Here is a 54,847-nt window from a genome sequence, read left to right as displayed (position 1 = left end):
GGCGGCAGCTTCAACTACGGCTTTGGAGCCCACACCGACCTGGAGTGGATCGAGGCCGTGGCCAGCGTGGTCAAGCACGCGAAGATCGCCACCCTGCTGCTTCCTGGTATCGGGACGATCCACGACCTCAAGGCCGCATTTGATGCAGGCGCACGCATCGTGCGCGTGGCCACGCACTGCACCGAGGCAGACATCAGTCGCCAGCACATCGAGTACGCACGCCACCTGGGCATGGAGGCGGTGGGCTTCCTGATGATGAGCCACATGCAGACGCCCCAGGGCCTGGCGCAACAGGCGAAGCTGATGGAGAGCTATGGCGCCACCTGCTGCTACGTGGTGGACTCCGGTGGCGCACTGGGCATGAACGATGTGCGCGACCGTTTCCGTGCTTTCAAGGACACGCTCAAGCCCGAGACGCAGACCGGCATGCACGCGCACCACAACCTGAGCCTGGGTGTGGCCAACAGCATCGTGGCGGTGGAAGAGGGCTGCGACCGCGTGGATGCGAGTCTTGCCGGCATGGGCGCGGGCGCAGGCAACGCGCCGCTGGAGGCGTTCATCGCTGCGGTGGACCGTCTCGGCTGGAACCACGGTTGTGATCTCTACCAGTTGATGGACGCGGCCGATGACATCGTGCGGCCGCTGCAGGATCGGCCGGTACGTGTGGACCGCGAAACGCTCGCCCTCGGCTACGCCGGCGTGTATTCCAGCTTCCTTCGCCACTCGGAGGCTGCCGCCAAGAAGTACGACTTGAAGACGGTCGATATCCTCGTGGAGCTTGGCCGCCGCCGCATGGTCGGAGGCCAGGAGGACATGATTGTCGACGTTGCGCTGGACCTGCTGGCGACGCAAAGGCAGGCGCGCGCGCGGTGATGAGTCGGCGTGATCCGCAGATGAACATACACTCCGCAGGTCATGAAAACCCGCAACGCCTCCCGTCCAGACTCGATCGCTCCATCGGCGAAGAAGGCCTCACGTGCCAGCCGAAAGCGCGGTCACCAGCCCCTGCTGATCACCGAGGCCTCGCCGTACTACCAGATCTGGGTGTTGACCAACCTCACCGCCAAGCCTTTCATGGTGCGGTTCGGCGAGCGGTTCGACCTCAACCTCACCGACTGGCGGATCATGCTGACACTGGCCGACAAGCCGGGCATCACCGCGCAAGGTCTGGCGGACTACACCGGTCTGGACAAGATGAGCGTTTCCCGTGTCGTGCGCAAACTGGAATCGCAAGACCGCCTGGTGCGTGAGAACAGCGAAGCCGACCGACGCAGCTTCCATCTCAACCTCACCGATGCGGGGTGGGCGGTGTATGAGGAAATCGCCGTGGCCGCGATTGAACGGGAAACGCAGGTCTATGCGGGTCTGAGCGCTTCGGAGGTGAAGACGCTACACGAATTGCTGGGCAAGCTCTCCGTTCGCGCGCGGCTCCCCCTGAACTGACTCAGAAACCGTACGGATCCAGTGCAGGGTCGTCGCCGGCGTGCGCAGGGCCTTCGGCCCACGCCAGAAAACTGCAGCCGAAGCGCGAACTCAGGTGCACACGAGCACCCGGTTCGATCACCACCACCGAAGGCCCGGTCACCGTGGTGTCGCCCACGCTCAGATCACCCGCCAGCAGGAAAAAGTCGGTGAGCCCGGTGTGGTGCAGATCGTTGAGCTTGGCACCTGGCCAGAGCTGCAATGAACACAGCCGATGGTTGCTGCCGGTGCCGGCGTAGTCGAACACCGGCCGGCGCAACACGCCGGCAAAGGGGGAGGCCACCTGCGCTACCGCGTCAAGCACCACCGTGATGTCCGGGGGGGTGAACGGCTGGGTGTTGGTCACCGTGGTTTTCTTCGCGTGTGGGTGGATGGCTGCGCCATCCGGCTCGATGATCACAGGCCCTTCCAGGCGCGAGAACAGCGTGCATCCGCCATAAGACACGGCATCGTGCGTGGCGCCCGTGAGATTGATGCCCACGGCACCCGCGCGCGTGGTGCACTGGAAATCGGTGAGTTCACCCGAGAGGAAATAGCTGCTCGCCACGCCGCGATGCTGGTGGACGCCAGAGCGGCTCATGGGATCGAACACCAGCATGCCGAGGAAGAGACCGCGTTCCGGATCGCGACGCACCGCTTTCTCACGCGAGGTGCCGCGTGGCGTCTCGCGCCATGGCAGGGCTTCGAGATCGTAGGCATAGACACCCGGTTGAATGCGATGTTCCGCAGTCGAGCCGGGCGCGTGGAGGGCGACGGGATGGATGGGGTCGGCGGCAACGGTCATGGTGTCGTCCTAGGGTAAACGAGAGGGTGGCGTCAAGGTAACGAACGTTACTATATGATGGAACCAAACGACTTGTCATGTCTTTTCTTTCAAGCCCTCAGACGTCTTTGAACGCGCCTCGCGTGCACGTGGTCACGGGCGGCAGTCATGGCATTGGCTCTGCCACGGTGGCGCTGCTGAGTGCCGCTGGCCACCGCGTGATTTCGCTCGACGTGGTGGCGCCTCCCACCGATTCGGGCAACGGTGATTCATCGGTTCTTCACCTCACCTGTGACCTCGCCTCGGAAGAAGCGATCCGCGCCGCATTCGCCCGCATGGCGCAAGACCTGGGCCATGTGGATGGCCTCGTGAACTGCGCGGGTGTCGAATCGCGGCATCTGCTGCAGAACATGCCGGTGGCGGCCTGGGACCGTGTGATGGACATCAATCTGCGCGGCACCATGTTGTGCCTGCAGGCGGCGGCACCGCTCATGCGCGAGGGTGCTTCGGTGGTCAACGTGGCGTCCATTGCGGGCAAGCGCATGTCCTATTCGGGCGACGCCGCCTACACCGCCTCCAAGGGCGCGGTGCTGGCCTTCACCCGCCACATGGCGTTCGAACTCGCGGGCCGTCGCATCCGGGTGAACGCGGTGTGCCCTGGCCCCACGCTCACGCCCATGATCTACCGCAGCCTGAGCGAAGAGCGCATGGCCGCCGTCGCCGAGGCCGTGCCGCTGGGTCGTTGGGTGCAGGCCGAAGACGTTGCCCAGACCATTGCTTTCCTGCTCTCTTCCGCCGCCGCCATGATCACCGGCAGCACCATCGATGTGGACGGCGGCATGTTGGTGTCCAACGGCACCCCTTACCGGGACTATGTGGCCGCCCGGCAAGTGCAACACGCAGCGCCGCCTTCTCCGGAGACATCGCCATGAAATGGATTCGCCCTCTGATGGCCGGGCTTGCCCTGGCTTTTCTTTCCGCTGCACAAGCGCAGCCCGCCTTGCGCATGGCCTACGTGGCGCCGCCACCGGTCTGGGGCCCGATCGCGGACCGCTTCGCCAAGGAGGTGGCCGATCGCACCAACGCGGAACTCAAGATCCAGTCTTTCGGCGCTGGTCAGCTGGGCAGCCTGCCGCAGAACTATGCGGGTCTGCGAACCGGGCAGATCGACATGATGCTGGCCGACACGGGCACGCTTGCACTGGCGCGTGGGGGCAAGGACTTCAATGCCCTGTTTGCACCTTACATATTCCGCGATCATGCGCACTTCAAGACCTTCATGCAGTCGGAGACCTTCCGTCAGATGCTCGATGGCGTGGAGAAGGAGGCCGGTTTCAAGCTCGTGGGGTATGTGTCCGATCGCACGCCGCGCCAGCTCACCACCTCGAACCGCAAGGTGCTCAAGCCCGACGACATGAAGGGCCTGAAGGTACGCGTGCCCGAAACGCCAGCCATCCTGGAAGTGATGAAGGGTTGGGGAGCATCACCCACACCGGTTCCGGCCGCCGAGTTGTACCTCGCCATGAAGCAGGGCCTGGTCGATGGGCAGGACAACGGCTTTGATGCCATTGCCGGCGCAAAGTACTACGAGGTGCAGAAGTACGCGATGAAGATCGACTACATCCAGTCGGGCCTCATCGTCCTGATTGCCGCCGACAAATGGGCCCGCCTCACGCCGGCCCAGCAGAAGGCCATGACCGACGCGGCGGTGGCCACCGAGAAGTGGGCCAGCAAGGAAACCTGGGACGGTGCAGCCAGATCCATCGAGACGTTGAAGGCCAATGGCATGGAGATCGTGGAGCCTGATCTGGCGGCGTTCCGCAAGATGGCCGATGGCATCACGGCGAGCTTCGATGGTCAGCTCTGGAACAAGGGAACGGTGGAGAAGATCCGGGCGGCGAAATGAACCGGCTGCTGGGTCTGCTCGATCGCATCGTGCTGGCCCTGCTGGGCCTGGCGTTGCTGGGCCTGGTGGGCATCGGCGGCGCACAGATCGTGCTGAGGGAGACCATCGGCATACCGCTGCCCTGGGCCATGGAGCTCAGCGTGCTCATCATGATCTGGGCCACCATGCTCACGGGCTATGTGGGCGTGCGGCGCAACTCGCACCTGTCGGCGGACTTTCTCGGCTTGAACATGTCCGAGCGCCTGCGCCGCGCGCTGTCCACGCTGGCGTTGCTGCTCTCGCTGCTGTTCGTCGTGGTCTATGGCTGGCAGAGCCGCCTGGTGATCGATGCCATGGAAGGCATTCCCTTCACCTCATTGACGGTGACACAGCCGGTGCTGTACTGGTCGTTGCCGGTGGGTGCGTTCCTGATGGCGCTGGCCCTGCTGCACCGCCTGTGGCTGCAGGTGCGCGGCATTGAGGTTTCCTGATGCAGCAAGTGATTCTTTTCGGCGTGCTCATGCTGGCTTTCATGGGCTTCGCCATCGTCGGCGTGCCAGTGTTCTTCGCCATGGGTCTCGCGGCACTGGTCTTCATCTTCTTCAGCGGCGGCGCCGTGCCCTTGAACATCGTGGCCTCTTCCATGATCCAGGGCATGGATTCCTTCGCCTTCCTGGCGATCCCGTTCTTCTTCCTGGCCGGCGAGCTCATGAACACCGGCGGCATCACCCGGCGCCTGTTGAACTTTGCCTCTGCCGCCGTCGGGCACATCAAAGGCGGGCTCTCTCACGTGGCCATTCTGGCGAGCATGGTGTTCTCTGGCGTCTCCGGCTCGGCCGTGGCCGACGCTTCGGCCATCGGCTCTTCCATGATTCCCGCCATGAAAGACAAGGGCTACCCGGGTGCCTACGCCGCCGCCGTGGTGGCCGCCGCTTCGACCATGGGCCCCATCATTCCGCCGTCGATTGCATTTGTCGTCTATGCGCTGGTGAGCGATGTGTCGGTGGGTCAGCTCTTCATGGCCGGCGCCATTCCCGGGCTGCTCATGGGCGTGTACCTGCTAGCCGCAGCCAGCTGGGTGGCACACCGCCGCAACCTGCCATTCTCGGAGCGCACCTCGATGCGTGCGGTGCTCACGGCGCTGCGCGATGCCTTGCCGGCGTTGGCCATGCCCGTCATCATCATCGGCGGCATCGTGGGCGGCATGGTCACCCCCACCGAGGCGGGCATCATTGCGGTGCTGTACTCCATTGCCATCAGCGTGTTCTTCTACCGCGAACTCACCTGGGCGCAGACATGGCGCATCTTCTGCGAATGCATGGTCAGCTCCGGCATCATCCTGCTGACCATCGCTGCATCCGGCATCTTCTCCTGGCTGGTGGCCAACCTGGCCATCGGTGAAACCCTGGCCACCACCCTCAAGACACTCACCGACAGCCCGTGGATCATGCTGGCCCTGATCAACATCGTGTTGCTGCTCTGGGGTCTCGCGCTGGAGCCCGCCGTGGCGCTGGTGACGCTGGTGCCGGTGCTGGTGCCCATTGCCAACGCCTATGGCATCGACCTGGTTCACCTCGGTGTCATCGTCGTGCTCAACCTCATGATCGGACAGCTGACACCGCCCTCGGGCGTGATCACGTTTCTCACCGCGCAGATCGCCGGCGCACCGCTGCATGCGGTGTTCAAGGAGGCCATTCCTTTCACGATCGCGTTGATCGCGGTGCTGCTGATCGTCACCTACGTACCGATGGTCTCGCTCTGGTTGCCGATGGTTCTTGGGGGATAGGGAAGTCGCCAGCTTCGTGATTCGATGCCAGCGATTCGAACCTCATGACTTGCAACTGAGCACGTTTCCTCGCGTCATGGCCGTGGCTGCCTAAGCTGGCGAGCCTGTGCCACACGCTTCCGGAGACTCGCCATGCCGTTGCACCCCGCCGGTGCTCGTACCCAAGCATCTGCCTCGCTCGACATCTGGCACGCTGCACGGAACGACGACGTCGCCTTGCTGCGAAGCTTGTACGAGCAGGGCCAGGCACTGGACATGATGGATTCACGAGGCTTGACCCCCGCGCACTACGCCGCCGGCAACGGGCACCTGGCGGCCGTGCACGAACTTCGCCTGCTCGGTGCGCGTCTGGACGTGGCGGATGCCACGGGCACCACGCCCGCGCACGATGCGGCCAGTGGTGGCCACATCGACGTCATCGCCGAACTGCACGAGGCCGGTGTGCCAATGGACGTTCGCAATCACTGCGGGCCCACGCCCGCAGACCTCGCTGCCCTGCACGGTCATGCCGGCTTGCTCGACTGGGTGACCTGCCCGGCCTCATGAGCTGAACGGGTTGGCCATCGCAAACCACACCCCCAGCGCCACCGAGATGATGAAGGCGCCGTCCAGCAGGCCGGCGAGCAGGAAGACCTTGGGCTGCATGGCCTCCATCGTTTCGGGTTGCCGCGCGGATGCTTCCAGGTACCTGCTGGCCATGATGCCGATGCCGATGCAGGAACCGAGTGCGCCAAGGCCGATCATGTGGCCAACGGCCAGGGGAAGACTGCTGATGTCTGACATGGTGTGCTCCTTTCGTTGAGTCGACTCCACTGTGCCGGCATGGCTTCGGGAAATCCATGACCTCGGAGGTCATGGCACCTTGGCCTTTCTGCGAAAAGGGAGCGCGAATCAATTCGTGTTGTGACCGTCCTGGTTCGTGGCGCATCAAGACCATCTGGGGGTTTTTTCGATACGACACTCTTCGCCGGATTAACTTCGCAACCCCGGCGGGGGCTGGAGCGGCCGCGTGAACAGCAAGGAACGAACATGAATGGCAACGGAGATCACCAGGGAACACAACGACACAGACGACAGGCTATGGTCGTGCCGGCGAACGGCACGCTGCAGGATCCGGCACTTCCCCGGCTGGTCCCTCCTGCCAATGCGGCGCCGGTATCGCTTGATCCATCCAGATTGGATGTTGTCAAATTTAGCAATGCCGCCACGGGCAAAACCACGATGCGTACCCTAGGGCAGATGGATGAGGTGCCTGTGTCCGAAGCTGAGTATCTGGCAGCTCGGCAACTGGGAAGTCATGAACCTGCCTTCTTAGAAGGCCCCCCAATAGCGGGCCGCTGTGCCAGCGATTCACCCGTACCCAGCGAACCACCCAGCGGACCTAGTCCTTGACCCATGGCGATGACGACGGATGGAGTTTGCCGTGGCGCAATGGCCTGATCCCGTGCCGCCTTTCCCGAACGGCGCGAGTGCGAGGAGGCGGCAAGCGCGTCTGGCAGAAGTTCCTCAACTGGTCCCTGCCCGTCTGATCGATGCCGCGCAAGGTATGGCAACCCACCCGGTTGCGGACACAACATCTCCCGTCGTTGCCAAGGCGACCAGGGCCACGGGTGGTGGTAGCCGGCATTACGCCGACCTCCTCGGTGTCGGCGTTCCGCGTGACAAATCCTGAGCCTCTGCGCAGATCCGGGTGGCGCGAGCTGGCCGCCAGTGTGGCAGGGGCTGCGTGGTGCGCAGGCGCGTGGGCGCAACAAGTTCCTCCGCCGAACCTGCTGGACCAGGACGTGGACCAATGCGTTGCGGCCGCGAGCGAACGGCATGGCGTTCATCAAGACCTGCTCACGGCGATCCTGCGCGTGGAGTCCGGCATGCGCGCCGACCCGGTGCGGCGCAATGCCAACGGCAGCATCGACGTCGGTATTGCGCAGATCAACAGCGTCCACTTTGCCGAGTTGAAGCGCCACGGCATCGAGTGGCCCCATCTGTTGCAGCCCTGTGTAGGCGTCCACGTGGCAGCCTGGCACCTGAAAAAGCAGATCGTGCGGCTGGGCAACACCTGGTTTGCGGTGGGCGCGTACCACAGCCTCACCCCCAGGTTCAACCAGCTCTACCAGGAGCGTGTCGTGTTCGAATTGAAACGCATGGGCAAGCTTCCCCGCTGAGGTTTCTGTGCGTGTCATGCGGCTTGTGGCGGTCAAGCGGTGGTTGGTTCCCTGGCTCGATCGTCACGCCCCATTCGTTCCATCATGCGCACCGCGTTCGATGGGAACGCGACCTCAAGGGAGAGCGAGCACATGCCGAATCCGGACGAAGCCAGGGTCTATCGCCAGGCGATCAGCGACTTTTGCGAGCGCATGGGGCTGGACGACGTGGACACCGTCGCTCAGGGCGCCCAGATCGATGTCGAAGGCGTGCACCTGTCCATCAGCCTGAATCAGGTCATCCCCGAATCGGTGGTGGTGTCGATCTACGTGGACTTGGGTTTTCCTCCCCGTGCGGGCGAGGCATCGGTGCTGCGCGCACTGCTGCAACAGACCCACCACAACTCGGTCAGCCGTGGCCTGGCGTACTGCATTTCGCCGGCCAACGGACATGTGGTCGGCGTCATCCACGTCGGTCTGGGCGGCCTGGAAGGGCAGGGGCTGGAGGCCCTGGTGAACACGCTGGTCGACATCTCGCTGCAGTTCCGAAGCACCTACTTTCTCTGGGGCCCATCTCATGGCGCTTCGAAAGACGACCGCGACGCCTCGGCCATGGCTTGAACGTCTCGGTGCAAGCAGCCCACGCTTCATGCGCGCTCGCCCGTGCTTCGTGAGGAAGTTGTATAGACCTTTGCCCGATTGCATAGATTTGCGGCACCCGTTTCGCCAGACGCTGCATTTCAGTGAATCAGCGCGGCATCAACCAGGAGAAGGATTCATGAGGGATTTTCAGTGCTTCGGTGTCGGCCCGGTTCGCTTTGAATGCAGCGGACAGCGACTGGCGGTGATGTTTCTGGTGGCTTTGGTTTTGTTTGCGTTCAGTGATCTGGCGTTGGCGGCGGATCCCGTTGATCCCTTTGCCAACACAGATCTGGCAGGTGCATTGGGAAGGTTGGTAGGTGCTCTCAATGGCGCCATCGCGCGATCCCTTGCTGTCATTGCCGTCATCGGGATGGGTATCGCCGCGCTCACTGGAAGGGTCGAATGGAGTCGAGCCATTGTCGTGGTGCTTGGCGTAGGGTTGATTTTTTCAGCGGCGGCAATGATCGAAGCGCTGTTCCCAACCGCGAAGACATCTTGAAACTGATGTCGCAGGAATACAAATGAAATACCTAATCGCTGTTCTGGGTGCCTTCATTCTTTTGCAAGCCTGCACCACCGCAGAGCTTGCTGCACCCCCCGCCCCTTGCGCGTCCACCACCCGCGATTGCGGACCAGCCAAACCGCTCAACACGGGTGTCGCCTTGGCTTTGCCAGTCCAGATTGGCGTGTCCCTCTGATTGTTGAACGTCGCGAACGCACACCCCATGGCCGACGCATCGCAACACTGTGAAGCAGACCACGTCTTCCTGGGCCTCACCCGCCCACCGATGTTCTTCGGCATCACCGACGTGTACGCGGTGTTCATGACCTTCGTCGTCATGATCGTGTTCCTCGGGCTGGGGGGAATGAAGGGCATCCTGTACGGCCTGATGTGTGCGCCTGCGCTGTACGTGTTCGGCTATGCCATGTGCGAGCGCGATGCGCGCGTGTTCCAGCTCTGGATGGCGAAGCTGGCTTACTTTTCGCAAGGGCGGCGACGCGCATCGTACTGGGACGGCACTTCGTTCGATCCGGGTTGCGTCTCGCTGAAAGGCTGACCATGTGGCGACACCTGAGCACCATGGCGGACGACGCCGTTCGCAAGGTCTCCCAGGAAGCCCAGGCCTCGCGCTGGTGCATTCCCTATGTGGCGCATGTCGATGAGCACACGCTCAAGACGCAGGATGGCAGCCTGCTGCAGGTGCTGCACCTGGGCGGATTGCCCTTTGACACCGCGGACGCGGACGAGCTGGATCTATTCAAGCGCATCCGCAACCAGCTCTGGAAGACGTTCAGTTCCTCCAATCTCGCGATCTACCACCACCTGGTGCGCCGCCGCCGCGTCACCTTGCCCGAGGGCGAGTTCGAAGCGGGTGGCTTTTCCGCTCAGTTGAACGCAGCCTGGTGCGAACGGCTGGGGCAGCGAAAGCTCTACACCAACGACATCTACCTCACGCTCGTGCACAAGCCCGGCGAGGGTGTGGCCAAGCGCCTCGACCAGTTGTTCAGGTCCTTGTCGGAGCGGCTGGATGCCCAGGAGCGCGAAGAATACGAGCGCAAGGCGCTGCAGTCGTTGAACGACGCCATGCGCGCGCTGCTGGAGGTGTTCAAGGCCTACCAGCCGCGCCTGCTGGGCGTGCAGCCCAACGGGCAGGGCGTGCCGTGCAGCGAGCTCATGCAGCTCTATGGCTTCTTCATCAATCTGCAGGACCGCCGCTACGCGGTGCCCGATCGTCCGGTCGCTGAAGTCCTGCCGGTGGCCCGCACCATCTTCCGCAACGAAGTGGTGGAACTGCGCCACACCGCCCGCACGCTGTACGCGGGTGTCGCATCGGTCAAGGAATACCCATCGCAGACCGCAGCGACCATGTACGACAAGCTGCTCACGCTGCCGTTCGAATTCTGCGCCACCCAGTCGTTTCGCTTCGAAGAACGCGCGCGCAGCGAAGCCGCCATCAAGCAGCAGCGCAACCGGCTGCTGAACGCGGGCGATGCCGGTCAGTCGCAGATCTACGCGCTGGACATGGCGATGGAGGAAACCAAGGGCGAAGCCGGGTTCGGCCTGCACCACCACACGATCATGGTGTGGGATGAGGATGCCTCGGCGGTGGCGGGCAAGCTCGCCACGGTGGACGCCGAACTGGCGGAAAACGGTATCACCAGCGTGCGCGAAGACGTCAACCTGGAGGCGGCGTTCTATGCGCAACTGCCGGGCAACTTCCGCTTCATCGCCCGCGGCGCGCGCATCTCCACCAAGAACTTCGCCTCGTTCGCCAGTTGCCACAACTACCTGGGCGGTCGGTCCCGGTCGATCTGGGGACCAGCCATCACCGTGCTGCCCACCGCCTCCGGCACCGCCTACCACTTCAACCTGCATGTGGCCGACCGGGGCAACACCCTGGTGCTGGGTCCCACTGGCCAGGGCAAGACACTCACCACCTCGTTCCTGTTCGCCCAAAGCCTCAAGCTCGGCGGGCGCCGCGTGTTTCTCGACAAGGACCGCGGCATGGAAATCTTCGTGCGCGCGATTGGAGGCAACTACTTCCGCATCGAAAGCCAGCGCCGAACCGGCTGGAACCCGCTGCAGTTGCCCGATACGCCGGCTGCCAGGGGCTTCCTGGTGGACTGGTTCGAGTCGTTGCTGACCGATGAAGGTGGCACGCCCATCGATGCCGAAGACCGTCAGCGCATCCGCCAGATCGTCTCCAGCGTGTTCGACCTCGCGCCCGAACTGCGCCAGCTTTGCCATGTGGCGCCCATGTTTGGCAACGCCGAGCAGGACAAGCTGGCCAAGCGCCTGCTCGACTGGTACGAGCACCCGCGTTATGGCCGCGGGCAGCATGCCTGGGTGTTCGACAACCCGCACAACGCGCTGGACATGAGCAACCCGGTGATCGGCTTCGACATGACCTATGTGCTCGATGCGAAGCAGATCCGCCCGGCCGTGCTCACCTGGCTGTTCTACATGGTCGAGACCCTGCTCGACGGCCAGCCGCTGGCAATCTTCGCCGACGAAGGCTGGCGCCTGCTCGACGACGAGATCGTGGCCCGGCGCATCGAAAACTTCGAGTTCGTCATCCGGAAGAACAATGGCTTGCTGGTGTTTGCCACGCAGACGCCGGAGACGGTGATGCAGTCGCACATCTCGGCCGCACTCAAGCAGCAGTCCGAGACCTTCATCCTGTTCCCCAATCCCAAGGCGGAGGAAGACGTGTACCGGGGCTACCTGGGCCTGAACCAGACCCAGTTCGACATGATCCGAAACGACCTGCCCATGCGCCCCGGGCGCGGTTGGTTCCTGGTGAAGAACAGCCTGGGCGTGAGCGTGTGCCAGCTCGACATGCAGGGCATGGACGACCACATTGCGGTGCTTTCGGGCAACAAGAACACCGTGGCGTTCATGGACAACCTGATGGCCGAGCACGGCGAAGACCCGGCCGCCTGGTTGCCGCATTTCATGGCGGGGTACCGCGCGGCGGGGAGTTCGGTGTGATCTTCTATGTATTGGAAAAGGTCGACCTTGCGCTTGCGACCGGTGTGATCACGCCCGGCTATGCCGCTCTCAGCGATTTCGTTGCTGCGCCGTTGCGATCGGGTATGGCTCTTCTGGTGGCGGTGCACGGCTTCAATCTGATGAAAGGACACACCCAGGGTCTGTCCGCCGTCGATGTGGGGTGGCTGATCCTGAAGATGGGCCTGGTGTCCGAGTTGCTGATCAACTGGGACTTCTTCAACACCTGGATCTATGAAACGATTTGGGGCACCTATACCGGGCTTGCGGATGCGCTGGCCACGTCGCTCACTTCTGGCGGACTGAGCAGTGCACTGAGCCTTAGCTCAAGTGCACTCGACAAAGCCTTTATGTCGCAAATGGAGTCAGCGTTTGTGCAGATGGTGAGAGTGCCGACCGAATCTGTGTCGATTGCGTTGATTGAGATACCCATCCCCTTGCTTGGGGACGCGCTCAAGATTCCTACCGCGATCCCGTTTCCGAACCTCATCCAAAACATCGCCGGCTTGATCAAGTTTGTGATGACGATCGTTCTCTTCGCCAGCGTTTTCGTGGTCATGCTGCTGTCCCGTCTCGGGCTCACCAGTTGCCTGGCCGTGGCGCCGATTTTTATCGCGTTGGCCCTCTTTCAGCACACTCGCTCCTACACCGATTCCTGGTTTCGGGGCATGTTGGGTTTTGTCCTGACGCCTGCGCTGCTGATGGTCGTGCTGATAGTTGCCGATGCGAGCATCGCGGTGTTCAACCTAGGCCCGCCGTCCGGGTGGCCGTCGCTCCCCGGTGCGATCGGCATCATCGGCCCTGCCATCGCCTACCTGCTTCTCTATTACGCCCTGGCCAAGTCCGTCGCCAGCGTGCCCCAGTTTGCCTCCGGCATGGTGGGCTCCTTGCTGGCCAACATCGGCGACGGCGCGGCGCATCAGGCCATTGGTGCCATTCACAAAGGCGTCGATGCCGGCATTGGAGCAGCGAAAGGAGCGGTCAAAGGCTTCGCAACGGGCGGTCCTGCGGGCGCAAAGGTCGGTGCCGCCCAAGGCGCTGCCTCCGCGATGCGCTGACGCTTTGCCATCCATCCTCACCCAGATCAAAGGCGCACCTCATGAGCACCCCAACCCCCAGCGATCCTGCTGATTCCCCCGCCGAAGCGCACTACTACGCCGCCGCGTCCGGCTGGGACGCGGAACTCATTCGCAATGCCCGCGTGTCGCGCAACCGTGCCTACCTGTTCGCTGCGCTCAGCTGGGTCGTGACCTTCGCCGCGTCCATTGCCATGGCGGTGGTCTTCTCGCGCGAGAAGGTCGAGGTGGTGACGATCGCCTACAACGACGCCACGCAGACCGTGCGCCATGTCCGATACAACGCCGAAGACGCGCAGCGCCTCACGGGCATGGAAGCGGTGCGCAAATTTCACATCAACCAGTGGATGCAGGCGGCAGAAACCTGGAGCCAGGCCGATGTCCAGAACCGGGTGAAGACCCTTCGGCTTTTCGCCGCACCGGCCGTGGAGTCCAAGCTCTCCTCGCTGTTTGGTGGCAGTGCTCAGGATCGTGCCCTGGGCCAGCGCCTGGAGCGCGTTCTGAAGCTGCACTCGATCTCCCAGCTCAAGGACGGTGTGGCGCATGTGCAGTTCCAGACCGAGGAATTCATCGACGGCAAATCCACGGGCATCTACGAATGGGCCTCGATCATCGAGTTCCGATTCACCCATCGACCTGTGGCGGGCAGCGATCTGCTCAACCCCTTCGGCTTCCAGGTGACCAACTACCGACGGGATGCCGCCGCCGTGCGAAACCCTTGACGAGCCACTCCATTCCACACCGCGATTCAACCGGGACAAGAACCATGAAAACCATTGCTTTCCTTATCGCTGCCTGCATGACGCTGGGTGCACACGCATCGGACAAGCCCGTCCGCAAGAGCGCACCCAAGGCACCGGAGCCGGTCGTGACATCTCCGGGCATCGAGACCAAGCCCGTGCGCGTCGACGAGCGCATCCGTGTGGTGGCCTACGACCCGGATGCGGTGATCCGGTTGCAGGGTGCCTACGGCTACACGCTGGCGGTGGAGTTCGGCGTCGACGAGCAGATCGTCACCGTGTCTCTGGGTGACAGCGTGGCCTGGCAGGCTGTTCCGCGAGAGAACGTGCTGTATCTCAAGCCGCACGAAGACAAGGCCGAGACCAACCTGCTGGTGCAGACCACACGGCGTTCCTACACCTTCAATCTGATGGCCTTCCAGCCCTTCGGTGTGAACGATGGTCGCCTCACCTACCGGGTGCGCTTCCGCTATCCGCAGGACGAAGCCCGCCAGCTGGAGGCACGCACCAGTGCGGCCAGGGAACAGGTCGAGCGGGAGGCGCGCACCACGGTGGGGTTGTCCACGGCCATGTCGGCTGGCATGCCTCCGCAGTCACGCAGCAAGCTGCCTTCGCAATGGAACTTCAAGTACTCGTTCAAGGGCTCGCGGGTGGCCGCACCGGTGCAGGTGCTGGACGACGGTGAGTTCACCTACATCCGCTTTGCCAGCCACGAGAGCGTGCCTGCGGTGTTTGAGGTGGACACCCAGAAAAACGAGACGCTGGCGAACTTTCGCCGTGAGGGCGAATGGCTGGTCATTGAAAAGGTGACGCGCCAGCTGGTGTTCCGCAGCGCGGGCAACGTGGAGATCGCCTGTGTGTTCAACGACGCGTTCCCGCAGCGTCCGGAATCGGCCTTGCGCGAACGATGAACCGCCAACCCCGCCGTCAGACGCCAACCCTTTCATTGAGCCTGCGCCATGCAACATGATGAAACCTCATCCTCCGCGCCCGAGGCAGCTACCGTTCCTCCAAGGGATCCCGTTGGTCGTGTGGCCCGCAGGGGGCCATCCCGATTGAACAAGCTGGTCTGGCCCCTGGCCCTTGGCGTGGCGGGGGTGCTGATCTACGGTGCCTTTGCGTCTGAATCCGACAAGAAGGTTGCGCGATCCGAAGAGCCTGAGCTGGAAGTGCTGAAGCCGGTGCCTCGCGTGGTGCGGCCCGCACCCGAGCCGGTTTTCGTGCCCACGCAAGTGGCTGCTGCGGCACCGGCCGCCGTGATGCCTCCCTTGCCCCCTGGCACGCCCCTGCCGCCAGTGGATCAGGCGGCCCTGGACGCGGCTGAACGCAAGGCGGCGGTAGCAAGAGATGCCGCCGAAGCGGCCAGACTTCGGCGCAAGGCGCCTTTGATGGTGCCCGTCTCAGGCGTGGGAAAGACCGAGGTGGCCGTGACCGAAAGCGGTTCTGGCGTGGTTCAGGACGTGCCGATGCAGGACATGCCAGTGATGAACGCCGCCATGGCGGAGCGGGCGGCGAATATGGTGCGGGTCGGGTCGACGGTGAGCACCGATTCCCGGTTCGTGCCCACGGCGCTGGAGCCGGACGACCAGTCCCTGGACCAGAAGATCCTGCAAGGCAAGACGATCCCGGCCGTGCTGGAAACCGCCATACACACCGCGCTGCCAGGCCAGGTGCGGGCCATGGTGAATGAGGACGTGTACGGAGAATCGGGGCGTCGGGTGCTGATTCCGAAGATGTCCCGGCTCGTGGGCGAGTACGAGACCGCCCGGATCTCCGCCGGGCAATCGCGCGTGATGGTGATCTGGCAGCGCGCCATCCTGCCCGACGGCAAGAGCGTGCGGCTCGCGAGTCCGGGTACGGATGGCCTGGGCCGCTCCGGCATGTCGGGTGAGGTGGACAACCACTACCTTGAACGCTTCGGTGCGGCATTCCTGGTGTCCATGATGGGCGTTGCGGTGGAAGAGGCGGCTGCGTCCAGCAGCGCCAGCACCAACGCGGCGGGCGGGTTGATCATTGTGGACCGGGCCCGCAGCGAGGCCGTGAAGGGACTGCAGTCCACGGTGGAGAGCATCCTGAAGTCCCAGGCCAACATTCCTCCCACGATCCAGATCGTCCAGGGCAGTCGCGTGCGCGTGTTCGTGGCGCGCGATCTGGATCTGTCGTCCGTGGCTGCCAAGGCTCGCTGAACATCACCTTCATGAGCACCGCCGCACTTCGCTCCTACCTCACGCCGTTGCGCCCCTTGCTGGAGACGGCCGGCGTCGAGGAAATCATCGTCAACCGGCCTGGCGAGGTGTATGTCGAGTCGGGAGGAACCTGGGTGCCGCATGGCATTCCGGAGTTCGACCAGCGCCGCCTCAACCAGCTGGCAGACCTCATCGCCACCTATTCCCACCAGACTGTTGGCCCTCGGCAGCCTTTGCTTTCGGCCCAGCTGCCCGAGGGCCAGCGGGTGCAGGTGGTGATGCCGCCGGGGTGCCTGCCCGACATGTTCGGCCTGGCGATCCGCATGCCGTCGCAGAAGCGCTTCTCGCTCGAAGACCTGAACAGAGGCGGTGCCTTGCGTCCGCGCGAGGCCGTGAGCGGAGGTGCCGAAGACGACGCCGAACTCACGGCCATGCTCGACGGCGGTGACATGGTGGGCTTCCTTCGCGCAGCGGTGCGCCTGCGCAAGAACATCATCATCTCCGGCGGTACCTCCACGGGCAAGACCACGACCCTGCGCGCCCTCACCGACGAGATGGGGCAGCACGAACGGCTGGTCACCATCGAGGACGTGCCCGAGATTGCGCTGTCGCAGCACAACAAGCTGTCGCTGATCGCCAGCAAAGGCGGGCAGGGCGTGGCCAAGGTCAGCGTGACCGACCTGCTGGAAGCCAGCATGCGCCTGCGGCCGGACCGCATCCTGCTCGGTGAGATCCGTGGCTCGGAAGCGGCGGACTTCCTGGAGCTGATCAACTCGGGCCATCCGGGTTCGATCTCCACCATCCACGCCGACAGCCCGCGCCTGTGCTTCGAGCGCCTGTGCTTCATGGTCAAGCGCCGCGAAGGTTTCCAGGCCATGAGCACGCAGGCGTTGCTGGCCTACATCCAGTCGGTCATCGACGTGGTCGTGCAGTTCAAGCGGTTCGACAATGGCTCGCGCGGTGTCACGCAGGTCTGGTTCGGACCGCGCGATCGCGTGGACCCGCAGGGGCTTGAGGCTCCCTAGGAAGCTCGTGTGCGCCTGCTGCTGTTGAGCCTGGGGGGCCTTCTGGGTGCGCCTCTCGCAAGCGCCGTCATCTGGCTGTTGTGGGTGGTCCAGGCCTTTGACCTGCAACCGCCGATGGCGCGCGACCTCAAGGCCGCCGCCTCGCTCGCTTTCAGTGCGCCCAACCTGGTGCCCATCACGCACACCAGCCTGGCCGCGGGCGCTGCCCTGAGCCTGCTGGTGGTGTGGGTGGTGTGGGTGCTGGGCAATCCGCACAGCAAGCCGGCACGGCATGTGCGCGGTGCCACCTTTGCCTCGGTCGCGGTGCTGCGCCGCATGACCAACGAGCAGACGATCCGCAACCGACTGATCCGCGTCCGCGCGGCGTTCCAGTTCGCGCAGACCAAGCCGACACCTGCCCAGATCTGGAAAGACTTGTGTCGCACGGTGCCGCAGGCCACCGTGGGCGGGGTGCCGATTCCGGTGTCGGTGGAGCCGCTGCACATGCTGGTGGCTGGCACCACAGGCGCCGGCAAGTCGCAGGCGATCAAGGAAATCCTCTCGGGTGCCGTGCAGCGAGGCGATCGCCTGCTGGTGGTCGATCCCAATGGCGACTACTACTCCATCTTTGCGAGGCCGGGCGACCTCGTGCTCAATCCATTCGATCGTCGTACGCCCGGCTGGTCCATCTTCAACGAGATCCGGTCCACCTACGACTGCGAGCGGTTCGCCCGCAGCGTGGTACCCGATGGCACGGGCGACATGCGCGAGTGGAATGGCTACGCGCAGTTCCTGATCAAGGAGGTGATGAACAAGCTCTGGACACAGGGTTGCCGCGAGACCAGCGTGCTCATCAAGTTCGTCTGCGAACTGCCCATCGAAACGCTGGCCGAGTACATGGCCGACACGCCCGCCGCTTCGATGTTTGCCGATGGCGCGGAAAAGACCATGGGTTCCACGCGCTTCATCGCCACCAAGTACCTGGGGCCGCACAAGCACATGCCGCAGGGCGACTTCTCGCTGCGCGACTGGCTCGAAGGCGCTCCCGGCAATCTGTACATCACCTGGCGCGAAGACATGGCCGATGCGCTGCGCTCGCTCATCTCGACCTGGTTCGACGTGGTCATCACCGCCACGCTCTCGGCCCCTGTGCACGGCCCACCGCGGCCGACCTGGTTTGTCTGCGACGAGCTCGCCTCGCTGGAAAAACTCAGCAGCCTTGAAGCGGGCCTCACCAAAGGCCGCAAGCATGGCGCGCGATTCCTTTGCGGCATCCAGTCCACGGCGCAGCTCGATGATCTCTATGGCAAGGAAAAGGCCGTCACGCTGCGCAGTTGCTTTCGCAACCTGCTGTTCCTCAACATTCCGCACACCGATCCCGCCACGGCGGAGGAGCTCAGCAAAGGGGTGGGCGAATCGGAGTTCGTGCGCAAGGAAACGCAGCGCTCGGTGGGCTACTCCATGAAGAACAGTTCACGCACCATCTCGCGGCGCAACGTCACGGAAAAGGTGCTGCTGCCCAGCCAGATCCAGGACCTGCCCAACCTGCAGGCCTACGTGTCCTTTGCAGGCGACTATCCGCTGTGCAAGGTGTCGCTGGCCGCGCACCTGTTTCCCAAGGTGGGTGTGCCGTTCGAGCCGCGCGAGATCAGCCAGCCGGTTTGAGGCGCGCGCTCAGAGCCAGTATTCCCACAACCGGGAGAAGCCCTCCAGGATGCGCTTGTCGATCGGGCGCCGCCTCCATTGCTCCAGCGTGATCTCTTCCGAGCCAGCGAGGTCCTTGTCGAACACGGCCTGCACCTGAGACCCGAAGCCCGCGCCCAGCACCACCGCATTGAGTTCGTGGTTGTGCAGGAAGCTGCGCCAGTCCAGGTTGGTCGAGCCCACGGTGGCCCAGACGCCATCGACCAGCCCGGTCTTGGAATGCAGGATGACACCCTGGCGCTCATAGATGCGAACCCCTGCGCGCAACAGGCGGTCGTAGTAGCCCCGCCCGGCGTGGAACACCAGCCAGGAGTCCGTCTTGCTGGGCAGGATCAGCCGCACGTCGACCCCGCGCGCCGCGGCGTCCTCCAGCGCCGTCAGCAACTGGGGGTCGGGCGCGAAGTACGCGTTGGTCAGGTAGACGCTGGTTTCGGCGCTGCCGATGGCTGAAAGCAGCGTGGCATAGATGAGGCTGTAAGGCTCCTTGGGTGAACTGCCAATGGCGCGCACCACCTCGTCGCCAGCCTTCACGGGCGGCGGGTAGTGGTTGCGTTCGACCAGGGGTTCCCCTTTCTGCTCGACCCAGGTCGCCAGGAAGAGCTTCTGGAATTCCGCCACCACCGGGCCCTCGATCTGCACATGGGTGTCGCGCCAGCCGGCTTCGTTGCGCGCGGCCTCGCGCGAGAAGGACCCGGAAGAACCGCTGGAGTACACCGCGCTGATGTTGATGCCACCCAGGAAGGCCACATGACCATCCACGATCAGCAGCTTGCGGTGATCGCGTTCGTTGAGCTCCCACTCCTTGCGCGCCTTGGCCGGGTTGATCGGGTTGAACTCCAGCACCTTGACGCCGGCGTCCGTCAGGTTCTTGAAGAATTCCAGTGGCGTGCCGATCGTGCCCACGCTGTCCCGGATCACGTTCACCTGCACGCCGGCGCGCTGCCGCTCGATGAGCGCCCCGGCGAACTGACGCCCCACCTCGTCGTCGTCGAGGATGTAGGTTTCCAGGTGGATGTGGTCCTTCGCCTTGGCGATGGCCGCCAGCATGGCGCGGTAGGTGGCAGGTCCGTCTTCCAGCAGCACCACCCGGTTGCCGGTGGTCAGCGGGCTGCCGACGATCTCCTCTTCCAGCGCGAGGTGGCGGGCGAAGATGCCGGTGTCTTTGCCGCTGCCGCGCAGCCGATCCAGCACCGCCTTGCTTTGAGCCGCGGTGAGGGGACCACGGGCGCCTTCCAGCTGCACCCGGTTGTCCTGGGACGTGCGGGCCATGTCGGGCACGACGATGGGCAGGCTCTTGCAGGCCGAAAGGCTCAGCGCCCAGATCATCAGCATCAGCGGCCCCCACACGGGTTTCCACCATCGGCAAGGCAGGGTCATTCGCGGTCTCCAAGAATCGGCAGAGGATACCTGCACGGCATCTCCACAGCGCGTTGGCGGGCCATTTGTCCGATGTCAGGCAGATGATCGACCGCAACACCGACCCCGGGTCGTTCAAGGCGAGAGGCCGGCCGCGCGCAGGAAGGCGTCGTTCTCCGCCACGGTGCCCACGGTCACGCGCAGGCAGCCTTCGAGTCCGTGCAGGCGGTCCTGCCGCCGCACGAGCACGCCCTGGGCGAGCAAGGCCGCATGGGCTTGTTCGGCATCGGGTGTGCGCACCAGCAGGAAGTTGGCCTGGGAAGGGATCACCTCCCATTGCGGGTGCGACCGCAAGGCCTCGAACACCCGCGCGCGCTCGCTCAAGGTCAGAGCGATGCGTTGTCGCAAGTAGCCAGGGTTCTCCAGCGCCACCAGCGCACACACGGTCTGCAACACCGATACGCCAAAAGGCGGCACCAGCTTGCGCAACTGGCGCGCCACGTCGTCCCCCGCCAGCGCGTAGCCCAGTCGCAGCCCGGCGAGCCCCCACGCCTTGGAGAAGGTTCGCAGCAAAACCACGTGCGGATGCCGGCGCGCCAGAGCCCGTGCGTCGTGCTCGGTGAAGTGGTGGTAGGCCTCGTCGATCACGAGCAGCCAGCCGTCGCGGCAGGCCTGCGCCAGGCGCTCGAGCTCGTCGAGTTCGCACAGCGAGCCCGTGGGCGCATGCGGGCGCGGCACGAACACCACGCCGCGCCCGGGCGCCTCGCCGAGCGCGGCGATCAGGGCATCCACATCGGTGGAGAAGTCCGGTCGCAGCGGCACTTCGGTGAGCGAGGCGCCGAGCAATTGCGCGTCCAGCCCGTAGAGCGCGAAGTTGGGTTTGACCGTGAGCACGCGCGCACCCATACCCGCAAGCTGGACCAGCAGCGAGATCAGCACGTTGCTGCCGGTGGTGACCACGGTGCCAGAAGACGCCCAGTCTTCATGGCGCGCCACGGCGTCGCACAGGGCTTCGGCATGGAGGTCGGTGTAGCGGTGCCAGGGCAGCGTGTGCAGGCGTTGCAGGGCGATGGCCTTGAGCTCGTCGGGAAAGTCGGCGAACGACTCGTTCTGGTCGAGCTTGACCGGGGCCGTGATGGCCGAGAAGGGGTAGTCGGGGCTGGCCTGGACGGCGGGGCGGATGGGCAGTGACATGCCCTCTATTGTCTTACCCGGCCGCTGCGGTGGCTGCGTCGGCGGCGCGAGGCTCGGTCAGCGTGAGCAGGATGTCGGCGTACCAGGCGCAGTTCAGGCCCAGCGATTCGTCGAGCACGAGGTCGCGGTCGCCCATGTCCATGCGCGAGGAATGCACGCCCAGCAGCTTCCAGGGCAGTGCGGCAGTCGCTTCGCTCGGGCGCGTCTCCTGCATCACCACGGCCGCGCCGCTGGTGCCGCGGTGGGTGCGCGCGTCGGTGAGAAAAAAGCCTTGTCCCTGAAAGCGGATGCCATACGGCGATGCGATCACCGCGTGTCGCAACACCGGCAGGTGGTGCAGCGCGTCGTGGAATCCCAGTGGAAAGCCCACCACCCGCAGCGACACGCCGGGATGCACCTCGTCGAACTCGGTCTGCAGATGGTCTGGCGTGAAGGCGCGGATCACGGCTTCCTCGGGCAGCGCACCGCGGTCAATCTCCAGCACCGCCACGTCGATCTCGCCACCACTGTCCTTGCCCTGGCGCCACACGGCAGCCCCCTCTTGGTACAGCAGCACCGAAAACCCGGTGGATCGGGTGAGGTTGGTGGCGTCCGTGTGCAACTCGATTTCCAGCCGGTCGGGCAGGTGCTGTGTGTCTTCGTCGATCACCACGTGCCGGCTGGTGACCAGATACAGGCGCTCGTCGCGTTCGAAGTAGAAGCCGCTGGCGTTCGTCAGCGGCTGTGTGCCATGGAAGGTGGACACGCGGGGAGCGGCCAGGAACAGAGGATCCACGGGCGCGGTGTCTGCGGCGGTGTCGGGGGATGCGGTCGGGGGCGGTGCGTTCATGGTGCAGTGTCTCATCGTTCCGGTGGGCGCCGCGTTCTGGCGGAACTGGCGCGAGGCAAAGCCCCACGCCATTCGGGAGGCATCGGGCCCCTTTGCATCGCCATGTGGCAGATGGCCCGCCCCGCCACTCCAGGCGTGGGCGAGGCGATCCACAGACACCAGCGTGGTCAGCGTTCGGCCCCGCCGCTTGAAATCGGTGACTGTCATGGGGTGGCGCGCACCTCTTTGCAAGATCCGGGCCGGCGCCGCCCGGGCGCCCACGGCGTGGGCCCAGAGTTGGGCGGCCGTCGCGCCGTTGCGCGTGTGCACCACGTGATCGCTCCCGCCCTGGATCACCAGCAGCGGTGGCCATGGAAGGGGTTCATGGGCTTTCTCCCATGCCGGCTCCGCCGGCGCGCGCCGGCCCCGCATGGCCGCCAGTGCCGTAGCCGTGGAGTCGGCCACGCCGGGCGCGACGCCGGAGTGCATCACCACCGCCGCGAAACGATGCGGGTGGCGCGAGGCCAGCAGGGCGGCCATGCCGGCGCCGGCTGAAAAGCCCACCAGCGCCACACGGGTCCGATCGGCGCCGTGCAGCAGGCAGACCTGGTCGATGCCCGCGAGCACCAGCGCCGCTTCGGCCTGTGCCCGGCCACTGCGGGTCTCGTACCAGTTCCAGCACCGCTGGGCGTTGGCAAGGCGGTCCTGCTCGGGATAGAGCACCAGAAAACGTTCGCGGCGTGCCACCAGGTTCATGCGGGTGCTGGCCGCAAAGGCGCTAGCGTCCTGGCCGCAGCCGTGCAGCATCACCAGCAGCGGCAGGTTTTCGCCGGGCTGCACGCCGGGCGGACGAAAGAGGCGGTACCGGCGCATGCCGGAGAGCCCGATGGCGCTGCCTTCGGTCCAGTGGCCCGGCAGCGGCGGCGGGCGCGCGCGCGCCAGCGTCTTGCGCGGCGGCATTGCGGTGCGGGCCATGGCTCGCATCTGGCGGTTGAACGACCGGACCCAGGCCGCCGTGCCCCAGCCACGCGCCCTCATGCCCGCGCGGCCGTGCCGGCCTTCGTGATGCATGGCATGGCGGTGGTCCCTGAGCTTTGGAAACGGTGAGTGTGGCGGGCGTCGGGCGCTGCAGTCTGTGGGCTGTCGCACATACCCTGGCCGCCTTTGTGCGCTGTCGAACCGACAGGGTATGCGTCGGACGCGACAGTGTCTTCACGGACACCAACCCGGTGAGCCCCTTCAGGAGATTCGCATGCAGTCATCACTCACCCACCGTTTCATCAGCGTATCCGCCGTCTCCCTGGCACTGGCCTCCCTCGTGGCGTGTGGCAAGACCGAAACGCCGGTCGAAGCGCCGCCCGCCGCGCCCCCCATGACCAGCACCCCGGCGCCTGCGACCGCTCCAGCTGAAACGCCACCTGCCATGTCGGCATCCGGACCGTCCACCACCATGGGCGAGAAGGTCGACGACACCGTGATCACCACCAAGGTGAAGACAGCGCTGCTGGCCGACGACACCGTCAAGGGCATGGACATCTCGGTGACCACCACGATGGGCGAAGTGCAGCTCAGCGGCGTGGTGGACAACCAGATGCAGATCGACAAGGCCGTCGAAGTGGCGAAGGCCGTTGAAGGCGTTCAGCGCGTCCAGAACGGCATGACCGTCAAGCAGTGAACTCGGGCTTGAGCGTCAGGCCCCGTCGCGCAACAGCATGGCTGGGTTCAGGCGCATCTGGGCGAGCAGGTAGCGCGCGCCCAGCCCCAGGCTCACCGCGCTCACACCGACTGCGGTGAGCGCACCGGTCCAGTAAAGACCGGAGGGATCCAGATCCAGCCGCCAGCGCAGCAGGGCGGCGGCCAGCGCGCTGCCGGCCACCATGGCAAAGCCTGCCGTGAGCCAGGCGAGCAAGCCGTATTCCCAATAAAGCACGCGCCGCAGGCTGGACAGGCGCGCACCCACGGCGTGCATCACCGTGGCCTCGAACACCTGCCGCGCGCGGCTGCTGGCCACCACGCTCGCGAGCACCAGCAGGCTCGCCGCCAGGCACACGCCGGCCACCAGCGCCAGGCCGCCGCTGGCGCGGGCCATGAGCGCACGCGTTTCCACCAGCAGCGATTCGGTGCGCACGCTGGCGATGTTGGGCGCCACGGCGGCGAGCTCGTCCTGCGCCCGCTGCGCGCCGGCGGCGTCGAGGTACGCGGCGCCCACGTGACGCGTGATGTAGGGGTCGAGCACGCCGTCGCTGAAGATGGCTTCGAGCCACAGGCGCGCCTGCATCCGGCGCTGGCTGTAGATCGCCACGAGTTCGGCTTCCACCGGCGCGCCCATGATGTCGAACCGCAGGCGGTCGCCCACCTTCAGGCCGAGCTGGTCGGCCTCGCGGTCTTCCATCGCCACCAGCGGTTCCCCCTGATGGCCGGGTGTCCACCACGCGCCTTCGCGCAGCACCACGTCGTCGATGTTGCCCGCGGCGTTGCTCAGCTTCTGCTCGTCGCGCGCCTCGCGCACGCGCTCGCCGTCGCTGCTCTCGCGCAGCGCCTCGCCGTTCACCGCGGCCACACGGCCCAGCACCAGCGGCGCAGTGGTGAGCTGGCGCAAGCCCGGCTGGGCTTGCAGGGTGGATTGCAGCAGTGGAATCTGCTCGGTCTGCACGTCGTAGAACACCAGGGCCGGCGCGTTGTCGGGCACGGTTTCGTTCACGGTGCGCAGCAGGGCCGCCACCACCAGCGCGCAGGCCACCAGCAGCGTGAGCGCTGCCCCGAGCGAGAGCAGGGCCGCGCGCAGCGGGGAATCCGCCCGTTGCAGGCCCGCCAGCGCCAGTCGCAATTCCAGCGGCAGGTGCCAGGCCTGGCGAGCCAGGGCCACACGCGCCAGCCGCCGCAGCCCCCGCGTGAGGCTGTCGAGCACCACCAGCAGGGCGACGGTGGCCAGCACGAAGGCTGCACCGAAGCGTGCGTCGGGCACGCTGGTGACCACGAGTGCGGCGACCAGCGCAGCCGCTGCGCCCGTGAGCAGCCAGGCGCTGCGGGGTGTGCGCAGGCGCGTGCCGTCGATGCCGCGAAACAGGGCGGCCGGCGAGACCGACAGCGCCCGGCCCAGGGCCGGCAGCGCGAAGGCCAGCGCGGTGAGCACGCCAAAACCCAGCGCCACCGCAGAGGGTGCCCACAAGGCTTGCAGCAGTGGGGCCAGCGGCAGACGTTGGGCGGCGGCCCAGGTGCCGCCCACGGCCAGTGCGTTGCCGATCAGCACACCGGCCAGGCTGGCCAGCAGCGCGAGCATGAGGATCTGCAGCAGCACCAGGGCGGCCAGGCGGCCATCGCGCAGACCCACGGCGCGCAGCGTGGCCAGCGTGCCAAGCTTGCCTTGCAGGTAAGCCTGTACGCTGTTGAACACGCCCAGCCCACCGATGAAGAGGGCCGAGAAGCCGATCAGCAGCAGGCCCGACCCGATCTGGCCCAGCACTTCGGCCATGCGCTGGCTGCGCTCTTCAAAAGTGCGCACCTCGGCGTCGAGATCGGGGAAGGCAGCCACGAAAGCGTCGCGCCACGCCGTGGCCGGTTCGGCCGTGCGCACGCGGTAGTGGTATTCCACGCGGCTCAACGGCTGCACCAGGCCACTGGCCATCAACGCACCATCGGCCACCAGCACCGGCGCACCGCTCCAGTCGGCGCGCAGGCTGCGGTCGGGCTGGCGCAGCACGATGGCGCGCACCGCCAGGCTCAGGTTGCCCACCTCCACGCGGTCGCCCACCGCCAGGTCCAGCCGTTGCGCCAGTGCGCCGTCGATGGCCGCGCCCCAGGCGCCATCGCGTTCGCCCAGCGCAGCGGACAACTCGCCGGGAGGCGCCAGTTCCACGGTGCCGTAGAGCGGGTAGCGCGCGTCCGCACTCTGCAACTCGATCAGTTGCGAGCGACCGTCGGTGGCGCGCAGCATGGTGCGCAGTTCGACCAGGCGCGACACCTCACCACGTTCGTTCATCCAGGCCAGCACGTCGTCGCGCAGCGGTGCGGTGTGCTCTACCTCCAGGTCGCCGCCAAAGAGCAGCCGGGCATCGTTGCGCAGGGCATCGGCCACCTGGCGGTACAGGCCACCACCGGCGGCCACCAGGGCCACGCCCAGCACCAGGCAGGCGCAGAAGATCCACAAGTGGCGGCCGCTGGCGCGCAGGTCGCGCCAGGCCAGGCTAAGCAGGAAGCGCATGGGATGGTGCGGTGGCTTCGTGCAACTGGCCATCGTGCAGGCGCAGCACGCGGTCGCAGCGGGCCGCGAAGTCGGGGTCGTGCGTGATCAGCACCAGCGTGGCGCCGGTCTCCTGGTTCAGCTCGAAGAGCAGGGAGCGAATCGCTTCGCCGGTGTGGTCGTCCAGGTTGCCGGTGGGCTCATCGGCCAGCAGCAGGCGCGGGCGGTGCACCAGCGCCCGCGCAATGGCCACGCGCTGCTGCTCCCCGCCGGAGAGCTGGCTCGGGTGGTGCTGCAGGCGGTCGCCCAGGCCCACGCGCTGCAGCAGTTCGCGCGCGCGCTCGAAGGCATCGCGCCGGCCCGCCATCTGAAGCGGCAGGGCCACGTTGTCCAGCGCGCTCAGGCTGGGCAGCAGATGAAACGACTGGAACACGATGCCCATCTGGTCGCGCCGCAGGTCAGCCAGGGCATCGGCGTCCAGGCCCGCGAGCTCGGTGCCTGCGATCCGGATGCGGCCCGCCGTGGGCCGCTCCAGCCCCGAGAGCAGCAGCAGAAGCGAGGTCTTGCCCGAGCCCGAGGGGCCGGTGATGGCGATGCGTTCGCCTGCCGCAATGCGAAGGACCACCGAGCGCAGCACCTCAATGCGCTCGCGACCCAATGGGTAGTGAAGGGACAGGCCGGAGACTTCGATCATGCGGAGTGAGGGAGGTTGCCAGCGGGAAAGTTCAGTGCCTCGCAGGGGGATTCTGCTCAAGATTGCAGGGGTTCAACCGATGAAAGGGCGTAATGGTGACAGAATGTTTCGATGGGAGTGGGAGCACGTGACATGACAGGGTGGGGTCGGATCCGGGCGTCGGTGGCGGCAGCCTGCCTGTGGCTCGGCCTCGCAGGCTGTGGCGAACCGCCGCAGCCACCGCTCACCGTGGGCATCAACACCTGGGTGGGTTACGACCCCCTGGTGCTGGCGCGCGACCGCGGCATGACCGATCGCCAGATCATCAAGGTGGTGGAACTGATCTCCAGCGCCGAGGCACTGCGCCATCTGCGCAACGGCCTGCTCGACGCCTCCGCGCTGACGCTGGATGAAACCCTGCGCCTGGCCGACAGTGGATTCGACATTCGCATCGTGGCCCTGCTCGACACGTCCAACGGCGCCGACGTGGTGCTGGCCGCGCCAGAGGTCCGCTCGCTGTCCGATCTGCGGGGCCGTGCCATTGCGGTGGAAGAGGCCAGTGTGGGCACGCTCATGCTCGAACGCGTGCTGAAGAAGGCCGGCCTGACACGCGCGGACGTGTCGGTCGTGAAGATGGAATCGACCCAGCACCTGAGCGCGCTGCAGAGCGGCCGCGTGAGCGCGGCCGTGAGCTATGCCCCCATCGAGGGCGCGATCCGCCGGGCCGGCTACCGGCGCATCTTCGACAGCAGCCAGATGCGTGGCGAGATCCTGGACGTGCTGGTGGTGCGGGGCGAGGTGCTGCGCCAGCGTCCGGCCGCGGTGGACGCGCTCCTGAGTGCCTGGGGCGTTGGACTGAGTGTGTTGCAACTTGACGCGGCGGGCGCCGCCACCACGCTGGCGCCTGGCGCGGACCTGACCGCGCGTGACTACCTGGAGGTGCTCAAGGGGCTGCGCTTCTACACGCCCGAGGAGTCCTTGAGCCTGTTGAGCGGCCCGTCGCCTGGGCTGATCCGCCTGGGCGAACCGGTCGCCGAGACGCTCATGAGCCTGGGTCTGCTGCGTCAGCCCCCCCATTGGTCCGTATTGATCGACAGCGCGCCGGCCGAACGCGCGCCGCAGACGAGGCTGCTGCCATGAAGCAATGGCCAGGGCTGCTGTCGATTCCGGGTCGCTGGCTCGCGCCGCTGTTGCTGGCGGTCTTCGCGTTCGTCGCCATCACCGTGGGCTTCGCCCTGCAGTGGCGCGACGCCGACCATCGGGTGACCGAACTGGAAACCCGCCGTCTGCTGGAGCGCCTGGGCGTGGAGCAGAGCCGCCTGAGCGCGCAATCGGGGCTGGCCAACGCGCTGCTGGTGCGGCGCCTCGTCGGTGGCCTGGGCGTCTACAGCGGCATGCTCAACGCCTACCTGGTCGACGACGCTGGCCTGGTGGTGGCCTCGCTGGTGCGCAGCGACATCGGACGGACACTGGGCGACGTGCTGAATCGCCACCCCGAGCTGGCGGGCCTGCGGGAACTTGATGCCCTGATCAAGGACGGCAGCTCTGTGCAGGTGGTCCGGCCACCGGGGGCGCCCCACCTGTTCGGGCATGCCTCCATCGACACCGGTGGGCACCTCCTGACTGTGGCCGACCTCAGCCTGCCACTGGCCCAGCGGCAGGCAGGCTTGCGCGATCAGGTGATGCGCGAGGCGCTGCTGCTGATGTTGCTGGTGGCCTTGCTGGCGGTGCTGGCGCACGTGATCTGGTTTCGCCGAGCCGAACGCCTGGCGCGCACGCTGGCCACGATGGGCGAAGGCCAGCTGCAGGTGCGCGCAGGCCTGCACGGCTTCGACGAGCTGGCCCTCATCGGCGCGCAGGCCGATCGCATGGCCGAGCGCCTGCAGGCCGGGCAGGCACAACTGCGGCACATCAACGCGCTGGTCGACCGCTCCCCCGTGGTGGTGATCGAATGGCGCACCGAAGCCGGTCGGCCCATGAAACACCTCAGCCGCTCGGTTTCGCAATGGGGCTACCAGCCCGACGAATTGCTGATGATGGATCTGCGCTACCACGACCTGGTGCACCCTGAGGACCTCCCTCGCATCACCGCCGAGAGCGCGAGGTACCAGGAGCGCGGAACAGACGAGTACCGCCAGGAATACCGGCTGCGCCGTGCCGACGGCCAATGGGCCTGGGTGGACGACAGAACCTCGCTCACGCGCGACGCCCACGGCCGTGTCAGCAGCATCAGCGGGGTACTGCTCGACATCACCGCGCTCAAGGATGCGCAGACCACGCTGGAGCGCACCAACGCCGAACTGGAGCGGCGCGTGGCCGTGCGCACCGCGCAGCTCAGTGCGGCCAACGAGGAACTCGAAGCGTTCTCCTACACCGTCTCACACGACCTCAAGGCGCCGCTGAGGGGGATCGACGGCTACAGCCAGTTGCTGCAGGAAGCGTACGCCGATCGCCTCGACGATGAAGGCCGAGAATTCATCGGCCGTATTCGCCGGGGCGTGCAGCAGATGGGTGCGCTCATCTCCGACCTGCTGGATTACTCGCGCATGGAGCGGCGCACCATGGAATCGCAGCAGGTGGATCTGCTGCCGCTGATCGAGCTCGTCATCGAAGGCCATGGCGCCGACATCCGTGCGGCCGGTACGCAACTGAAACTGCAGGTGGAGCCGATGGTGCTGCAGCTCGACCGCGAGGGCCTCGCGGTGGTGCTTCGCAACCTGGTCGGCAACGCCGTGAAGTTCAGCCAGGGACGCCCTGCGCCGGTGGTGGAGATCGGCTCACGCCGGGAAGCGGGCAAGTGCATCCTGTGGGTGCGCGACAACGGCGTGGGCTTCGACATGAAGTACCACGATCGCATCTTCGGCATTTTCCAGCGCCTGCAGCGTGCGGAAGACTACGCCGGTACCGGCGTGGGTCTGGCCCTGGTGGCCAAGGCGGTGCAGCGCATGGGTGGCCGTGTGCGTGCCGAGAGCCAGCCCGGCGAAGGCGCCACGTTCTTTCTGGAGTTCCCGGAATGAAGCCATTGCCGCCGAACCTGCTGGTGGAGGACGCCGCAATGGACGTGGACCTCACGCGGGCCCATGCACATTTGTGCCGCATCCCCGTGGTGGTTCTCACCTCCTCGCGTGAAGACAGCGGCTTCAGGAGTGCCTACGATCTGAAGGTCAATGCCTGCATCGAGAAACCGGTGAGCTTCAACAAGTTCATGGAGGTGCCTGCGCACATCGAAGTGAACTGGTGTGTACTCAGCGAGTACCCCCATGGATACCGACGACTTGTTTCCCATCACGACCGGAGCTCCCATGATGAAAATCCTCATTCCCGTTGACGGCTCCAAGGCTTCCCTGCTGGCCGTGCATCACGCGCTGCGCCTGGTGGGTGCTGGCTTGAAGGCGCGCTTCGTCGTGGCCAACGTGCAGGAATCGGCCAACCTGTACGAGCTGGTGGTGGCTCACGATCCGCAGGTGCTGCAGCAAGTCAGCGAGGCTGCGGGACGCGATCTGGTTCGTCCGGCCGTGGCCTTGCTCAGCGCGGCCGGCCAGCAGGTGGAGACGGCCGTGGCCAGTGGCGACCCGGCGCACATGCTGGCCGAAATCCTTGAAAGCCATGCTTGCGACGCCGTGATCATGAGCGCGCGCGGCGGTGGCCTGCGAGCGGCCGTGCTGGGCTCGGTGTCGCAGGAGATGGTGCAACTTTCAGTGGTCCCCGTCACGTTGGTCAAGGTGCCCGACGAAACGCAGGCCGACGATTGACCTCAACGTGAGCAAGCTGTTCATCGCCCGGAATGCAGCGGGCGAGATGCGTTTCATTGGCGAGGTCGAGCGTGGCGCGGAATGCGGTTGCTGGTGCCCCGAGTGCGGCAGCCCGCTGGTGGCCCGCCAGGGCATGGCCAACGACTGGCACTTCGCGCACGGCGCCACGCAGGAGCGTCCGGAATGCGGCCTCGCTGCGTTGCGCCTGCTGCGCCGCTTCGTCATCGGACATTTGCAGGAGCGTACCCAGGCCGCTGGCTTCACCTTGCCCGCCTACCGGGAGGAAGTGACACTCACGCGTTCGCTGGTGCACCTTCGTGAAGAGGCGCAGTGGGGTGCCGAGATCCTGGGCGATCTGCAATGGCTCCCCGAAGAGGGCGAAGATGCGCCGGTGGCACGCGCGCGGCTGGACAGCGGCGTCGATCTGCACGTCTTCGTCCAGCTGGGAGATGCGATGCCGGCGCCGGTTCCCGCCGACAGCGACGTCGCCCGCCTCATCTTCAGGGTCCGGTTGCCACCGGCCTCGGTCTATCGCGAACGCCGGCTGGCCGTACAGCACCTGCAATCCGCAGGCGAACTGGTCTGGGCACATCACCCCGACACGCTGGGGCTCGTGCGCGCGGCGCGCGAGCGACTGGAAACGCGTGGCTACCGCATCTACAGCAACTGGCTGTCGATGGTGGACGCGAAGCGCCAGGCCCTGGCCGACGCCGCCGCTCCCGCCGCTCCGCTGTTTTATGGGCCGAGTTCGCCCCAAGGTACCCAGGCGGCGCACCGCCATGCGTGTGCGCCCGACCATGCACCGAACGTGAATTTCACTTTCTACCGACTGAACCACCAGGAAGCCTGGTTGCTCTACCTGCTCGAACGCGTGGGACCCAGCGACTGGCGCAACGCACAGCAGAAGTTCTACGCACTCGCGCCCTACCCAGGCCCGTTCGACGGCTGGGCGCAAGCCCTGCCAACGGCCGTGGGCCTGGCGGACGAGGCGCTCGGCATCGTTCGCCTCACCGGCTTTCTGGATGCAGTGACCTATCTTTCGCGCCGCGCGCGCGTGACTCGCAGTCACCGCGATCCGGCGGCTTTCAAGGGGCTTTGAACCGTGAAGCCAATGATTCCGATTTTCTCGCCCTGGGCGGATGGCACCCCATGTCGAAATTGAAGCGCGGTGACCGTGTGCTTACCTGGGTGCTGCCGCTGCTGCCCGCGGTGGTGGCCTTGTTGCTGCTCGGGTCGGTGTTGATCCTGGCCGAGCGCAAGGTGGGTAGCGAACTCGAGCGCAGGGCCAGCCAGCGGGTCGAGCATTCGGTCAGTGATCTGTCCATCGAGGTCTCTCGCATGCTGGCGCGTCGCGTCATCGAGATTGACCTGCTGGGCGTGCTGGCGCGCACCGACATCGACGCGGATGCCTGGCGTGCGCAGATGCAGCGCCTCAAGGGTACTTCGAGCTCCTATGTCTGGATTGGCGCCACCGATGAGCGTGGCGTGGTGCAGGTCGCTACCGACGGTCTGCTCGAAGGCATGTCCATTGCCACGCACCCCGTGTTCATCAACGGCAGGCAGGGGGCGTGGTTTGGCAGCCTGCATCCACCGGTAGCCCTGCGTGAGCCTCTGCGGGTCCACGGCTTGCCCGTTCCCACCGATCTGGCCGACATCGCCCTTCCGATTTTCGATTCGGACGGGCGCGCTCGGGGCGTGATCGCGGCCCATCTGGACGCACGCTATTTCGACGGCCTGCTCCAGGAGATGCTCGGGCCGGTGGAGGGACGGCGCTTCTTGAAATTCGCGATCATCGATGGCAACGGCAGCGTGATGCTGGGCGAGCGACCCGAGATGCCGGAATCCGCCTGGACAGACCTGCTGCTGGGTCCACCGACCGAGGCACGCTTTTTCAGGGATGTGAAAGGCGAGGCCGTGCTGCTCGCGCGCGCCCCTGTTGCGCCGGAAGACTCTCCGCTGCGCCCCCCCTGGCAGGTGGTGGCCGCCCAACCGCTGAGCGCCGCACTCGCGCCGATGAAGCAGTTCGAACGCAGTCTGCTGGCCTGGGGGGGCTTCGCAACGCTGCTCATCGGACTGACAGGCTTCGTTCTTTCGCGCCGGCTGGTGCGCCCCTACAGCGAATCCGAAAAGCGCCTGCGTGAGCAGGGTGAGGTGCTCACCGCGGTGGTGAACAGCGCCAGCGATGCCATCATCAACGTCGACGAGGATGGACGCATCACCCTGTTCAACCCGGCGGCGGCACGCATCTTCGGCCATGCGCCGGAGCACATGGTGGGGCAGCCACTGGATGTGTTGCTTCCACCCAACCAACGTGGCATCCACCTCGCGCGACTTCAGCGTTTCAGTGATTCGCCGTCGACCACCCGTCCTGTGGGCCGCGTGAAAGGTGTACGGGCTGATGGGCAGGTGCTGGAACTGGAGGCCTCCATCTCGCAGATCACGGTGCGCGGTCGCCGTCTGCTCAACGCCATCCTGCGCGACGTCACCGAACGCATGCGCGACGATCGCGCGCTCAAGCGCTACCAGTCCAAGCTCTCTGAACTTACCCGACGCCTGCTCAGCCAGGAAAAACAGACCGCACGCAAACTGGCGCAGATCCTGCACGACCAGTTGGGGCAGACCCTGGGGGCGATCAGCCTGTCGTTCGATGCGCTCTCCAGCCTTGCGACCGCCGATCTTTCACCGGAGGCGCGCGAGCGCGAGCGCAAGCTCGGCTTGCTGATCGAACAGGCCGTTCTGGAGGTTCGGCAGGCGCTGGTGGCCATGCGCCCGCCGCTGCTGGAAGAGGCCGGCCTGCCGGCAGCGCTGCACAACGAGGTGCGCGCCCGAGCGGCAGAAGCTGAGCCCCTGGTGTTGCGGCTCGAGGTGGCGCCAGCTGCCGTCGCCCTGCGCTGGCCCGGGGATGTGGAATACGCGGCATTCATGATCGCCCGCGAGGCGCTGGCCAATGCCTTGTTGCACGCCCGGGCGACCGAAGTGGTGGTGACGGTGGATGGCGCGCCTGGCTGGCTGCACCTGCAAGTGACAGACGATGGGGTGGGTTTGAGCCCGGACCTGACGGGCGGTCGGCCCGGGCACCTCGGCATCGTGGGCATGCGAGAGCGGGCACTCGCGATCGGCGCGCACCTGGAGACGCACAATTCTTCCAGCGGTGGTGCCGTGGTATCCCTCAAATGGGGGGACGAGCAACAAGTCGGCTCCGGGTCTGCACGAGAACCGCTGAACGATGGCTGGCATTAACCTGAGACTGCCATGAGTGACATCTACCTGGTCGATGACCACGCCATGATGAGGGATGGGCTGCGCGCTGTGCTCGAGGGAGCGGGACACCGCGTGATTGGCGAATCCGATCAAACCGCGCAGGCGCTGGCCGATCTCGCGCGCCTGGCGCCCACGTTGATCCTGCTGGATCTGTATCTGGGCGTGAATTCGGGTTTCGAACTCCTGGAGCAGATCCAGAAACGCAAGCTCTCCACCCGCGCGATCATGCTGACCATGTCGGCGCAACCTCGCCATGTGGCCGAGGCCATGCGCCTGGGAGTGCAGGGGTACGTGCTCAAGGGCTCGCCCTCCAGTGAAGTTCTCGCTGCCGTCGACGCGGTGGCTCAGGGCCGCAAGCACTTCGGCGTCGGGGTGGCCGAGCTGGCGGTGGAAGGCCTCATGCAGGAGGCCTCGGTGGGTTCCATCGAATCCCTGTCTTCGCGCGAGCAGCAGGTGATCCTGCTCGTGGTGCGCGGGCACACGAGTGTCGCCATCGGCGAGCAATTGCACCTCTCGCCAAAAACCGTGGAGTCGTACCGCAGTCGCCTCATGGCCAAGCTGGGCGTGAATGACCTGCCGGCGCTGGTGCGGCTGGCCATTCGTGAAGGATTGCTCAGCGCCGACGAAGTTTGAGCCGGTAGGCGTGGATTCGAGAGTCTACCCCTGGCGCTGTGTCCAGCTTTCCCGGCAGGCGCAGGCCCGGCGGCGGGGCACAGTGGCAGGCATGGAAGCGCGGATTCTCCGCGCACCTTCACGGAGCCCCCATGCCGCAGTCCATGTTCGAGCCGACCCAGCCAGCGCCGCTGCAGGTGCTGCTGGTGTGTCCGCGAGGCGAATACCTCGACTCGGTGAGGGATCTGGCGCGCCACCTCGCGCGCGCCACCGAGGTCCATTGGACGGCCAACCCCTCCGATGCCTTGCGCCAGTGAGGAAGGCGCGCGCGGTGCTGGCCATTGTGGATGCACGGCTCGACCGCGCCAGCGGCCGTACCTTGTCGCGCGAGCTGCAGAACAACGCCGACGACCTGGAAGTCATGCGCTTCGATGAACGAAGAGCTTCCGCCGCACCGGGCGACCCCGGCGTGTGGCATTGGTCGGAGCTTCCCCGCGCCATGGCCTGGTGGGCCCGGCGCAAGTTGCGACGTCAGTAGGGGTTCGCCACACCCGTTGGTGCGTTTTTCAGCGGAACACGCTCACAGCTTCCACCAGTCGCTGGGTTTGCTGCTGCAGGCTTTGCGAAGCGGCCGCGCCTTGCTCCACCAGGGCTGAGTTCTGCTGCGTCACCTGATCAAGGTGACCCACCGCCTGGCTCACCTGCTGGATGCCACCGCTCTGTTCGATGGTGGCCGCGCTGATCTCGCTGATGAGGTCCGACACGCGCTGCACCTGCTGGACGATTTCCTCCATCGTCTTGCCCGCGTCGTCCACCAGCACCGTGCCCGCCTCGACCGTGCTCACACTGGCACCGATGAGCTGCTTGATTTCCTTGGCCGCTTCGGCGCTGCGCTGCGCCAGGCTGCGCACCTCGCCCGCCACCACCGCAAAGCCCCGGCCCTGCTCACCGGCGCGAGCGGCTTCCACCGCCGCGTTCAACGCCAGGATGTTGGTCTGGAACGCGATGCCGTCGATCACGCCAATGATGTCGCTGATGCGGCGCGAACTCTCCGTGATGCGGCCCATGGTGTTCACCACCTGCGCCACCGCCTGGCCGCCACGCGTGGCCGCTTCGCTGGCCGAGCCTGAAAGCTGGTTGGCCTGGCGCGAGGTGTCGGCGTTCTGCCGCACGGTGGCGGTCATCTGCTCCATCGAGGCGGCGGTTTCCTCCAGGCTGGAGGCCGCCTGCTCGGTGCGCTGGCTCAGGTCGTTGTTGCCCTGCGCGATCTCGCTCACGGCGGTCCGTACCGTCAGCACCTGCTCGCTCACATCGTCGATGAGCCAGCGGAACATCAGCCCGAGCTGGCTGATGGTGCGCAGCGTCATGCCGATCTCGTCCACGCGGTCCATGTGGGCCACCGTCTGCGTGTCGCCGCTGGCCACGCGCAGTGCGGTCTGGCGCAACTGCTCCAGGGGGGCCGCGATCTGCGCTTCCAGGAACCAGCAGGCCAGGCCCACGGCCACCACCGACAGGCCGGCGAGCGAAGCCCATTGAACGCCCTGCAGGCCCAGCGCCCAGGCGCCACCGATCAGCAAGGCCACCAGGCCGGCCAGCGGCAGGCGAATGCGGCTGCGCACGCCCATGGTCTTGAACACCGAGCCCAGGCCCAGGAAACCTTGGCGAAGCAGCAGGCCCTTGTGCAGGCGCAGGTGGCCGGCGCGGCCTTCGCGCATGTCGGCATACAGCTTCTCGGCACCGGCAATCTCTTCACGAGTGGCCTTGGTGCGCACCGACATGTAGCCCTGGTGCTGGCCATTGCGGATCACCGGCGTGGCGTTGGCGCGCACCCAGTAGTGGTCGCCATCCTTGCGGCGGTTCTTCACCAGCGCCGTCCAGGGCTCGCCGCCCTTGAGCGTGGCCCACATGTCGGCAAAGGCCTCCTTGGGCATGTCGGGATGGCGCACCAGGTTGTGCGGCTGGCCCTGGATCTCTTCCAGCGTGAAGCCGCTCACGGCCACGAAAGCCGCGTTGGCGTAGGTGATGTGGCTCTGCGTGTCCGTGGTGGACATCAGGGTGGCGTTGTCGGGGAATTCGTACTCGCGCTGGGTGACGGGGGCGTTGACGCGCATGGGGACCTCGGTTTCGTGGGTGTTGTGTCACCTGATGTCTTCGGCGTCGCCGCCTGTGACTTTTGTGGGGAAACCTGGACGCTTGACCTGGAGCAGACAAGTGCGAAATAGGCCTCAAGTTTCCGGAAATACCGTCGAAACGCCTGGGAGAGCGCCGGGATTGTTTGTGCCCGTTGCGTGCTTGAAAGGGATTGCCGTGATCAACCTGACCAGCTCGACTCCCGTTTCGTGGCCGACGCCGTCGTCGACTGCTGTGGCGCCCGTCACGGCGGTTCCGGCCGTCGCGGCCCTGCCCGGTGGCCGCGAGACGCAGACCGGCCCTCGCTCGGGCCGTGAAGGCGCTGGCCATTCATTTCCTTCGCCTGCAGGCGAGCGCTCGATGGCGCGCGCAGCGAACCCCGCGACGCCGGCCGGTGTGCCACCGCAAGAGGCCCACGGTGCCGGCGATTTCGCCGCCCAGGCCACCCAGCGCCAGGAGATGCAGCGCGAAGCGCACGCCGCCCGCGAGCGGGACCAGCGGGCGATGGAGCACCTCAAAGAGGTGCTCACGAGCGTCTGGCAGGCCAGTGCGGCGGTGGTCGACCGGGCCCTCGGTCGTGAAAGCACCGAAGCCTTGCCCGGTTCCCGCAGCGACACCGCACCCGACCTGTCGCAGGTGGCGGCCAGTCTGGTGGCGCGCCGCGCGCCCGTGCTCACTTCCAGCCGACCCGTGCCCAGCGTCCCCATCGGCCAGACCTGGGTGGGCGAAGCCCGCCAGGACGAACCCAACGCCGCCGAGGTGGTGGCCTACGACGAGCACGGCAACAGCAGCCTCATGCCGCTGGAAGCCGGCAGCCACTTCAGCCAGCGGGTCTGAGCAAAGCTTCATTCCGCGCGCTGAACGCCCGTTGCGCCACTGGCGCAGTTCGTTGCGGGCGCATCTTTATCCGCTAAGCCCTTCCTATGCTCCAGCGTGCCGGGCAAAGGTTGCCTGGTGTACGACACCCTGGAAGGGCATGAGTCATGACGAATCCGTCAGAGAAATTGCAGGATGCGGCGGCTGCCGCAGTGGTTAACCGCGAGCACCAAAAGCTTTTTAGCTTGCTGGTGGATGCAGGCCTGGACCAGATGCCGGCGCTTGCGAATCACATTTACCCCGGGAATCGTTCACTGACCACCCTGGCTGCCGAGAAGTCAGATCCCGACATGCTCGCAATCCTCGGCGAGGTGATGAATCTAAGTCAGCGCGACGCATACGGATGGCGCCCCCTCGATGTGGCCGTGAAAGACGGAAAAGAGGAAATGGTCTCTGCGCTGGTGGATCGCGGGGGATCACAGATGCTCGACGAGCATAGCGCCTCGGGTGAAACCGTCGCACACGTTGCTGCTCGTGCGGGCGATGCTCGAATGGTCAAGCTGCTCCTCGAGCTGGGCGCGAACCTGTCGGTCCCAAGCGATACTGGAGAAGTGCCGGCCCACGCTGCGGCCTGGGAGGGTCATCGGCAGGTGATTGAAGTCATGCCCGTCGAAGCGCTGTCCAGCAAAAGCGAAAAGGGCGACACACCGGCTCTCATGGCTGCCATGCGAGGCCACGCGGGTGTTCTTGAAGCCTTGGCCCTGCAAGGTGCGAATCTCACCCAGCCCGATAGAGAGGGCAACACCCCTTTGCACCATGCTGCAGCGCTCGGTGACGTGGATTCGATCAAGGTGCTTCTCACGCGCGCGCCCGACAGCGTGCTGGCGGGCAACCAACACGGACAGACACCCGCGGCCGTCGCGCCCCCCAATTCAGGCGCAGCGAAGCTTCTGACAGAGCTGGGCGCGAAGGGCCTTAACTGGAAACAGTTGTTGGACAACGCCGCTGTTGTCAGACCTGCTGCTGTCACACCAGCTGCTGTCACATCCGCCATCCCTGGGAAGCCTCGTCATTCTTTGAGATAGGCCGCAAGGCGCCCATGATCTACCCCCTGACGACCCAGGCCCAGCTGTTTGCCGCAGTTCGGGCCAACGAGCCGCAACTTCTGGAAGAGCTCCTTGATCGGTGGCATGGCGGACCAGTGGATCGGTTACTGGACAGGGAACGGTGCACGCTGGCCACCCTGGCGGCCGAACTCGGCCACACCGACATCCTTCGGACCTTGCGCTCAAGGGGTTTCGCGCTGGATATTCCAGACGACAGAGGATGGACGCCGGCACACGCTGCGGCCCTGGCCGGCCAGACAGACGCCATCACCACACTGCAGGCGTTGGGTGTCGATCTGGCAAGGGCCACCCATTTCGGCGTGACGCCTGCGCACCTGGCAGCCCAGTGCAACCATCCGGGCGTCATCCGCGCCCTGGGCGCGGCAGGGGTCGATCTGTCGACGCCGGATGCTCTGCAAAGACTGCCCGCCCATTACGCTGCCCAATACGGCTGCGTGGACGCGATCCAGGCGCTCGGAGCAGCTGGCGCGAGTCTGGATGCGATGGATGTTCAAGGCCATAGGCCGGTGCACCTGGCGGCCCGGTATGGCCACGACGGTGTGATCAGGGCGCTGGCCATTTTTGGCACGAACTTGCAGGCAACTGATCGTCCGGGGAACACCCCTATCGAAGTCGCCCATAGGGCCGGTCACACCCATACGGTGGCGTTGCTTCGCGACCTGATCTCTGGGCCAGCCGCTTCATTGATGCCGTGGCAACAGGTGCGTTCTCGTGCCGGTGCGGAGGGTGGAAGTGGCCCGTCGTCGCGCTTGCCCCCAACTGGCCCCTCCCATTGAAGGAAAGCCTGCGCGCACCAGCGCTACCTTGAGTCAATGACGAAACAGCACAATGCCCCCTCCTCACCATCCCCTCACCCTTGAACTGCTCGACGATCTCGTCGGTGCCATCGAAAGTGGGGATGCCACCGCATTGAGTGAAGCCCTGGCTCCGGTTTTCAGCAACCTGCCGCAGGAGGCGTTGAACCTGCGTGCGCATGATGGCGAAGGCAACAACCTGGCGCACCTGGCCGCCAGCCTCGGACACACCGATCTGATCAACCTGCTGGGCGAGGAGGACTGGTGGCTGCTGAACGAATTCAACCGCGATCGCGAATTTCCGGGTCATTGCGCTGCTCGAGGAGAACATGTCGATGTGCTCAAGGCGCTGGCCGAATGGGGCGCCTCCCTGCCTGAATGGGATGCGGACTGGCCTTCCAACGTCCCAGACGAACAGGCGCAGGAATTTCAAAGGCGTGTGGACGGCGCAGCGCTTTCCGTGGCCATCGCCGAGCTGGAGCAAAGGGAAACAACACCAGCACAAAAGAACCTGGCCAGCGATCTGCAATGTCCTGTGACTTTGGCGCCGTACACGCTCATAGGTCCCACGCGGCCCGTGCGTCTGCCGACCATGGTGGTCCGCCCCGACGGTGTGCCGCTCATGGAGCCCGTCCCGGGTAGTGTGCTGTCTGCCTGTGCTGCCGAACGCATCCTGGCGGGGTTTCTGGATCCACGAGATGAAGAGGGGCTAGCCGTCCTGCCTGTCAGGGACCCGCTCACAAACCAGGTTCTGAGCCCGGAGGTGTGCACCGCTTTCATGGCCTCCGACGCTTTCCGCGACGGAGATCCCTTGCGCATGGCCCTGGTTCAGGCCGCGCTGGAGGTCTATCAAACGTCCTGCGATGACGTCGAGGAGAGGCCCGATCTGTTGATCAACAGCTGTCTCCTTCTTGCCATCCGAACGGGCGACAGAGCGCGCATGGATGAACTGCTGGAAGGCTGGAAGGGCTCGCTCACCCGTACTCTGGACCTTCCCCAGCAACAGGTCGACTTTCTGGATGATGACGCCGCCTACGGTGAACACCATTCGTTGACGACATTGGCCGCGCGGTACGGACGCCTGGAGATCCTCGACGCCCTGCGCGTGCGCCAAGCCGATATTCATGCACCGAACGGCATGAAAGATACACCCGCGCACATCGCGGCCAGGTACGGAAAAGTGGATGTTCTGCGCCAGTTGCACGCATGGGGTGCAGATTTCACGGCGACCACCGATGACGGGTACACGCCGGCTCATTACGCAGCCGAAGAAGGGCAGGTGACCGTGTTCGACCTGTATCGGGAACTCAGTCCGGCGATGCGAGAGCGTGGTCACGACCCTGTGCAGCTGCTGGGCCTGAATGCGCGACTTTCAACCGGAGAAACGCCCGCAGACCTTGCCCACGAAAACGGCCACACGGAAGTGCTGAACCAACTGAGCCTGCTGGGGGCGAACGTTGACGTCTCGAGATTGCTTCCCGCACCCGCTCACTATCTGCATGTGCTGGCAGAGACTCTGACTACCAGAGGAGCCGGTGCATCGGCCGCTGATGTGGACCAGGGTCATCCCCGTGCGCGCCATGGGCCTGGAATGTGACGACCGACCGTGGCAATGGGGTCAGATGCGGTGCCGAACGCCCGAAGGCGTCGCCGCCAGACGCGCGAGCAAGGCCGGTGTGATCTGGGTGAGGGGCAGCACCTCGTGTGCCGCGCCGTGCTGGATGGCCATGCGCGGCATGCCGAAGACCACGCAGGTGGCTTCGTCCTGCACGTAGTTGTAGCTGCCGGCGTCTTTCATCTCGCGCATGGCGGCAGCGCCGTCGGCGCCCATGCCGGTGAGCATGATCCCCAGCGCGTTGGGGCCGAGCACGCGGGCGGCCGATTTGAACAGCACTTCCACCGAAGGCCGGTGCCGGTTCACGGGCTCGGTGTCCTCGACCACGGCCACGTAGTTGGAGCCATTGCGGTCGATGCGCAGGTGGCGGCCACCCGGTGCGATGTACGCGTGGCCCGGCAGGATGCGGTCGCCATCGCGAGCTTCCTGCACGCGGATGCGGCACAGCGTGTCGAGCCGGTGGGCGAAGCTGGTGGTGAAGCCCGGTGGCATGTGCTGCGTGATCACGATCGCCGGTGAGTCCGCAGGCAGCGGCACCAGCACCTCGCGGATGGCCTCGGTGCCGCCGGTGGAGGCGCCGATGCAGATGATCTTCTCGGTGGACACGCGGGGCAGGGCGGTGCGCGGGGCATGAGGCGGGGTGCTGGCCGCAGTGGCTGTGCCGGCGGCGGGTGCGGAAGGCAGGCGCTTCACGTGCGCGCTGGCAGCCACGCGGATCTTGTCGACGATGTCGCCGGCCAGCTCCTGCAGCCCGCTGCTCACGCCGATGCGCGGCTTGGCCACGAAGTCGACTGCGCCCATCTCCAGCGCGCGCAGCGTGATCTCGGCGCCCTGCTCGGTGAGAGTGGAGACCATCACCACCGGCATGGGGCGCAGCCGCATCAGGCGCGAGAGGAATTCCAGCCCGTCCATGCGTGGCATTTCCACGTCGAGCGTGATCACGTCCGGGTTGAGTTCGCGGATCATCTCGCGCGCCACCAGCGGATCGGCCGCGGCACCGATGCACGCCATGTCGGGCTGGCGGTTGATGATTTCGGTGAGCAGGCTGCGCACCAGCGCCGAGTCGTCCACCACCACCACTTTGATCTTGGCCATGTTGTTTTCTCCCTCGCTCAGAACAGGTCGACAGAGCCGCCCGACGTGGCCTTGGCCACCACGGCGGCACTGCCCTTGCGTTCCTGTGTTTCCAGGGTTTCGGGGTGCGAGTGCGCCAGCCGCTTGACCATGGCCTTGCCGCTGGCGGGGAAGTAGCACACCTTGCGCGGGTGGATGTCGAGCACGTCTTTCGAGATCACTGCGATGCGCTCGGTCTGCAGGTACTCCAGCACGAAGGCCGTGTTGCGCTCGCCCACGTTCATGGTGGTGAAGCTGTGCATCACCTGGCCGCCACCGAACACCTTGGCCTGCATGTGCTCGCGCCGGGCGCCCAGCTTCATCATTTCATTGATCAGCAATTCCATCGCATAGGAACCGTAGCGCCCGCTGGTGTCGCTGCCGCCCTCGGGCAACATGAAATGGTTCATGCCACCCACGCGCACGCGCGGGTCCCAGATGCAGGCCGCAATGCACGAACCGAGGACCGTCATCACCATCAGGTCGTCGGCGGTGACGAAATACTCACCCGGCAGCACTTTCACGGCGTCGTGGTGGAAGTGGTGGTCGTGGTAGAAAAAGCTTGCCTCACCGGGCTTGCGCGGTTGGGACTTGAGCTGATCGAGCTGAGAGCGCGCTGGTGCGTCTCGAGGTGCCAGCGGGGCTTCAAAGCCTTTCATAGACGGTCTTTCCGCGAAGCGCGAACAGACTGCGCGCGTCGCTGAAATTCTCGGCATGGCCCACGAACAGCATGCCGCCGGGCTTCATCACGCGGTGGATGCGCTCCAGCACCTGGCGCTGCGTGGCGGCATCGAAATAGATCATCACGTTGCGGCAGAACACCACGTCGAAGGGCTCGCGAAACGGCAGGTCCTGGATCAGGTTGACGGTCTGGAACGTCATGGGTTTCTGCAGTTCGGGCTTCACGCGCATCAGCCCGGCGTTGCTGCCCTTGCCGCGCATGAAGAAGCGCTGCAGCCGCTCGGGGCTCAGGCCTTTCACACCGTCCACCTTGTAAACACCGCGTTGCGCCGTGGCGAGCACCTGCGTGTCGATGTCGCTGTTGACGATCTGGAAATTGCCGTTGTTGCCGAGCGCTTCCAGCGCCGTCATGGCGATGGAATAGGGCTCCTCACCGGTGGAGGCGGCCGAGCACCAGATTCGCCAGGGCTGCGAGCGCGCCGCGCCCATCAGTTCGGCGAGGATGCCGAAGTGGTGCTGCTCGCGGAAGAACGCGGTGAGGTTGGTGGTGAGTGCATTGATGAATTCCTGCCACTCGCCACCATCGTGCTGCTCCAGCCAGTCCAGGTAGGTCTTGAAGCTTTCGTGGCCGGTTTCACGCAGTCGGCGCGAGACGCGGCTGTACACCATGGCGTGCTTGCCATCGTGCAGGCTGATGCCGGCTTTCTTGTAGATGAGGGCCTTGATGCGCGCGAAATCCGCGTCGGTCCACACGAACTCGCGGCCTTCGGCCAGCGGGCCGTCCTGTGCTGCGAGGAGAGAAGTGGTTCGATCGTGAAACACCGCAGAACCGGCTTTGCCGGGCTGCTGGTGTTGCCCCCTCGAGGGGGTGGCGCGCAGCGCCGCAGGGGTGGTCATCAATGTCTCGAACGGCGCACCAGGCCCGATGTGTCCAGGATCAGGGCGACCTTGCCGTCGCCCAGAATGGTGGCGCCCGAGATGTTGGGCACCTTGCGGTAGTTCGACTCCAGGTTCTTGATCACCACCTGTTGCTGGCCCAGCAGCTCGTCGACCATGAGGGCCACGCGCGAGCCGTCGGCTTCCACCACCACCATGATGGGACTGGCGGCGTTGTGCTCGAAGCGCGGCACGTCGAACACGCGCTCGAGCTCGATCACCGGCATGTATTCCTCGCGCACCTTCACCACCTGCGCGCCTTGCGCAAGGGTGTTGATGTCGGTCGGCTTGACCAGGAAGGACTCGACCACGCTGGACAGCGGCAGGATGTAGACCTCGTCGCTCACGCGCACCGACATGCCGTCCATGATGGCCAGTGTCAGCGGCAGCCGCACCGAGACGCGCATGCCGAAGCCTTCGGCCGAGTCGATCTCCACCGTGCCGTTGAGCGCGGTGATGTTCTTCTTCACCACGTCCATGCCCACACCCCGTCCCGAGACGTCGGTCACGGTGTCGGCGGTGGAGAAGCCGGGCGCGAAGATCAGGTTCCAGACCTCGGAGTCGCTCATCGAATCGGGTGCATCGATGCCTTTCTCGCGCGCCTTCTTCAGCAGCTTCTCGCGCGAGAGGCCCTTGCCGTCGTCGCGCACCTCGATCAGGATCGAGCCGCCCTCGTGGGTGGCCGAGAGCGTGATGGTGCCGTGGTCGGTCTTGCCCTTGGCGCGGCGCTCCTCCGGCATCTCGATGCCGTGATCGCAGCTGTTGCGGATCAGGTGGGTCAGCGGGTCGGTGATTTTCTCCACCAGACCCTTGTCGAGCTCGGTGGATTCGCCCTGCGTGACGAGCTCCACTTTCTTGCCCAGCTTGCTGGCCAGGTCGCGCAGCATGCGCGGGAAGCGGTTGAACACCACCGACATCGGGATCATCCGGATCGACATCACCGCTTCCTGCAGGTCGCGGGTGTTGCGGTCCAGGTCGGCCAGGCCGGCCAGCAGGGGCTGGTTGGCGTTGTCGTCCAGCTCGCGGCTTTTCTGCGCCAGCATGGCCTGGGTGATGACAAGCTCGCCCACCAGGTTGATGAGCTGATCGACCTTGCTGACCGAGACGCGCAGCGTGCTCGATTCGAGGCCGGCGCCCGTGTTCGCACGGGTCTCCGTCTTCGGCGCAGCACGCACGGTGCCTGCGCTCTCGGCGGAGGCCGAGCGCGTGGGCACGCCTGGTGCACCTTCGAAGAAGCCGTAGTCACGGCCTTCGGTGGTCGGGTTGGGGTGGCCGGTGCCGGTGAGGTGGTCTTCGTCGATCGACGACGGCGCGGCCGCCACAGGCGCTGCCTGCTCGACGATGCGAATGTCGTCCTTGCCCACGTGGAAGGTGAACAGGTCCATGAGGTCGGCGTCGCTGGCCGACGTGGTGGCGCGCCAGGCGCGGTGCGTGCTCAGGTCACAGGGCAGGACTTCCACCGTGCCCAGGCCGGGAATGTCGCGGAAGAGCTCGGCGATGCCATCGGCCTGGGCCGGGTTCTCCAGCGGACCAATGTGGATATCGAGCACGCGCTCCGCCTTGACGGCAGGGCGCACCGGGGCGGGGGCTGGCGCAGCGACGACCGGAGCGGCCACCGCCACCACCGGCGCCGGCATCGGATTGGAAGCATCACCATGCGCGAGCACGCTGATGCGGTGCACCAGATCACCGGTGGCGGGTGGCGTCACGCCCCGACCCTGGTGCCCGGCCAGCAGGCCGCGCAGGGCGTCGGACGATTCCAGCAGCACATCCACCATGGCAGCGGTGGGTTGCAGTTCGTGGCGACGCAGCTTGTCCAGCAGCGATTCCATCTGGTGCGTGAGTTCGGCCACGTCGGCAAAGCCGAAGGTGGCGGCGCCGCCCTTGATGGAATGGGCGCATCGGAAGATGGCGTTGAGCTCTTCGTCGTCGGCCTTCTCCACATCCAGCGCGAGCAGCATCTGCTCCATCTGGTCCAGGTTCTCACCGGCTTCTTCGAAGAAGATCTGGTAGAACTGGGTCAGGTCGATGTCGTCACCCACGTGGCGGCTTTCGCTCATGGATTCACCCGTGTTCATCGGATCACCTTTTGAATGACTTCGATCAGGCGACCCGGATCAAACGGTTTGACCAGCCAGCCCGTGGCGCCCGCGCTGCGGCCGGCCTGCTTCATCTGGTCGCTCGACTCGGTGGTGAGGATCAGGATGGGGATGGTCTTGAACTTCGCCTGCTCGCGCAGCTTGCGCGTGAGTCCCAGGCCGTCCAGGTTGGGCATGTTCTGGTCAGTGAGCACAAGGTCGATGCTGTGGGTCTGTGCCTTTTCAAAGGCGTCCTGGCCGTCCACCGCTTCCACCACATGAAAGCCCGCGCCTGTGAGGGTGAAGGACACCATTTTTCGCATGGAAGCCGAGTCATCTACGGCAAGAATCGATCGCATGGCGTACTCCGTGTTGGGTCAGTCATCGACCGTTTCGGGGTCGACTTGAATCGCTGGGTCATGTGTGGGCTGTGTTTCAGAACAGTTCGACGGAGCCGGCGTCCATCTCGCTCTGGGTGACCGGGCTGGGCCGCTCTGGCATGGGATCGAGCTCCATGGGCTGTTCGTCTTCTTCCGGCTCCATGGCCTCTTCGGCCAGGCGCCAGGCGCAGCTTTGCAGCACCTTGCCGGTGTGCACGATGAGCTGCGTGGCCATGTCGTGGAATTGCAGTTCGGTCACGGCCTGGTGCAGCGCCTCGCGCACCGGTGCCAGTTCGGGGGTCTGTCCGCCGTCGATGTGGCTGAGCGTGCGGTTGGCCGAACCGAAGCGGTCCAGCAGGTTGGATGTGGCGTGGTCGAGCAGGCCTTCGAGCCGCTGCAGGTCGGTCATTGCCATGAGCAGCGCGTCCTGCAGGCCCGCGACCAGGTGCACCGGCAGCGAGACCGTCGGGGGTGGGTGCGACATTGTCTGTTGAGGCATGGTGGAGCTCGGTAGGCCGGGTACGGGGGTGGGTATTACAATTTTCGACATCTGTCCCTTGGTGTATCGACAGATAACGGCCCGAATTCAGGACCAGTTTTCCGCGCCAGAGTCCCATGCGGGACTTGCGCGGCGTGCAGTCCCTCCCATCCAGACCATGAGCGCAACGCCAGACAAGACGGAAAAACGCCCGGTCCGCATCCTGCATCTCGAAGATTCCCGGGTCGACCACGCCCTGGTGAAGTTCGCCTTGCAGCGCAGCCAGCTCGCGAGCGATGTGGTGCTGGTGGACACGGTCGACGACTTCCGCCGCGAACTGCTGTCGGGCCACTACGACATCGTTCTGGCCGATTACCACCTGCCCGGCTTCACCGGCATGGATGCCTGGGACGTGGTGCGCGAACTCCGGCTCGATGTGCCCTTCGTCATCCTCTCCGGCGCCATTGGCGAGGCCGCCGCAGTGGACGCGATGCACCGTGGGGTGAGTGATTACTTGCTCAAGGACAGCATGCACCGGCTTTCGCATGTGATCCAGCGCGCCATTGAGGTGCGGGAAACGCGCCAGGCCAAGGCGCTGGCCGACGGCGAGCTGGCCGAATCGCGCCAGCGCCTGGCCGAACTGGCCGAGCACCTGCAGACCGGCATCGAGCAGGAGCGCGCCGACATTGCACGCGAGATCCACGACGACATTGGCGGTGCGCTGGCCGCCGTGAAGCTCGATCTGGCCTGGGTGGGCCGGCGTGCCACCGATGAAGAGATGCGCCGCCACGTGGGCTCCGCGCTGGAGATGCTGCAGCACGCCCTGGGGGCGAGCCAGCGCATCATGATGAACCTGCGCCCGCCCATCCTCGACCAGGGCCTGGTGGCGGCGGTGCAGTGGCTGGCCTCCGGGTTCGAGCGGCGCACCGGTTTGCGCGCGACCGTGCGCCGGTCTTCCGAGCAACTCGACGTGCCGCGCGAAGTGCAGCTGGTGGCCTACCGCACCGCCCAGGAGGCACTGACGAACATCACCAAGCACGCGCAGGCGAGTGCGGTCGACATTGACCTGAGCGACCGCGAAGGCGTGCTCACCCTGGAAGTGACCGACAACGGCCGCGGCCTGGACGCGCAGGCCCTTCGCAAGGCCAATTCTTTCGGGCTGCTGGGTTTGCGCGAGCGGGCCGCCAAAGTGGGTGGCTGGCTCGACGTGAGCTCCTCCCCCAGGGGCACCTCGGTCATCCTTTCGGTACCGCTGCGGCCTTCCACGAACCCGGACAACGCGGCGAATGCCGACGAGGAACCCCATGATCAAGGTGATTTTGTGTGACGACCATGCCGTGGTGAGGCGCGGCATCCGGGACACGATCTCGGAGGCCACCGACATCCAGGTGGTCGGCGAAGCCGGCAGCTACCCCGAGTTGCGCGAGCTCATGCGCAAGGTGGAATGCGACGTGCTGGTGCTCGACCTCAACATGCCCGGGCGCGGCGGGCTGGAGGTGCTGGCCGCACTGAAGGAAGAGGGCTCTGCCGTGAAGACCCTGGTGGTTTCCATGTACCCCGAAGACCAGTACGCCATCCGTTGCCTGCGCGCGGGTGCGCGGGGCTACGTGAACAAGGCCGGCGAACCCGCCGAACTGGTGGGGGCGATCCGCACCGTGCAGCAGGGACGCAAGTACGTCACGCCCGACGTGGCGCAGATGCTGGTGGACACGCTCAGCGCGCCCGAGAGCGAGGAACTGCACGCCTCCCTGTCCGAGCGCGAGCTGCAGACCCTGCAGAAGATCGCCTCGGGCAAGAAGCTCTCGGACATCGCCGAGGAACTCATGCTCAGCCCCAAGACCGTGAGCGTTTACCGAGCGCGCGTGCTGGAGAAACTGCACCTGGCCAACAACGCGGAACTCACGGTCTACGCGATCAGAAACGGCATCGTCTAGCGTGAGCCCGAACTGAATGTCCACTTCGATCTGGAGCCCGCTCAGACAGCCCGCCTTTCGCGGGCTGTGGCTTTGTGGCGCGGTGTTCTTCATCGGCAGCGGCATGCAGTCGATGGCGGCGGCGTGGCTGATGATCGAACTCACCGGCTCGTCCTTCCTGGCAGCGCTGGTCCAGACGGCGGTGTTCATGCCCATGTTCCTGCTGGCCCTGCCCGCCGGTGTGCTGGCCGACACCACCGACCGCAGGCGCCTCATTTCGGGTGCGCTGCTGGCCCAGGTGGCGGCGTGCGCGGTGCTCGCGCTGCTGGTGCTCAGCGGGAAAGGGGGCGCGGCTTCGGTGCTGTTCCTGGTGTTTGTCTGCGGCTGCTGCACGGCGGTTCTCACACCGGCCTGGAACTCCTCCGTGATCGACCCCGTGCCGCGCGCCGAGTGGCCGCTGGCCATCACCGCCATCAGCATCGCCTACAACGCAGCGCGCGCCATCGGTCCCACGCTGGCCGGCCTGCTGTTCGCCTGGGCGGGCGCGGGCTGGGTGTTCGCCATCACCGTGTTCACCACCCTGGTCATGTGGGAGTCCATCCGCCGCTGGCCGCCGCGCGCGCACCCACCGTCCAACCTGCCACCCGAGCGCCTGTGGGGCGGCACGCTCAGCGGCCTGCGTTTCGCCTGGCACTCGCGCATCATCCTCGCGCAGCTCGTGCGGGTGATGGCTTACAGCGCCGCCGGCTCGGCGTTGTGGGCGCTGCTGCCCGTGATCGCGCAACGCCAGCTGGGTGCCGGCGCCGAAGGTTTCGGTTTGCTCATGGGTTGCCTGGGCACCGGTGCCGTCATCTCGGGCCTGATGATTGGCCGCATGCGCGCGCGCTTCAGCCTGGACCGCATCGTGGCAGCGGCATGCGTGGTGTTCGCCGTGGTCATGCTGGTGGCGGCTCTGGTGCGTGTGCCCGCGTTGATGTATCTGGCCATGGCGGTGGGCGGCGGAGCGTGGATGTCGGCCATGTCCACCCTGAATGCGGCCACCCAGGGCAGTGCACCGCCCTGGGTGCGCTCGCGCGCGGTGGCCATGCACATCGTTGCCGCACTCGGTGCCTTTGCCATGGGCTCTGCGTTCTGGGGCGCGGTCTCCGACATTGCCGGTCTCACCAGTGCCCTGGTAGCCGCCAGCGTGCTCATGGCCGCCGGCCTGCTGCTGGTGCGACCCTTCCCGCTGCGAGTGGGTGGCGACCAGGACGTGACCCAGGGCACCCCCTGGGACGAACTCTTCGTGGAAGCCGAGCCTGCACCCGAGGCCGGCCCGGTGGCGGTGGAGGTGGGCTACCGCATCCGCCCCAACGAGGACCGCGCGTTCCTCGATGCCATCAGCAAGATGAAGGCTCCCCGCCGCCGCGATGGCGCCACCTTCTGGCGCGTCTACCGCGACCTGGGCGAACCCTCACGCTACGTCGAGCGCTTCATCGTCGAATCGTGGGCCGACTACCTGCACCAGCGCGCCCGCGCCACCGTGGCGGACCGCACCATCGAGACCGAGGTGCGGGCGTATCTGGCCGAGGGCGAGAGCGCGAGGATGTCGCACTACATTGCGGAGCGGTGAAGAAAGCGCTTCGTGCGCATGACCATCTGCTTGATTCCCTTCTCCACGGGATTTGAATCAAGCAAGGATCCTGAGATGACTTTGCACGAAGAATGACGTTGCGAGTATTTCAGATGCTCATTAGCCGACGCCACCTTCCTATCCTCCAAGCATCTACAGGCTCCATGACAGCGACTCTCGCCACCATTGGTGATCGTTTCACTGCACAGTTCATCGACGGAGCCGCGGCATTGGTCGCGGGCGCCGTCTTCTACTATTTGGCCAGGGCACTTGAATGGCCGCTGCAGCTAGCACTCTTTGCTTGGCTGCTATATATGCTCGTTTGCGATGCCATGCCAAGAGGGCAGAGCTTGGGGAAAAAGCTCATCGGAATTGCCGTGGTTCATTCGACCACCGAACTGCCCTGTCGCTACTGGCAGTCGGTGGTGCGGAACGTCTTCATGCTGGTGCTAGGCGTTTTCGATGCGATGTTTATCGTCGGAAAACAACGTCGGCGCCTGGGCGACCTTCTGGCTAGAACCAAAGTGGTCAGGCTGCACCGTTGACGAGATGTCGCCAACTGGCGCGGCTTAGGAGGACTTCGCCATCGGCACAGGCGGCGTCGTCACCACCTGCCCATCCTTCACTGGCAGCGTGGCGCCCGGCTTGAAGCTGGTGCGCACCGTGCCGTCCTTGCCGTCCAGGCGGTAGACCACGTCGTAGCCCTTGAGCTTCTGGGACTTCTCGTTCACGGTCCGGCAGCGCTGTTCCGTGGACGAGACCGTGTCCTTCTGCTGCATGTTCTTTTGCACCTGGTTACCTGCATAACCTCCGGCAACAGCGCCGGCCACGGTGGCCACGGTGTTGCCGCTGCCTTTGCCGATGGTGCTGCCCAGCAGGCCGCCGGCAATGCCGCCGATGGCGGTGCCTGCGATGCGGTTCTGGTCCTTCACCGGCGCCTGCCGCTGCACCTGCACCATTTCACAGTGTTCGCGCGGAGTCACCACGGTCTCCATGACTTCCTTCACCGCGACCACTTCCGCCTCTTTCGGCTGCATCAGCGTCTTGTAGCCGGTCACACCACTGGCGCCCAGCACCACCATGGCCAGACCGCCGACCGCGATGCCTTTCATCATTGACTTGTCCATTGCTCACTCCTTCTTGGGTTTGTGAAACCAAATCTAGTCTCGATTTCATGCGCTTCTGTGACAAACCGTGTCGCTGGCGTGAAGCCTCGAAACAGCTCGCAACGGACATGAAGTCAAAAGGCCTCGAAACCGAGGTTTCGAGGCCTTTTTTTACGCTGAATCGCGAGCACGGTATGTGCTCGTGGGCGTTTTAGTAGCGACCGCCACCGCCGTAGCCACCACCGCCGCCCGAGCGGTCACCACCGCCGTAGCCGCCGGTGCGGGGAGGACGGGCTTCCATCGGACGGGCTTCGTTCACGGTGACGCTGCGGCCGCCGAGCGACTGGCCGTTCATGCCGCTGATGGCGGCTTGAGCTTCGGCATCGCTGCCCATTTCGACGAAACCGAAACCCTTGGAGCGGCCGGTGTCGCGTTCCATCATGACTTTGGCGCTCGTGACCGAGCCGAATTCGCTGAACGACTGCTGCAGGTCTTCGTCGCGGACGGTGTAAGGCAGGTTGCCGACGTAAAGTTTGTTGCCCATGGGGACTCCTCAAAACATAGAAACAAAAGCGATGGGGGTCCCGAAAGCACAACAAACCCGAAAGTGCACCGTGGCGCGCGAAACTGACCAATCACCGAAACTGTGCCATCGCATGGCGACGTGCACCCCTGTATTGTGCTCCTTTGGCTGGCAAACTCCCTGAATGGTCCTATTTCGGCAAAAAGCAGCATGACGCCCGAACTCTGGTTGCTCGTGGTGGGGGCCGCCGTGGCCGGTTTCGTGCAGGGGCTTTCGGGCTTTGCGTTCGGCATGGTGGCCATGTCGTTCTGGGTCTGGGGCCTCGAGCCGCGAGTGGCGGCGGTCATGGCGGTGTTCGGCTCGCTCACCGGGCAAGTGGTGGCGGTCGTCTCCAGCCGCCGTGGCTTCCGGCTGGCGGCGCTGGCGCCGTTCCTGGCGGGTGGCGCGGTGGGCATTCCGTTGGGTATCGCGGTGCTGCCGCACTTGAATGCAGACCTGTTCAAGCTGGCGCTGGGCGGTGTGCTGGTGGTGTTCTGCCCGATCATGCTGTTCTCCTCCAGCCTGCCCAAGGTATCCCGCGGGGGGCGCGTGGCCGACGGCGTGGCCGGCGCGGTGGGGGGCTTCATGGGCGGCATCGGCGGTTTCACCGGTGTGGTGCCCACGCTGTGGTGCACGCTGCGCGGCATGGCCAAGGACGAGCAGCGCGCCATCATCCAGAACTTCAACCTCGCGGCACTGGCGTTCACCATGGCGGGGTACCTCGCCAGCGGCCTGGTCACGCGCGACATGTGGCCGCTGCTGCCGCTGGTGGCGGTGGCACTGCTGGTGCCTTCGTTGATCGGCGCCAGAATTTACGTCGGCCTGAGCGAAGCCGCTTTTCGCCGGCTGGTGCTCACCTTGCTCAGCTTGTCGGGCGTGGCGATGCTGGCGTCGGCGGTTCCCCGGTTGCTGGCTTGAGAACACCAGGCCACGGTACACAATGCCCTGAAACGACGACTGGAGACCACCCATGTTCGAAACCGCCACTGCGGGCAGCCTGCCCAAGCCGGCCTGGCTGGCCGAGACCGAAAAGCTCTGGCCGCAATGGAAGGCCGCCGGCCCTGAATTGCAGCAGGCCAAGGCCGACGCCACGCTGCTGTGGATCAAGGCACAGGAAGACGCGGGGCTGGATGTGATTGGCGACGGCGAGCAGGCGCGCCAGCATTTCGTGCACGGCTTTCTGGAACAGGTGGACGGCATCGACTTCGCCAACAAGGTGAAGATGGGCATTCGCAACAACCGCTACGACGCGATGGTGCCGCAGGTGGTGGCCCCGCTGCGCCTGAAGGGCCGCGTGCACGCGTTCGAGGCGCAACTGGCGCGTGCCCACACGAAAAGGAAGCTCAAGTTCACGCTGCCTGGCCCCATGACCATCGTCGACACCGTGGCCGACCGTTTCTATGGCGGTGATGACGAAGGACGGGTGAAGATGGCCTTTGCCTTCGCCGAACTGTTGAACCAGGAAGCGCTGGCGCTGCAGGCCGATGGCGTGGACGTCGTGCAGTTCGATGAGCCAGCCTTCAATGTCTACATGAAGGAAGCCGCCGACTGGGGCGTGGCGGCGCTGGAGCGTGCGGTGCAGGGCCTTACCTGCACCACGGCGGTCCACATCTGCTACGGCTACGGTATCCAGGCCAATGTGGACTGGAAGCAGACGCTGGGCGAAGAGTGGCGCCAGTACGAGCAGGTGTTTCCCGCACTCGCCAGAAGCAGCATCCAGCAGGTGAGCCTGGAGTGTTTCCACTCCCATGTGCCGCCCGACCTGATGAAGCTGCTCGACGGCAAGGACGTGATGGTGGGCGTGATCGACGTGGCGAGCGAGGTGGTGGAAACGCCCGAGCAGGTGGCCGACACGATTGCGCTGGCTCTGAAGTACGTGCCGAAGGATCGGCTGATCGCCTGCACCAACTGTGGCCTGGCACCCATGAGCCGCGAAGTGGCCGTGGCCAAGCTGGAGGCGCTGGCCAAAGGCGCAGCGCTCGCACGCCAACGTTTCGGGGGATGAGCATGCACGGTTTGCCAACGGCCGTGCCGGCCGATGTGGGGCTGTGCCCCGAACGCACGCAACGCATCGTGCAGGTGCTGCAACGCGATGTGGACCGCGGCCGCCTGCCCGGCGCGGCGGTGCTCATCGCGCGGCGTGGCCGCGTGGTGCTCGACACCACCGTGGGCCGGCTCGACCCGGCGCGTGACGTGCCCATGGGCACTGACGCGATCTTTCGCATCTACTCCATGACCAAACCCATCGTCTCGGTGGCGACCCTGATGCTGGTGGAGCAGGGCCGGCTGCTGCTGAGCGACCCGGTGGGTCAGTACATCCCCCGTTTCATGCAACAGCGGGTGGCCGAGACCGGGCCACAAGGCATCACGCTGGTGCCCGCCTCACGGCCCAGCACCGTGCAGGACCTGCTGCGCCACACCGCCGGCCTCACCTACGAATTCACCGGCAACGAGCATGTGAACCAGCTCTACGCCCAGGCCGGGCTCGGCAGCCGCCAGCAGACCAACGCCGAACTGTGCGAACGCCTGGCCGCGCTGCCGCTGGCCCACCAGCCCGGCACCACCTGGGCCTACAGCCGAGCCACCGACGTGCTGGGCCGCGTGATCGAAGTGATCACGGGCCAGACGCTCGGCGCGTTCCTGCGCGAGTCCATCCTGCAACCCCTGGGCATGTCTAGGATGAAACTACCGCCTCGCCAGCAGGTGAGATCTGCACGTTGAATCCGATCTGCTGGAGTCTTCGTACAAGG

55 protein-coding genes (1 of these 55 cut by a window edge) are annotated in these 54,847 nt (G+C 65.6%); 39 read left to right on the top strand and 16 right to left on the bottom strand.

Annotated elements, in window-relative coordinates:
* Positions 1-873: the 3' portion of a 4-hydroxy-2-oxovalerate aldolase gene (gene dmpG, locus ACTIF6_RS23620; protein WP_439590196.1), read on the top strand. It extends 159 nt beyond the left edge of the window; 873 of the gene's 1,032 nt are visible here — the last part of the coding sequence; its start codon lies off the left edge, out of view; its stop codon occupies positions 871-873.
* A gap of 42 nt (positions 874-915) precedes the next feature.
* A complete protein-coding gene (locus ACTIF6_RS23615; protein WP_439590195.1) occupies positions 916-1,443 on the top strand; it encodes a MarR family winged helix-turn-helix transcriptional regulator in 528 nt (175 codons plus the stop codon).
* 1 nt (position 1,444) lies between these two features.
* Here ACTIF6_RS23615 and ACTIF6_RS23610 read toward each other — a convergent pair whose 3' ends face one another.
* On the bottom strand, positions 1,445-2,266 hold the full coding sequence (locus ACTIF6_RS23610; RefSeq protein ID WP_439590194.1) for a cupin domain-containing protein: 822 nt from the start codon (positions 2,264-2,266) through the stop codon (positions 1,445-1,447).
* A 107-nt stretch (positions 2,267-2,373) separates the two neighbouring features.
* On the opposite strand from ACTIF6_RS23610, the gene ACTIF6_RS23605 reads away from it, so the two are divergent.
* The 5 genes from ACTIF6_RS23605 to ACTIF6_RS23585 all read left to right on the top strand — a co-directional run bounded on the left by ACTIF6_RS23605 (position 2,374) and on the right by ACTIF6_RS23585 (position 6,462).
* Positions 2,374-3,177 (top strand): SDR family NAD(P)-dependent oxidoreductase, encoded by an 804-nt coding sequence (locus tag ACTIF6_RS23605; protein WP_439590193.1) that lies wholly within the window; start codon positions 2,374-2,376, stop codon positions 3,175-3,177.
* A complete protein-coding gene (locus ACTIF6_RS23600; protein WP_439590192.1) occupies positions 3,174-4,151 on the top strand; it encodes a TRAP transporter substrate-binding protein in 978 nt (325 codons plus the stop codon). The genes ACTIF6_RS23605 and ACTIF6_RS23600 overlap by 4 nt, the downstream gene beginning before the upstream one ends.
* On the top strand, positions 4,148-4,621 hold the full coding sequence (locus ACTIF6_RS23595) for a TRAP transporter small permease (protein ID WP_439590191.1): 474 nt from the start codon (positions 4,148-4,150) through the stop codon (positions 4,619-4,621). Before ACTIF6_RS23600 ends, ACTIF6_RS23595 begins: the two co-directional genes overlap by 4 nt.
* Positions 4,621-5,916, top strand: a complete 1,296-nt coding sequence (locus ACTIF6_RS23590) for a TRAP transporter large permease (protein WP_439590190.1) — start codon at positions 4,621-4,623, stop codon at positions 5,914-5,916. The genes ACTIF6_RS23595 and ACTIF6_RS23590 overlap by 1 nt, the downstream gene beginning before the upstream one ends.
* A 132-nt stretch (positions 5,917-6,048) precedes the next feature.
* On the top strand, positions 6,049-6,462 hold the full coding sequence (locus ACTIF6_RS23585) for an ankyrin repeat domain-containing protein (RefSeq protein WP_439590189.1): 414 nt from the start codon (positions 6,049-6,051) through the stop codon (positions 6,460-6,462).
* Here ACTIF6_RS23585 and atpE read toward each other — a convergent pair.
* Positions 6,457-6,699 (bottom strand): F0F1 ATP synthase subunit C, encoded by a 243-nt coding sequence (atpE, locus tag ACTIF6_RS23580; protein ID WP_439590188.1) that lies wholly within the window; start codon positions 6,697-6,699, stop codon positions 6,457-6,459. The two genes, ACTIF6_RS23585 and atpE, sit on opposite strands and share 6 nt — an antisense overlap.
* A 1,001-nt stretch (positions 6,700-7,700) precedes the next feature.
* Here atpE and ACTIF6_RS23575 point away from each other — a divergent pair.
* The 11 genes from ACTIF6_RS23575 to ACTIF6_RS23525 all read left to right on the top strand — a co-directional run bounded on the left by ACTIF6_RS23575 (position 7,701) and on the right by ACTIF6_RS23525 (position 18,881).
* Positions 7,701-8,078: a lytic transglycosylase domain-containing protein gene (locus ACTIF6_RS23575; protein ID WP_439590187.1), complete on the top strand. Its 378-nt coding sequence runs from the start codon at positions 7,701-7,703 to the stop codon at positions 8,076-8,078.
* A 132-nt stretch (positions 8,079-8,210) separates the two neighbouring features.
* Positions 8,211-8,678, top strand: a complete 468-nt coding sequence (locus ACTIF6_RS23570; protein WP_439590186.1) for a hypothetical protein — start codon at positions 8,211-8,213, stop codon at positions 8,676-8,678.
* A 157-nt stretch (positions 8,679-8,835) separates the two neighbouring features.
* Entirely contained in the window at positions 8,836-9,198 is a 363-nt protein-coding gene (locus tag ACTIF6_RS23565; protein WP_439590185.1) for a TrbC/VirB2 family protein, read from the top strand.
* Between the two features lie 226 nt (positions 9,199-9,424).
* Entirely contained in the window at positions 9,425-9,757 is a 333-nt protein-coding gene (locus ACTIF6_RS23560; RefSeq protein ID WP_439590184.1) for a type IV secretion system protein VirB3, read from the top strand.
* A 2-nt stretch (positions 9,758-9,759) separates the two neighbouring features.
* Positions 9,760-12,192, top strand: coding sequence for a VirB4 family type IV secretion/conjugal transfer ATPase (locus ACTIF6_RS23555; RefSeq protein ID WP_439590183.1), 2,433 nt, complete (start codon positions 9,760-9,762; stop codon positions 12,190-12,192).
* Positions 12,189-13,268, top strand: a complete 1,080-nt coding sequence (locus ACTIF6_RS23550) for a type IV secretion system protein (protein ID WP_439590182.1) — start codon at positions 12,189-12,191, stop codon at positions 13,266-13,268. The genes ACTIF6_RS23555 and ACTIF6_RS23550 overlap by 4 nt, the downstream gene beginning before the upstream one ends.
* A gap of 41 nt (positions 13,269-13,309) precedes the next feature.
* Positions 13,310-14,008 carry a VirB8/TrbF family protein gene (locus ACTIF6_RS23545; protein WP_439590181.1) on the top strand — a complete coding sequence of 233 codons (699 nt, stop codon included), beginning with the start codon at positions 13,310-13,312 and terminating at the stop codon, positions 14,006-14,008.
* A gap of 44 nt (positions 14,009-14,052) precedes the next feature.
* Positions 14,053-14,937, top strand: coding sequence for a TrbG/VirB9 family P-type conjugative transfer protein (locus tag ACTIF6_RS23540; protein WP_439590180.1), 885 nt, complete (start codon positions 14,053-14,055; stop codon positions 14,935-14,937).
* Positions 14,938-15,081: 144 nt separating this feature from the next.
* The gene (locus tag ACTIF6_RS23535; RefSeq protein ID WP_439590179.1) at positions 15,082-16,212 is read left to right on the top strand and encodes a TrbI/VirB10 family protein; all 1,131 of its coding nucleotides are present in this window, start codon (positions 15,082-15,084) and stop codon (positions 16,210-16,212) included.
* Between the two features lie 11 nt (positions 16,213-16,223).
* Positions 16,224-17,237, top strand: coding sequence for a P-type DNA transfer ATPase VirB11 (gene virB11 / locus ACTIF6_RS23530; protein WP_439590178.1), 1,014 nt, complete (start codon positions 16,224-16,226; stop codon positions 17,235-17,237).
* A gap of 9 nt (positions 17,238-17,246) precedes the next feature.
* On the top strand, positions 17,247-18,881 hold the full coding sequence (locus tag ACTIF6_RS23525; RefSeq protein ID WP_439590177.1) for a type IV secretion system DNA-binding domain-containing protein: 1,635 nt from the start codon (positions 17,247-17,249) through the stop codon (positions 18,879-18,881).
* A gap of 9 nt (positions 18,882-18,890) precedes the next feature.
* Here ACTIF6_RS23525 and cls read toward each other — a convergent pair whose 3' ends face one another.
* From cls to ACTIF6_RS23510, 3 genes are all read right to left on the bottom strand, one after another.
* The gene (gene cls / locus ACTIF6_RS23520; RefSeq protein WP_439590176.1) at positions 18,891-20,297 is read right to left on the bottom strand and encodes a cardiolipin synthase; all 1,407 of its coding nucleotides are present in this window, start codon (positions 20,295-20,297) and stop codon (positions 18,891-18,893) included.
* 114 nt (positions 20,298-20,411) lie between these two features.
* On the bottom strand, positions 20,412-21,470 hold the full coding sequence (locus tag ACTIF6_RS23515) for a pyridoxal phosphate-dependent aminotransferase (RefSeq protein WP_439590175.1): 1,059 nt from the start codon (positions 21,468-21,470) through the stop codon (positions 20,412-20,414).
* Positions 21,471-21,483: 13 nt separating this feature from the next.
* A complete protein-coding gene (locus ACTIF6_RS23510) occupies positions 21,484-23,349 on the bottom strand; it encodes an extracellular catalytic domain type 1 short-chain-length polyhydroxyalkanoate depolymerase (RefSeq protein WP_439590174.1) in 1,866 nt (621 codons plus the stop codon).
* 181 nt (positions 23,350-23,530) lie between these two features.
* Between ACTIF6_RS23510 and ACTIF6_RS23505 the strand changes: the two genes are divergently transcribed.
* A complete protein-coding gene (locus ACTIF6_RS23505) occupies positions 23,531-23,953 on the top strand; it encodes a BON domain-containing protein (protein WP_439590173.1) in 423 nt (140 codons plus the stop codon).
* Between the two features lie 15 nt (positions 23,954-23,968).
* On the opposite strand, the gene ACTIF6_RS23500 is transcribed toward ACTIF6_RS23505, so the two are convergent.
* Positions 23,969-26,479, bottom strand: coding sequence for an ABC transporter permease (locus ACTIF6_RS23500; protein ID WP_439590172.1), 2,511 nt, complete (start codon positions 26,477-26,479; stop codon positions 23,969-23,971).
* On the bottom strand, positions 26,463-27,152 hold the full coding sequence (locus ACTIF6_RS23495; protein ID WP_439590171.1) for an ABC transporter ATP-binding protein: 690 nt from the start codon (positions 27,150-27,152) through the stop codon (positions 26,463-26,465). Before ACTIF6_RS23495 ends, ACTIF6_RS23500 begins: the two co-directional genes overlap by 17 nt.
* Positions 27,153-27,284: 132 nt before the next feature.
* Between ACTIF6_RS23495 and ACTIF6_RS23490 the strand changes: the two genes are divergently transcribed.
* The 9 genes from ACTIF6_RS23490 (at position 27,285) to ACTIF6_RS23450 (ending at position 35,294) form a co-directional block, all read left to right on the top strand.
* A complete protein-coding gene (locus ACTIF6_RS23490; protein ID WP_439590170.1) occupies positions 27,285-28,271 on the top strand; it encodes an ABC transporter substrate-binding protein in 987 nt (328 codons plus the stop codon).
* Positions 28,268-30,148, top strand: coding sequence for a sensor histidine kinase (locus ACTIF6_RS23485; RefSeq protein ID WP_439590169.1), 1,881 nt, complete (start codon positions 28,268-28,270; stop codon positions 30,146-30,148). Before ACTIF6_RS23490 ends, ACTIF6_RS23485 begins: the two co-directional genes overlap by 4 nt.
* A complete protein-coding gene (locus ACTIF6_RS23480) occupies positions 30,145-30,459 on the top strand; it encodes a hypothetical protein (RefSeq protein WP_439590168.1) in 315 nt (104 codons plus the stop codon). Before ACTIF6_RS23485 ends, ACTIF6_RS23480 begins: the two co-directional genes overlap by 4 nt.
* Entirely contained in the window at positions 30,434-30,883 is a 450-nt protein-coding gene (locus ACTIF6_RS23475) for a universal stress protein (RefSeq protein ID WP_439590167.1), read from the top strand. Before ACTIF6_RS23480 ends, ACTIF6_RS23475 begins: the two co-directional genes overlap by 26 nt.
* Positions 30,884-30,890: 7 nt before the next feature.
* Positions 30,891-31,982 carry a hypothetical protein gene (locus ACTIF6_RS23470; RefSeq protein WP_439590166.1) on the top strand — a complete coding sequence of 364 codons (1,092 nt, stop codon included), beginning with the start codon at positions 30,891-30,893 and terminating at the stop codon, positions 31,980-31,982.
* Between the two features lie 50 nt (positions 31,983-32,032).
* Complete coding sequence (locus ACTIF6_RS23465; protein ID WP_439590165.1) at positions 32,033-34,123, top strand: PAS domain S-box protein; 2,091 nt, start codon at positions 32,033-32,035, stop codon at positions 34,121-34,123.
* Positions 34,124-34,135: 12 nt separating this feature from the next.
* Positions 34,136-34,777: a response regulator gene (locus ACTIF6_RS23460; protein WP_439590164.1), complete on the top strand. Its 642-nt coding sequence runs from the start codon at positions 34,136-34,138 to the stop codon at positions 34,775-34,777.
* A gap of 131 nt (positions 34,778-34,908) precedes the next feature.
* Positions 34,909-35,073: a hypothetical protein gene (locus ACTIF6_RS23455; protein WP_439590163.1), complete on the top strand. Its 165-nt coding sequence runs from the start codon at positions 34,909-34,911 to the stop codon at positions 35,071-35,073.
* A gap of 14 nt (positions 35,074-35,087) precedes the next feature.
* The gene (locus tag ACTIF6_RS23450; protein ID WP_439590162.1) at positions 35,088-35,294 is read left to right on the top strand and encodes a hypothetical protein; all 207 of its coding nucleotides are present in this window, start codon (positions 35,088-35,090) and stop codon (positions 35,292-35,294) included.
* A 28-nt stretch (positions 35,295-35,322) separates the two neighbouring features.
* On the opposite strand, the gene ACTIF6_RS23445 is transcribed toward ACTIF6_RS23450, so the two are convergent.
* Positions 35,323-36,867: a methyl-accepting chemotaxis protein gene (locus ACTIF6_RS23445; RefSeq protein ID WP_439590161.1), complete on the bottom strand. Its 1,545-nt coding sequence runs from the start codon at positions 36,865-36,867 to the stop codon at positions 35,323-35,325.
* 196 nt (positions 36,868-37,063) lie between these two features.
* Between ACTIF6_RS23445 and ACTIF6_RS23440 the strand changes: the two genes are divergently transcribed.
* The 4 genes from ACTIF6_RS23440 (at position 37,064) to ACTIF6_RS23425 (ending at position 41,220) form a co-directional block, all read left to right on the top strand.
* A complete protein-coding gene (locus ACTIF6_RS23440) occupies positions 37,064-37,723 on the top strand; it encodes a hypothetical protein (protein WP_439590160.1) in 660 nt (219 codons plus the stop codon).
* Positions 37,724-37,869: 146 nt separating this feature from the next.
* Positions 37,870-38,787 carry an ankyrin repeat domain-containing protein gene (locus tag ACTIF6_RS23435; protein ID WP_439590159.1) on the top strand — a complete coding sequence of 306 codons (918 nt, stop codon included), beginning with the start codon at positions 37,870-37,872 and terminating at the stop codon, positions 38,785-38,787.
* A gap of 14 nt (positions 38,788-38,801) precedes the next feature.
* Entirely contained in the window at positions 38,802-39,605 is an 804-nt protein-coding gene (locus tag ACTIF6_RS23430; protein ID WP_439590158.1) for an ankyrin repeat domain-containing protein, read from the top strand.
* 52 nt (positions 39,606-39,657) lie between these two features.
* Entirely contained in the window at positions 39,658-41,220 is a 1,563-nt protein-coding gene (locus tag ACTIF6_RS23425) for an ankyrin repeat domain-containing protein (protein ID WP_439590157.1), read from the top strand.
* 21 nt (positions 41,221-41,241) lie between these two features.
* Here the strand turns inward: ACTIF6_RS23425 and ACTIF6_RS23420 are convergent, their stop codons facing one another.
* From ACTIF6_RS23420 to ACTIF6_RS23395, 6 genes are all read right to left on the bottom strand, one after another.
* Positions 41,242-42,333 carry a protein-glutamate methylesterase/protein-glutamine glutaminase gene (locus ACTIF6_RS23420; protein WP_439590156.1) on the bottom strand — a complete coding sequence of 364 codons (1,092 nt, stop codon included), beginning with the start codon at positions 42,331-42,333 and terminating at the stop codon, positions 41,242-41,244.
* A gap of 17 nt (positions 42,334-42,350) precedes the next feature.
* A complete protein-coding gene (gene cheD, locus ACTIF6_RS23415) occupies positions 42,351-43,010 on the bottom strand; it encodes a chemoreceptor glutamine deamidase CheD (RefSeq protein WP_439590155.1) in 660 nt (219 codons plus the stop codon).
* Positions 42,997-43,929 (bottom strand): CheR family methyltransferase, encoded by a 933-nt coding sequence (locus ACTIF6_RS23410; protein WP_439590154.1) that lies wholly within the window; start codon positions 43,927-43,929, stop codon positions 42,997-42,999. The genes cheD and ACTIF6_RS23410 overlap by 14 nt, the downstream gene beginning before the upstream one ends.
* A complete protein-coding gene (locus ACTIF6_RS23405; protein ID WP_439590153.1) occupies positions 43,929-46,046 on the bottom strand; it encodes a chemotaxis protein CheA in 2,118 nt (705 codons plus the stop codon). Before ACTIF6_RS23405 ends, ACTIF6_RS23410 begins: the two co-directional genes overlap by 1 nt.
* Positions 46,043-46,405 (bottom strand): response regulator, encoded by a 363-nt coding sequence (locus tag ACTIF6_RS23400; protein ID WP_439590152.1) that lies wholly within the window; start codon positions 46,403-46,405, stop codon positions 46,043-46,045. The genes ACTIF6_RS23405 and ACTIF6_RS23400 overlap by 4 nt, the downstream gene beginning before the upstream one ends.
* Before the next feature lie 76 nt (positions 46,406-46,481).
* Positions 46,482-46,925 carry a hypothetical protein gene (locus ACTIF6_RS23395; RefSeq protein ID WP_439590151.1) on the bottom strand — a complete coding sequence of 148 codons (444 nt, stop codon included), beginning with the start codon at positions 46,923-46,925 and terminating at the stop codon, positions 46,482-46,484.
* 157 nt (positions 46,926-47,082) lie between these two features.
* On the opposite strand from ACTIF6_RS23395, the gene ACTIF6_RS23390 reads away from it, so the two are divergent.
* From ACTIF6_RS23390 to ACTIF6_RS23375, 4 genes are all read left to right on the top strand, one after another.
* Complete coding sequence (locus tag ACTIF6_RS23390; RefSeq protein ID WP_439590150.1) at positions 47,083-48,231, top strand: response regulator; 1,149 nt, start codon at positions 47,083-47,085, stop codon at positions 48,229-48,231.
* Positions 48,209-48,838, top strand: coding sequence for a response regulator (locus ACTIF6_RS23385; RefSeq protein ID WP_439590149.1), 630 nt, complete (start codon positions 48,209-48,211; stop codon positions 48,836-48,838). The genes ACTIF6_RS23390 and ACTIF6_RS23385 overlap by 23 nt, the downstream gene beginning before the upstream one ends.
* Positions 48,839-48,854: 16 nt before the next feature.
* Positions 48,855-50,429 carry an MFS transporter gene (locus tag ACTIF6_RS23380; protein WP_439590148.1) on the top strand — a complete coding sequence of 525 codons (1,575 nt, stop codon included), beginning with the start codon at positions 48,855-48,857 and terminating at the stop codon, positions 50,427-50,429.
* A 164-nt stretch (positions 50,430-50,593) separates the two neighbouring features.
* The gene (locus ACTIF6_RS23375; RefSeq protein ID WP_439590147.1) at positions 50,594-50,974 is read left to right on the top strand and encodes an RDD family protein; all 381 of its coding nucleotides are present in this window, start codon (positions 50,594-50,596) and stop codon (positions 50,972-50,974) included.
* 24 nt (positions 50,975-50,998) lie between these two features.
* Here the strand turns inward: ACTIF6_RS23375 and ACTIF6_RS23370 are convergent, their stop codons facing one another.
* Positions 50,999-51,556 (bottom strand): glycine zipper 2TM domain-containing protein, encoded by a 558-nt coding sequence (locus ACTIF6_RS23370; protein WP_439590146.1) that lies wholly within the window; start codon positions 51,554-51,556, stop codon positions 50,999-51,001.
* A gap of 190 nt (positions 51,557-51,746) precedes the next feature.
* Positions 51,747-52,079 (bottom strand): RNA recognition motif domain-containing protein, encoded by a 333-nt coding sequence (locus ACTIF6_RS23365; RefSeq protein ID WP_439590145.1) that lies wholly within the window; start codon positions 52,077-52,079, stop codon positions 51,747-51,749.
* Between the two features lie 189 nt (positions 52,080-52,268).
* Here ACTIF6_RS23365 and ACTIF6_RS23360 point away from each other — a divergent pair, with 189 nt between their 5' ends.
* From ACTIF6_RS23360 to ACTIF6_RS23350, 3 genes are read left to right on the top strand one after another with little or no spacing between them, the layout of a single operon-like run.
* Complete coding sequence (locus ACTIF6_RS23360; RefSeq protein WP_439590144.1) at positions 52,269-53,015, top strand: sulfite exporter TauE/SafE family protein; 747 nt, start codon at positions 52,269-52,271, stop codon at positions 53,013-53,015.
* A 52-nt stretch (positions 53,016-53,067) separates the two neighbouring features.
* Positions 53,068-54,102 carry a methionine synthase gene (locus tag ACTIF6_RS23355; RefSeq protein ID WP_439590143.1) on the top strand — a complete coding sequence of 345 codons (1,035 nt, stop codon included), beginning with the start codon at positions 53,068-53,070 and terminating at the stop codon, positions 54,100-54,102.
* 2 nt (positions 54,103-54,104) lie between these two features.
* On the top strand, positions 54,105-54,818 hold the full coding sequence (locus ACTIF6_RS23350) for a serine hydrolase domain-containing protein (RefSeq protein ID WP_439590142.1): 714 nt from the start codon (positions 54,105-54,107) through the stop codon (positions 54,816-54,818).
* Positions 54,819-54,847: the final 29 nt, after the last annotated feature.

Source organism: Hydrogenophaga sp., assembly GCF_051860785.1.
In the GTDB taxonomy this organism is placed as follows: Bacteria; Pseudomonadota; Gammaproteobacteria; order Burkholderiales; family Burkholderiaceae_C; genus Hydrogenophaga.
The sequence above is the reverse complement of the archived record's forward strand: the minus strand, read 5'-3'. Positions and strand labels throughout refer to the sequence as shown.

Excerpts from the sequence above, each read along its gene's own strand:
- ACTIF6_RS23615 (WP_439590195.1), top strand. The coding sequence starts at position 916 with ATGAAAACCCGCAACGCCTCCCGTCCAGACTCGATCGCTCCATCGGCG.
- ACTIF6_RS23610 (WP_439590194.1), bottom strand. The coding sequence starts at position 2,266 with ATGACCGTTGCCGCCGACCCCATCCATCCCGTCGCCCTCCACGCGCCC.
- ACTIF6_RS23600 (WP_439590192.1), top strand. The coding sequence starts at position 3,174 with ATGAAATGGATTCGCCCTCTGATGGCCGGGCTTGCCCTGGCTTTTCTT.
- ACTIF6_RS23595 (WP_439590191.1), top strand. The coding sequence starts at position 4,148 with ATGAACCGGCTGCTGGGTCTGCTCGATCGCATCGTGCTGGCCCTGCTG.
- ACTIF6_RS23590 (WP_439590190.1), top strand. The coding sequence starts at position 4,621 with ATGCAGCAAGTGATTCTTTTCGGCGTGCTCATGCTGGCTTTCATGGGC.
- ACTIF6_RS23585 (WP_439590189.1), top strand. The coding sequence starts at position 6,049 with ATGCCGTTGCACCCCGCCGGTGCTCGTACCCAAGCATCTGCCTCGCTC.
- atpE (WP_439590188.1), bottom strand. The coding sequence starts at position 6,699 with ATGTCAGACATCAGCAGTCTTCCCCTGGCCGTTGGCCACATGATCGGC.
- ACTIF6_RS23570 (WP_439590186.1), top strand. The coding sequence starts at position 8,211 with ATGCCGAATCCGGACGAAGCCAGGGTCTATCGCCAGGCGATCAGCGAC.
- ACTIF6_RS23565 (WP_439590185.1), top strand. The coding sequence starts at position 8,836 with ATGAGGGATTTTCAGTGCTTCGGTGTCGGCCCGGTTCGCTTTGAATGC.
- ACTIF6_RS23560 (WP_439590184.1), top strand. The coding sequence starts at position 9,425 with ATGGCCGACGCATCGCAACACTGTGAAGCAGACCACGTCTTCCTGGGC.
- ACTIF6_RS23555 (WP_439590183.1), top strand. The coding sequence starts at position 9,760 with ATGTGGCGACACCTGAGCACCATGGCGGACGACGCCGTTCGCAAGGTC.
- ACTIF6_RS23545 (WP_439590181.1), top strand. The coding sequence starts at position 13,310 with ATGAGCACCCCAACCCCCAGCGATCCTGCTGATTCCCCCGCCGAAGCG.
- ACTIF6_RS23540 (WP_439590180.1), top strand. The coding sequence starts at position 14,053 with ATGAAAACCATTGCTTTCCTTATCGCTGCCTGCATGACGCTGGGTGCA.
- virB11 (WP_439590178.1), top strand. The coding sequence starts at position 16,224 with ATGAGCACCGCCGCACTTCGCTCCTACCTCACGCCGTTGCGCCCCTTG.
- cls (WP_439590176.1), bottom strand. The coding sequence starts at position 20,297 with ATGACCCTGCCTTGCCGATGGTGGAAACCCGTGTGGGGGCCGCTGATG.
- ACTIF6_RS23515 (WP_439590175.1), bottom strand. The coding sequence starts at position 21,470 with ATGTCACTGCCCATCCGCCCCGCCGTCCAGGCCAGCCCCGACTACCCC.
- ACTIF6_RS23510 (WP_439590174.1), bottom strand. The coding sequence starts at position 23,349 with ATGCATCACGAAGGCCGGCACGGCCGCGCGGGCATGAGGGCGCGTGGC.
- ACTIF6_RS23505 (WP_439590173.1), top strand. The coding sequence starts at position 23,531 with ATGCAGTCATCACTCACCCACCGTTTCATCAGCGTATCCGCCGTCTCC.
- ACTIF6_RS23500 (WP_439590172.1), bottom strand. The coding sequence starts at position 26,479 with ATGCGCTTCCTGCTTAGCCTGGCCTGGCGCGACCTGCGCGCCAGCGGC.
- ACTIF6_RS23495 (WP_439590171.1), bottom strand. The coding sequence starts at position 27,152 with ATGATCGAAGTCTCCGGCCTGTCCCTTCACTACCCATTGGGTCGCGAG.
- ACTIF6_RS23490 (WP_439590170.1), top strand. The coding sequence starts at position 27,285 with ATGACAGGGTGGGGTCGGATCCGGGCGTCGGTGGCGGCAGCCTGCCTG.
- ACTIF6_RS23485 (WP_439590169.1), top strand. The coding sequence starts at position 28,268 with ATGAAGCAATGGCCAGGGCTGCTGTCGATTCCGGGTCGCTGGCTCGCG.
- ACTIF6_RS23480 (WP_439590168.1), top strand. The coding sequence starts at position 30,145 with ATGAAGCCATTGCCGCCGAACCTGCTGGTGGAGGACGCCGCAATGGAC.
- ACTIF6_RS23475 (WP_439590167.1), top strand. The coding sequence starts at position 30,434 with ATGATGAAAATCCTCATTCCCGTTGACGGCTCCAAGGCTTCCCTGCTG.
- ACTIF6_RS23465 (WP_439590165.1), top strand. The coding sequence starts at position 32,033 with ATGTCGAAATTGAAGCGCGGTGACCGTGTGCTTACCTGGGTGCTGCCG.
- ACTIF6_RS23460 (WP_439590164.1), top strand. The coding sequence starts at position 34,136 with ATGAGTGACATCTACCTGGTCGATGACCACGCCATGATGAGGGATGGG.
- ACTIF6_RS23455 (WP_439590163.1), top strand. The coding sequence starts at position 34,909 with ATGCCGCAGTCCATGTTCGAGCCGACCCAGCCAGCGCCGCTGCAGGTG.
- ACTIF6_RS23445 (WP_439590161.1), bottom strand. The coding sequence starts at position 36,867 with ATGCGCGTCAACGCCCCCGTCACCCAGCGCGAGTACGAATTCCCCGAC.
- ACTIF6_RS23435 (WP_439590159.1), top strand. The coding sequence starts at position 37,870 with ATGACGAATCCGTCAGAGAAATTGCAGGATGCGGCGGCTGCCGCAGTG.
- ACTIF6_RS23430 (WP_439590158.1), top strand. The coding sequence starts at position 38,802 with ATGATCTACCCCCTGACGACCCAGGCCCAGCTGTTTGCCGCAGTTCGG.
- ACTIF6_RS23425 (WP_439590157.1), top strand. The coding sequence starts at position 39,658 with ATGCCCCCTCCTCACCATCCCCTCACCCTTGAACTGCTCGACGATCTC.
- ACTIF6_RS23420 (WP_439590156.1), bottom strand. The coding sequence starts at position 42,333 with ATGGCCAAGATCAAAGTGGTGGTGGTGGACGACTCGGCGCTGGTGCGC.
- cheD (WP_439590155.1), bottom strand. The coding sequence starts at position 43,010 with ATGAAAGGCTTTGAAGCCCCGCTGGCACCTCGAGACGCACCAGCGCGC.
- ACTIF6_RS23410 (WP_439590154.1), bottom strand. The coding sequence starts at position 43,929 with ATGACCACCCCTGCGGCGCTGCGCGCCACCCCCTCGAGGGGGCAACAC.
- ACTIF6_RS23405 (WP_439590153.1), bottom strand. The coding sequence starts at position 46,046 with ATGAACACGGGTGAATCCATGAGCGAAAGCCGCCACGTGGGTGACGAC.
- ACTIF6_RS23400 (WP_439590152.1), bottom strand. The coding sequence starts at position 46,405 with ATGCGATCGATTCTTGCCGTAGATGACTCGGCTTCCATGCGAAAAATG.
- ACTIF6_RS23395 (WP_439590151.1), bottom strand. The coding sequence starts at position 46,925 with ATGCCTCAACAGACAATGTCGCACCCACCCCCGACGGTCTCGCTGCCG.
- ACTIF6_RS23390 (WP_439590150.1), top strand. The coding sequence starts at position 47,083 with ATGAGCGCAACGCCAGACAAGACGGAAAAACGCCCGGTCCGCATCCTG.
- ACTIF6_RS23385 (WP_439590149.1), top strand. The coding sequence starts at position 48,209 with ATGATCAAGGTGATTTTGTGTGACGACCATGCCGTGGTGAGGCGCGGC.
- ACTIF6_RS23380 (WP_439590148.1), top strand. The coding sequence starts at position 48,855 with ATGTCCACTTCGATCTGGAGCCCGCTCAGACAGCCCGCCTTTCGCGGG.
- ACTIF6_RS23375 (WP_439590147.1), top strand. The coding sequence starts at position 50,594 with ATGACAGCGACTCTCGCCACCATTGGTGATCGTTTCACTGCACAGTTC.
- ACTIF6_RS23370 (WP_439590146.1), bottom strand. The coding sequence starts at position 51,556 with ATGGACAAGTCAATGATGAAAGGCATCGCGGTCGGCGGTCTGGCCATG.
- ACTIF6_RS23365 (WP_439590145.1), bottom strand. The coding sequence starts at position 52,079 with ATGGGCAACAAACTTTACGTCGGCAACCTGCCTTACACCGTCCGCGAC.
- ACTIF6_RS23360 (WP_439590144.1), top strand. The coding sequence starts at position 52,269 with ATGACGCCCGAACTCTGGTTGCTCGTGGTGGGGGCCGCCGTGGCCGGT.
- ACTIF6_RS23355 (WP_439590143.1), top strand. The coding sequence starts at position 53,068 with ATGTTCGAAACCGCCACTGCGGGCAGCCTGCCCAAGCCGGCCTGGCTG.
- ACTIF6_RS23350 (WP_439590142.1), top strand. The coding sequence starts at position 54,105 with ATGCACGGTTTGCCAACGGCCGTGCCGGCCGATGTGGGGCTGTGCCCC.